General features: G+C 67.7%; 50 protein-coding genes and 1 tRNA gene (1 of these 51 running past the window's edge). 22 read left to right on the forward strand and 29 right to left on the reverse strand.

The annotated features are described in order from the left end of the window. Positions 1-68 precede the first annotated feature (68 nt). The 4 genes from urtD to urtA all read right to left on the reverse strand — a co-directional run bounded on the left by urtD (position 69) and on the right by urtA (position 4387). Entirely contained in the window at positions 69-812 is a 744-nt protein-coding gene (gene urtD / locus QRN67_RS20445; protein ID WP_285413311.1) for an urea ABC transporter ATP-binding protein UrtD, read from the reverse strand. A gap of 17 nt (positions 813-829) precedes the next feature. After that, the gene (gene urtC, locus QRN67_RS20450) at positions 830-2020 is read right to left on the reverse strand and encodes an urea ABC transporter permease subunit UrtC (RefSeq protein WP_285413312.1); all 1191 of its coding nucleotides are present in this window, start codon (positions 2018-2020) and stop codon (positions 830-832) included. 32 nt (positions 2021-2052) lie between these two features. Beyond that, complete coding sequence (gene urtB / locus QRN67_RS20455; protein ID WP_081270128.1) at positions 2053-2967, reverse strand: urea ABC transporter permease subunit UrtB; 915 nt, start codon at positions 2965-2967, stop codon at positions 2053-2055. A gap of 154 nt (positions 2968-3121) precedes the next feature. Next, on the reverse strand, positions 3122-4387 hold the full coding sequence (gene urtA, locus QRN67_RS20460; protein ID WP_106934854.1) for an urea ABC transporter substrate-binding protein: 1266 nt from the start codon (positions 4385-4387) through the stop codon (positions 3122-3124). Positions 4388-4631: 244 nt separating this feature from the next. Between urtA and QRN67_RS20465 the strand changes: the two genes are divergently transcribed. From QRN67_RS20465 to QRN67_RS20475, 3 genes are all read left to right on the forward strand, one after another. Continuing rightward, positions 4632-8027, forward strand: coding sequence for a hybrid sensor histidine kinase/response regulator (locus tag QRN67_RS20465; protein WP_199851928.1), 3396 nt, complete (start codon positions 4632-4634; stop codon positions 8025-8027). Next, positions 8005-8907, forward strand: coding sequence for a response regulator transcription factor (locus QRN67_RS20470; protein ID WP_106934856.1), 903 nt, complete (start codon positions 8005-8007; stop codon positions 8905-8907). The genes QRN67_RS20465 and QRN67_RS20470 overlap by 23 nt, the downstream gene beginning before the upstream one ends. Positions 8908-9029: 122 nt before the next feature. Continuing rightward, positions 9030-9800, forward strand: coding sequence for a TIGR04325 family methyltransferase (locus QRN67_RS20475; RefSeq protein WP_106934857.1), 771 nt, complete (start codon positions 9030-9032; stop codon positions 9798-9800). Positions 9801-9821: 21 nt separating this feature from the next. On the opposite strand, the gene QRN67_RS20480 is transcribed toward QRN67_RS20475, so the two are convergent. Further along, on the reverse strand, positions 9822-10316 hold the full coding sequence (locus QRN67_RS20480) for a Spy/CpxP family protein refolding chaperone (RefSeq protein WP_285413313.1): 495 nt from the start codon (positions 10314-10316) through the stop codon (positions 9822-9824). 172 nt (positions 10317-10488) lie between these two features. Here QRN67_RS20480 and QRN67_RS20485 point away from each other — a divergent pair, with 172 nt between their 5' ends. From QRN67_RS20485 to QRN67_RS20495, 3 genes are all read left to right on the forward strand, one after another. After that, complete coding sequence (locus tag QRN67_RS20485; RefSeq protein WP_106934859.1) at positions 10489-11385, forward strand: SPFH domain-containing protein; 897 nt, start codon at positions 10489-10491, stop codon at positions 11383-11385. Between the two features lie 19 nt (positions 11386-11404). Continuing rightward, on the forward strand, positions 11405-11602 hold the full coding sequence (locus tag QRN67_RS20490) for a type II toxin-antitoxin system antitoxin (RefSeq protein ID WP_106934860.1): 198 nt from the start codon (positions 11405-11407) through the stop codon (positions 11600-11602). A gap of 96 nt (positions 11603-11698) precedes the next feature. Further along, positions 11699-12520 carry a substrate-binding domain-containing protein gene (locus tag QRN67_RS20495; protein ID WP_081270136.1) on the forward strand — a complete coding sequence of 274 codons (822 nt, stop codon included), beginning with the start codon at positions 11699-11701 and terminating at the stop codon, positions 12518-12520. A 102-nt stretch (positions 12521-12622) separates the two neighbouring features. Here the strand turns inward: QRN67_RS20495 and QRN67_RS20500 are convergent, their stop codons facing one another. The 5 genes from QRN67_RS20500 to QRN67_RS20520 all read right to left on the reverse strand — a co-directional run bounded on the left by QRN67_RS20500 (position 12623) and on the right by QRN67_RS20520 (position 19056). Further along, on the reverse strand, positions 12623-15157 hold the full coding sequence (locus tag QRN67_RS20500) for a response regulator (protein ID WP_285413314.1): 2535 nt from the start codon (positions 15155-15157) through the stop codon (positions 12623-12625). After that, positions 15150-15608, reverse strand: a complete 459-nt coding sequence (locus QRN67_RS20505; protein WP_081270138.1) for a response regulator — start codon at positions 15606-15608, stop codon at positions 15150-15152. Before QRN67_RS20505 ends, QRN67_RS20500 begins: the two co-directional genes overlap by 8 nt. Continuing rightward, positions 15601-17874: an ATP-binding protein gene (locus QRN67_RS20510; protein WP_253819980.1), complete on the reverse strand. Its 2274-nt coding sequence runs from the start codon at positions 17872-17874 to the stop codon at positions 15601-15603. The genes QRN67_RS20505 and QRN67_RS20510 overlap by 8 nt, the downstream gene beginning before the upstream one ends. A gap of 103 nt (positions 17875-17977) precedes the next feature. Next, positions 17978-18628 carry a biliverdin-producing heme oxygenase gene (locus tag QRN67_RS20515; RefSeq protein ID WP_285413315.1) on the reverse strand — a complete coding sequence of 217 codons (651 nt, stop codon included), beginning with the start codon at positions 18626-18628 and terminating at the stop codon, positions 17978-17980. Positions 18629-18639: 11 nt separating this feature from the next. Further along, positions 18640-19056 carry a response regulator gene (locus QRN67_RS20520; RefSeq protein WP_285413316.1) on the reverse strand — a complete coding sequence of 139 codons (417 nt, stop codon included), beginning with the start codon at positions 19054-19056 and terminating at the stop codon, positions 18640-18642. 165 nt (positions 19057-19221) lie between these two features. On the opposite strand from QRN67_RS20520, the gene QRN67_RS20525 reads away from it, so the two are divergent. Continuing rightward, positions 19222-19974 (forward strand): transporter substrate-binding domain-containing protein, encoded by a 753-nt coding sequence (locus QRN67_RS20525; protein ID WP_285413317.1) that lies wholly within the window; start codon positions 19222-19224, stop codon positions 19972-19974. A 4-nt stretch (positions 19975-19978) separates the two neighbouring features. On the opposite strand, the gene QRN67_RS20530 is transcribed toward QRN67_RS20525, so the two are convergent. The 4 genes from QRN67_RS20530 to alaS all read right to left on the reverse strand — a co-directional run bounded on the left by QRN67_RS20530 (position 19979) and on the right by alaS (position 27042). After that, a complete protein-coding gene (locus QRN67_RS20530) occupies positions 19979-20398 on the reverse strand; it encodes a hypothetical protein (RefSeq protein ID WP_285413318.1) in 420 nt (139 codons plus the stop codon). A gap of 14 nt (positions 20399-20412) precedes the next feature. Next, positions 20413-22659: a M1 family metallopeptidase gene (locus tag QRN67_RS20535; RefSeq protein WP_285413319.1), complete on the reverse strand. Its 2247-nt coding sequence runs from the start codon at positions 22657-22659 to the stop codon at positions 20413-20415. Between the two features lie 705 nt (positions 22660-23364). Then, entirely contained in the window at positions 23365-24381 is a 1017-nt protein-coding gene (locus QRN67_RS20540) for a 2-dehydropantoate 2-reductase (RefSeq protein WP_285413320.1), read from the reverse strand. Between the two features lie 36 nt (positions 24382-24417). After that, complete coding sequence (alaS, locus tag QRN67_RS20545) at positions 24418-27042, reverse strand: alanine--tRNA ligase (protein WP_106934867.1); 2625 nt, start codon at positions 27040-27042, stop codon at positions 24418-24420. A 249-nt stretch (positions 27043-27291) separates the two neighbouring features. Here alaS and QRN67_RS20550 point away from each other — a divergent pair, with 249 nt between their 5' ends. The 3 genes from QRN67_RS20550 (at position 27292) to QRN67_RS20560 (ending at position 29663) form a co-directional block, all read left to right on the forward strand. Further along, the gene (locus tag QRN67_RS20550) at positions 27292-28113 is read left to right on the forward strand and encodes a ferritin-like domain-containing protein (RefSeq protein WP_106934868.1); all 822 of its coding nucleotides are present in this window, start codon (positions 27292-27294) and stop codon (positions 28111-28113) included. A gap of 192 nt (positions 28114-28305) precedes the next feature. Next, positions 28306-28620: a hypothetical protein gene (locus QRN67_RS20555; RefSeq protein WP_106934869.1), complete on the forward strand. Its 315-nt coding sequence runs from the start codon at positions 28306-28308 to the stop codon at positions 28618-28620. Positions 28621-29393: 773 nt separating this feature from the next. Further along, entirely contained in the window at positions 29394-29663 is a 270-nt protein-coding gene (locus tag QRN67_RS20560) for a hypothetical protein (protein WP_106934870.1), read from the forward strand. A 42-nt stretch (positions 29664-29705) separates the two neighbouring features. On the opposite strand, the gene QRN67_RS20565 is transcribed toward QRN67_RS20560, so the two are convergent. Together QRN67_RS20565 and QRN67_RS20570 are read right to left on the reverse strand one after the other, a co-directional pair. Then, complete coding sequence (locus tag QRN67_RS20565; protein ID WP_285413321.1) at positions 29706-30407, reverse strand: Crp/Fnr family transcriptional regulator; 702 nt, start codon at positions 30405-30407, stop codon at positions 29706-29708. Between the two features lie 94 nt (positions 30408-30501). Next, positions 30502-30774 carry a hypothetical protein gene (locus QRN67_RS20570; RefSeq protein WP_285413322.1) on the reverse strand — a complete coding sequence of 91 codons (273 nt, stop codon included), beginning with the start codon at positions 30772-30774 and terminating at the stop codon, positions 30502-30504. Between the two features lie 222 nt (positions 30775-30996). Between QRN67_RS20570 and QRN67_RS20575 the strand changes: the two genes are divergently transcribed. Both QRN67_RS20575 and QRN67_RS20580 read left to right on the forward strand, forming a co-directional pair. Then, entirely contained in the window at positions 30997-31476 is a 480-nt protein-coding gene (locus QRN67_RS20575; protein WP_285413323.1) for a DUF4188 domain-containing protein, read from the forward strand. A gap of 59 nt (positions 31477-31535) precedes the next feature. Continuing rightward, positions 31536-31609 (forward strand) — tRNA-Gly (locus tag QRN67_RS20580). A 26-nt stretch (positions 31610-31635) separates the two neighbouring features. On the opposite strand, the gene QRN67_RS20585 is transcribed toward QRN67_RS20580, so the two are convergent. After that, positions 31636-32547, reverse strand: a complete 912-nt coding sequence (locus QRN67_RS20585; RefSeq protein WP_106934881.1) for a LysR family transcriptional regulator — start codon at positions 32545-32547, stop codon at positions 31636-31638. Positions 32548-32671: 124 nt separating this feature from the next. Between QRN67_RS20585 and QRN67_RS20590 the strand changes: the two genes are divergently transcribed. The 3 genes from QRN67_RS20590 to QRN67_RS20600 all read left to right on the forward strand — a co-directional run bounded on the left by QRN67_RS20590 (position 32672) and on the right by QRN67_RS20600 (position 35768). Next, positions 32672-33667: a Bug family tripartite tricarboxylate transporter substrate binding protein gene (locus tag QRN67_RS20590; RefSeq protein ID WP_285413324.1), complete on the forward strand. Its 996-nt coding sequence runs from the start codon at positions 32672-32674 to the stop codon at positions 33665-33667. 10 nt (positions 33668-33677) lie between these two features. Further along, positions 33678-35225 (forward strand): amidase, encoded by a 1548-nt coding sequence (locus tag QRN67_RS20595; protein ID WP_285413325.1) that lies wholly within the window; start codon positions 33678-33680, stop codon positions 35223-35225. A 168-nt stretch (positions 35226-35393) separates the two neighbouring features. Continuing rightward, complete coding sequence (locus QRN67_RS20600) at positions 35394-35768, forward strand: hypothetical protein (RefSeq protein WP_285413326.1); 375 nt, start codon at positions 35394-35396, stop codon at positions 35766-35768. A 5-nt stretch (positions 35769-35773) separates the two neighbouring features. Here the strand turns inward: QRN67_RS20600 and QRN67_RS20605 are convergent, their stop codons facing one another. Then, positions 35774-36682 (reverse strand): LysR family transcriptional regulator, encoded by a 909-nt coding sequence (locus QRN67_RS20605; protein WP_285413327.1) that lies wholly within the window; start codon positions 36680-36682, stop codon positions 35774-35776. Positions 36683-36795: 113 nt separating this feature from the next. Here QRN67_RS20605 and QRN67_RS20610 point away from each other — a divergent pair, with 113 nt between their 5' ends. From QRN67_RS20610 to QRN67_RS20620, 3 genes are all read left to right on the forward strand, one after another. Then, entirely contained in the window at positions 36796-38067 is a 1272-nt protein-coding gene (locus QRN67_RS20610) for an SGNH/GDSL hydrolase family protein (RefSeq protein ID WP_285413328.1), read from the forward strand. A gap of 78 nt (positions 38068-38145) precedes the next feature. Beyond that, positions 38146-38367 carry a hypothetical protein gene (locus QRN67_RS20615; protein ID WP_106937484.1) on the forward strand — a complete coding sequence of 74 codons (222 nt, stop codon included), beginning with the start codon at positions 38146-38148 and terminating at the stop codon, positions 38365-38367. Positions 38368-38477: 110 nt separating this feature from the next. Further along, positions 38478-39497 carry an aminoglycoside phosphotransferase family protein gene (locus QRN67_RS20620; RefSeq protein ID WP_285413329.1) on the forward strand — a complete coding sequence of 340 codons (1020 nt, stop codon included), beginning with the start codon at positions 38478-38480 and terminating at the stop codon, positions 39495-39497. Between the two features lie 16 nt (positions 39498-39513). Here the strand turns inward: QRN67_RS20620 and QRN67_RS20625 are convergent, their stop codons facing one another. From QRN67_RS20625 to imuA, 4 genes are all read right to left on the reverse strand, one after another. Next, entirely contained in the window at positions 39514-40443 is a 930-nt protein-coding gene (locus QRN67_RS20625; protein ID WP_285413330.1) for a hypothetical protein, read from the reverse strand. 71 nt (positions 40444-40514) lie between these two features. Beyond that, entirely contained in the window at positions 40515-43868 is a 3354-nt protein-coding gene (locus QRN67_RS20630; protein ID WP_285413331.1) for an error-prone DNA polymerase, read from the reverse strand. After that, positions 43861-45213 carry a Y-family DNA polymerase gene (locus QRN67_RS20635; protein WP_350226936.1) on the reverse strand — a complete coding sequence of 451 codons (1353 nt, stop codon included), beginning with the start codon at positions 45211-45213 and terminating at the stop codon, positions 43861-43863. Before QRN67_RS20635 ends, QRN67_RS20630 begins: the two co-directional genes overlap by 8 nt. Next, positions 45182-45991, reverse strand: coding sequence for a translesion DNA synthesis-associated protein ImuA (gene imuA, locus QRN67_RS20640; RefSeq protein ID WP_285413333.1), 810 nt, complete (start codon positions 45989-45991; stop codon positions 45182-45184). The genes QRN67_RS20635 and imuA overlap by 32 nt, the downstream gene beginning before the upstream one ends. A 174-nt stretch (positions 45992-46165) precedes the next feature. Between imuA and QRN67_RS20645 the strand changes: the two genes are divergently transcribed. Beyond that, positions 46166-47014 carry a CmcJ/NvfI family oxidoreductase gene (locus QRN67_RS20645; protein WP_285413334.1) on the forward strand — a complete coding sequence of 283 codons (849 nt, stop codon included), beginning with the start codon at positions 46166-46168 and terminating at the stop codon, positions 47012-47014. Then, positions 47011-47616 carry a 2-hydroxychromene-2-carboxylate isomerase gene (locus QRN67_RS20650; protein WP_285413335.1) on the forward strand — a complete coding sequence of 202 codons (606 nt, stop codon included), beginning with the start codon at positions 47011-47013 and terminating at the stop codon, positions 47614-47616. Before QRN67_RS20645 ends, QRN67_RS20650 begins: the two co-directional genes overlap by 4 nt. Here the strand turns inward: QRN67_RS20650 and QRN67_RS20655 are convergent. Next, the gene (locus QRN67_RS20655; protein ID WP_285413360.1) at positions 47605-48519 is read right to left on the reverse strand and encodes a LysR substrate-binding domain-containing protein; all 915 of its coding nucleotides are present in this window, start codon (positions 48517-48519) and stop codon (positions 47605-47607) included. The two genes, QRN67_RS20650 and QRN67_RS20655, sit on opposite strands and share 12 nt — an antisense overlap. Before the next feature lie 114 nt (positions 48520-48633). Here QRN67_RS20655 and QRN67_RS20660 point away from each other — a divergent pair, with 114 nt between their 5' ends. Then, positions 48634-49545 carry an aldo/keto reductase gene (locus QRN67_RS20660; protein WP_503010934.1) on the forward strand — a complete coding sequence of 304 codons (912 nt, stop codon included), beginning with the start codon at positions 48634-48636 and terminating at the stop codon, positions 49543-49545. A gap of 25 nt (positions 49546-49570) precedes the next feature. Here QRN67_RS20660 and QRN67_RS20665 read toward each other — a convergent pair whose 3' ends face one another. Then, positions 49571-50428 (reverse strand): alpha/beta fold hydrolase, encoded by an 858-nt coding sequence (locus QRN67_RS20665; protein ID WP_285413336.1) that lies wholly within the window; start codon positions 50426-50428, stop codon positions 49571-49573. Between the two features lie 8 nt (positions 50429-50436). Then, on the reverse strand, positions 50437-51009 hold the full coding sequence (locus tag QRN67_RS20670) for a cytochrome b (protein WP_285413337.1): 573 nt from the start codon (positions 51007-51009) through the stop codon (positions 50437-50439). 128 nt (positions 51010-51137) lie between these two features. Here QRN67_RS20670 and QRN67_RS20675 point away from each other — a divergent pair, with 128 nt between their 5' ends. Beyond that, positions 51138-52595 carry a glycosyltransferase family 2 protein gene (locus QRN67_RS20675; RefSeq protein ID WP_285413338.1) on the forward strand — a complete coding sequence of 486 codons (1458 nt, stop codon included), beginning with the start codon at positions 51138-51140 and terminating at the stop codon, positions 52593-52595. A 4-nt stretch (positions 52596-52599) separates the two neighbouring features. Here the strand turns inward: QRN67_RS20675 and QRN67_RS20680 are convergent, their stop codons facing one another. The 4 genes from QRN67_RS20680 to QRN67_RS20695 form a co-directional block, all read right to left on the reverse strand. Further along, positions 52600-53424 (reverse strand): DODA-type extradiol aromatic ring-opening family dioxygenase, encoded by an 825-nt coding sequence (locus tag QRN67_RS20680; protein WP_081266713.1) that lies wholly within the window; start codon positions 53422-53424, stop codon positions 52600-52602. Positions 53425-53547: 123 nt separating this feature from the next. After that, positions 53548-54432, reverse strand: coding sequence for a LysR family transcriptional regulator (locus tag QRN67_RS20685; protein WP_081266712.1), 885 nt, complete (start codon positions 54430-54432; stop codon positions 53548-53550). 76 nt (positions 54433-54508) lie between these two features. After that, positions 54509-55231 carry an ABC transporter ATP-binding protein gene (locus tag QRN67_RS20690; protein WP_285413340.1) on the reverse strand — a complete coding sequence of 241 codons (723 nt, stop codon included), beginning with the start codon at positions 55229-55231 and terminating at the stop codon, positions 54509-54511. Between the two features lie 34 nt (positions 55232-55265). Beyond that, positions 55266-56627, reverse strand: partial view of a branched-chain amino acid ABC transporter ATP-binding protein/permease gene (locus QRN67_RS20695; protein WP_285413341.1) — the 3' portion only. The gene runs 564 nt beyond the window's last position; only the last 1362 of its 1926 coding nucleotides appear in the window; its start codon lies off the right edge, out of view; it ends in the stop codon at positions 55266-55268.

Genomic DNA, 56627 nt, shown 5'->3' on the forward strand with positions numbered 1-56627 from the left:
GGCCGGGGGACATTCGCGGAGCAAGGTACCCCGTCGGCGTGAGCGCGCCCTGAAAAACCGCGCGTCATCTAGTGCCCCAGATAAACGTCGATGACCTTGGGATCCGCCTGCACCTTCTCCATGGGCCCCTCGGCAAGGATCTTTCCCTGGTGCATCACCGTGACCTTGTGCGCGATCTGCTTCACGAAGGCCATGTCGTGCTCGATGACGATCACCGCGCGGTTCTGGCAGATGCGGTTGAGCAGGTCGGCCGTGAGCTCGCGTTCGCGCGCGCTCATGCCGGCAATGGGCTCGTCGAGCATCAGCAACTCGGGCTCCTGCATCAGCAGCATCCCTATCTCCAGCCACTGCTTCTGGCCGTGGCTCAGCAAGCCGGCCTCGGTATCGAGGCGCTCCGCCAGGCCGATCTCTTCCGCAACCGCCTGCACCTTGGCCTTGACCTCGTCGTCGCACTTGAAAGCCAATGCGCCGAACACCGAGCGCCCCTTGGGGAACGACACCTCCAGGTTCTGGAACACGCTCAGGTTCTCGTAGATCGACGGTGTCTGGAACTTGCGCCCGATGCCCAGCCGCACCCGCTTGTGCTCGGCCATCTTCGTGAGCTCGGTGTTCTTGAACTTGATGCTGCCGGCGCTGGCGCGCGTCTTGCCGCAGATCAGGTCGAGCAGCGTGGTCTTGCCGGCGCCGTTGGGGCCGATGATCACGCGCAGCTCATTGCGGTCGATGTACAGCGTGAGGTCGTCGATGGCCTTGAAGCCGTCGAAGGACACGGTGAGGTCTTCCACCGCCAGCGCGAAGTCTGTGTTGCTCATGAATGTGTGGCTCCGGTTCAGGCGCGCTGGCTGCCGACGCCTTCAGGCAGCGCGGGCTCGGGTGGTTGTGCTGCGGGCGTTGCCGGTGCGGTTGATGCCGGCGGTTTGACGGCGGCATCGCGCAGCGCCTGCCGGCGCGACTTCCACCACGGGCGGATCTTTTCTTCCCACACCCCGGCCAGCCCCATCGGAAAGGCCATGGTCACGCCGATGAACAGGCCCGCCATCAGGAACAGCCACAGGTCGGGGAAGCTCTCGGAGAACAGCGTCTTGCCCGCGTTCACCAGCAGCGCGCCGTAGACCGCGCCCACCAGGCTCATGCGTCCGCCGACGGCGCAGAAGATCACCATCTCGATGGAGGGCACGATGCCCACGAAGCTCGGCGACATGAAGCCCACCTGCAGCGCGAACATCGCGCCGCCGATGCCCGAGAGCCCGGCTGCGAGGCAGAAGATGAAGACCTTGAAGTTCGACACGTCGTAGCCGGAGAAGCGCACGCGGTCTTCCTTGTCGCGCATGGCCAGCAGCAGCGTGCCCAGCTTGCTGGTCTGGATCCAGCGGCACAGCAGGATGCTCAGCACCAGCAGGCCGACGCACACGTAATACAGCACGTACTTGGCGCCGTCGGTGCGCGTGTCCCAGCCCAGCAGGGTCTTCAGGTCGGTCATGCCGTTCACGCCGCCGGTGTAGCCCTGCTGGCCGATGATGAGCACGGTGCAGATCAGCGCCACCGCCTGCGTGATGATCGCGAAGTACACACCGCCCACCCGGCGCTTGAACATCGCGAAGCTCACGAGCCAGGCCAGCGCCATCGGCGCCAGCACCACCAGCGCGAGGCTCAGCGGCAGGCTCTTGAAGGGCAGCCACAGCGTGGGCAGTTCGGTGATCTGGTTCCAGTCCATGAAGTCCGGGATGCCGGGCGTGGTCTGGATCTTGGTGGCGACGGGGTCGGAGGCTTCGAGCTTGAGGAACATCGCCATCGCATACCCGCCGATGCCGAAGAACACGCCCTGCCCCAGGCTCAGCACGCCGCCGTAGCCCCACACCATGACGAGGCCCACGGCCACGAAGGCGTAGGTGAGGTACTTGCCCACGAGGTTGAGGCGGAAGATGTCGAGCGACAGCGGCAGCACCACCGCGAGCAGCAGCACCAGGAGCAGCAGGCTGCCGAGCTGGTAGCGCTGGATCGAGGCCTTGATGAAATTCATCGGAACGTTCTCCTGCAAGGGAATCGGGTTCATCAGCGGCGGACCTTGACGGCGAAGAGTCCCTGGGGCCGCATCATCAGGATCAGCACGATCAGCGACAGCGTCAGCACCTTGGCCATCGACCCGGTCATGAAGAACTCGGAGATCGACTGGGTCTGCGCAATACCGAAGGCCGAGACCACGGTGCCGAAGAGGCTGGCCGCGCCGCCGAAGGTGACGACCAGGAACGCGTCCACGATGTAGAGCGAGCCCGAGGTCGGCCCGGTCGAGCCGATGGTGGTGAAGGCCGCGCCCGCCACGCCGGCGATGCCGCAGCCGATGGCGAATGTCAGGCGGTCGGTCTTCTTCGTGTCGATGCCGGTGGCGTTGGCCATCGTGCGGTTGGCCACGGTGGCGCGCACCCGCAGGCCCCAGCGGCTCTTGTGCAGCGCGACCAGCACACCGCCCGTCACCAGCGCGGTGAGCGCCAGCACGAAGAGGCCGTTGATCGGAATGTCCAGGCCCTCATGCGGCGTCCAGGAGCCCATGAGCCACTCGGGCAGCGTGGGGCTCACTTCCTTGGGGCCGATGAAGGTGCGAAAGATCTGCTGCAGCCCCAGGCTCACGCCCCAGGTGGCGAGCAGCGTGTCGAGCGGCCGCTTGTAGAGATGGCGTATCAGCACCCACTCCACGATCCAGCCGGCGATGAAGGCGAACACGAAGGCCAGCGCGATGGCGATCGGGAAGTAGTACGGCATGAACTCGGGCGCCAGGCTTTCGGTGACGCGCGCGGCCAGGTAGATCGAATAGGCGCCGATGGTCATGAACTCGCCATGCGCCATGTTGATCACGCCCATCTGGCCGAAGATGATCGCCAGGCCCAGCCCCATGAGCAGCAGCACCGCGAAGAGGCTCAGCCCCGCGAAGCCCTGCATGAGGCCGATGTTCATCATGTCCGACAGAGTCATGGCAAGCTGTTCCGAAGTTGGGGTGTTGGCTCCTTCCCCCTCTGGGGGAAGGCTGGGATGGGGGCACGGCGGCGCTGGCAAACGCAAGGCTTCATCAACAGCCGCCGCGCCCCCACCCCTGCCCTCCCCCAGAGGGGGAGGGAGAAAGACAGGATTACTGGTAGCCCTTCGGGAACGGATCGGGCTTGATCAGCTCAGCCGACTCCGCCACCACCTTGAACGTCCCATCCGGTTGCCCCTGCCCGATGCGCGCCTTGCTCCACAGGTGGTGGTTGGCGTCGAGCTTCACGTAGCCCTCGGGCGCCGTCTTCAGCTCGATGCCGGGCGAGCTGGCCACGACCTTGTCCACGTCGAAGCTGCCGGCCTTCTCCACAGCGGCCTTCCACAGCCACGGGCCGAGGTAGCCCGCCTGCGTCACGTCGCCGATGACGGCGTCCTTGCCGTACTTGGCCTTGAAGGCTTCCACGAACTTCTTGTTGTTCGGGTTGTCCAGCGTCTGGAAGTACTTCATCGAAGAATAGAAGCCCGCGAAGTTCTCGCCGCCCACGCCGGTCATCTCGTCTTCCGTCACGGCCAGCGTCAGCAGGAACTGCTTGTCGCCGGTGATGCCGGCGGCCTTGAGCTGCTTGTAGAAGGCCACGTTCGAGCCGCCCACCACGGCCGCGAAGATGCAGTCGGGCTTGGCCACCTTGATCTTGTTGATCAGCGAGTTGAAGTTGGTGTGGCCCAGCGGGTAGTACTCCTCGCCCTTGACCGAACCCTTCTGGAAGTTCTCGATGTGCTTGCGCGCGATCTTCATCGAGGTGCGCGGCCAGATGTAGTCGGAGCCCACCAGGAAGAAGGTCTTGGCCTTCTTCTCCTTCGCGCCCCAGTCCAGGCCCCAGATGATCTGCTGCGTGGCTTCCTGGCCCGTATAGATCACGTTCTTGCTCTGCTCCAGGCCTTCGTAGAAGGTCGGGTAGTACAGCAGGCCGTTCTCCTTTTCGAACACCGGCAGCACGGCCTTGCGCGAGGCGCTGGTCCAGCAGCCGAACACGGCCGCGCAATGGTCGTTGACCAGCAGCTTCTTCGACTTCTCGGCGAACGTGGGCCAGTCGGAGGCGCCGTCTTCCTTGATGACCTTGATCTTGCGGCCCAGCACGCCGCCCATTGCGTTGATCTGGTCGATGGCCAGTTGCTCGGCCTGGATCGAGCCGGTTTCCGAGATGGCCATGGTGCCGGTGGACGAATGCAGCTGGCCCACCGTCACCTCGGTGTCGGTCACGGCGAGCTTGGTGGTGTTGACCTTGGCCGTGGGGAACTGCCCCTGGCCGAAGCTCAGGCCGCTCAGGCCCATCACGGGCAGCGCCGCGGCGCCCTGCAGCAGACGGCGGCGGCGCAATGCCAGGGCATCGAGGGAAGAATCGGAATCACGCGACATCAGGAAACTCCAGGCAGGTTGTTGGAAAGGAAGGCCGCGCACCATCGCAGTGCATCGGACGGTGCCGCGAGCACCATGGCTGGAACTTTAGAAATCAGCGGCGTATGCGCGAATACGTCATTCAACGTAGCGGCGACAACCCGCCCTGCCCGCAGACTCGCGAGCCGGAGATCGGCGAAAAAAGGGCCCAGGGAGCGCTTCTTGCTGTACCCGCCCCATGCAACCGCCGCCGCGAGAACCCGCCATGCAATCCGTCTCCGGACAGAAGATCTTTCGCATCCGCCGCGACTACAACGCCTGGGTCGCGAACGAGACGCTGGAGGACTACGCCCTGCGCTACACGCCGCGCAGCTTTCGCAAGTGGTCGGAGTTCCGCGTGGCCAACGCGGCCTTCGGCGCCACTTCGTTCCTGGCGCTGGAGGCCATCGGCGGGGCCATCGCGCTGAGCTACGGGTTCTCGAACGCGCTATGGGCCATCCTGGTCGTCGGGCTCATCACCTTCCTCACGGGCCTGCCGATCTCGTACTACGCGGCGCGCCACGGCGTGGACATGGACCTGCTCACGCGCGGAGCGGGCTTCGGCTACCTGGGCTCCACCCTCACCTCGCTGATCTACGCGAGCTTCACCTTCATCTTCTTCGCGCTGGAGGCGGCCATCCTCGCGCTGGCGCTGCAGATGTACCTGGACTGGCCGCTGTGGCTGCTGTACATGGTGTCGTCGATCGTCATCATTCCGCTGGTGGCGCGCGGCATCACGCTCATATCGGGGCTGCAGCTGTGGACGCAGCCGATCTGGATCGTGCTGTTCGTCTGCCCCTTCGTCGCGGTGCTGGTGAAGAAGCCCGAGCTGTACGCCGACTTCACCGGCCTCGTGGGCCGCACCTCCGACAGCAGCGGCTTCGACCCGCTGATGTTCGGCGCCGCCGCCACGGTGGCTTTCTCGCTCGTCGTGCAGATCGGCGAGCAGGTCGACTACCTGCGCTTCCTGCCCGAGAAGACCGCCGCCAACCGCGTGCGCTGGTGGACGGCGGTGCTGGTCGCCGGGCCGGGCTGGATCGTGCCGGGCATGCTGAAGATGATGGGCGGCGCCTTCCTCGCCTTCCTGGCGCTGCAGCACGAGATACCGGGCATCCACGCGATAGAGCCCACGCAGATGTACCTCACCGGCTTCTCGTACGTGCTGCGCGATCCGGCCTGGGTGCTGGGCGTGACGGTGCTGTTCGTGGTGGTCTCGCAGATGAAGATCAACCTCACCAACGCCTACGCGGGCTCGCTGGCGTGGTCGAACTTCTTCGCCCGGCTCACGCACAGCCACCCGGGGCGCGTGGTGTGGCTGGTGTTCAACGTGGTCATCGCGATACTGCTGATGGCGCTGGGCGTGTTCGCGGCGCTGGAGCATGTGCTGGGCTTCTACAGCAACATCGCCATCGCCTGGGTCGGCGCGCTGGTGGCCGACCTGGTCATCAACAAGCCGCTGGGCTGGAGCCCGAAGGCCATCGAGTTCAAGCGCGCGCACCTCTACGACATCAACCCGGTGGGTCTCGTCGCGATGCTGGTGGCGGCGGCGCTGGCGATGCTGGCCTACTCGGGCGCGCTGGGGCATTGGGCCAAGGCTTTTTCGCCCTTCATCGCGCTGGTCACGGCCATGGCCGTGTCGCCGCTGCTGGCGTGGCGCACGCGCGGGCGCTACTACCTTGCGCGCAACGACATCGAGCGCTGGGCGCCCGGCCAGAGCGTGAAATGCTCGGTGTGCGACAACAGCTTCGAGTCGGAGGACATGGCGCACTGCCCGGCCTACAGCGCACCCATTTGCTCGCTGTGCTGCACGCTCGAATCGCGCTGCCACGACCGCTGCAAGACCGACTCGCGCGCGGCCGAGCAGATGAGCGGATGGCTGCAGGCGCTGCTGCCGCCGGCCCTGTCGGCGCGGCTCAACTTCCGCGTGGCGCACTACCTGCTGGTGGCCACGTCGCTCATCGCGCTGCTGGCCACGGTGGTGGGCGTGGTCTATGCACAGGAGGCCATCGCCGGCACCAGCGACTCGACCATGGCCACGGCCCTGCTGAAGGTGTTCGCGCTGCTGTCGGTGGTGGCCGCGGTGGCGGCATGGTGGGTGGTGCTGGGCAGCGAAAGCCGGCAGATGGCGCAGGAGGAATCGAACCGCCACAACAACCTGCTCGCGCTGGAGATCGAGGCCCACCGCCGCACTGACGCCGCGCTGCAGACGGCCAAGGAAGCCGCAGAGGCCGCCAACCAGGCCAAGACGCGTTATGTGGCCGGCATGACGCACGAGCTGCGCACGCCGCTCAACAGCATCCTGGGCTACTCGCAGATCCTGCTCAAGGGCGACGCAGTCACGCCGCCGCGCGAAGCGGTGCAGACCATCCACCGCAGCGGCGAACACATGCTGGGCCTGATCGACGGGCTGCTCGACCTGGCGCGCATCGAGGCCGGCCGGCTGCAGCTGGAGCCCGCGCCGCTGGCGCTGCCGGCCTTTCTGGACCAGCTGGTGCACATGGTGCGGCCGCAGGCCGAGAACAAGGGCCTGGCCTTCGTCTACACGCATGCCGGCCGGCTGCCGCCCTGGGTGCATGCCGACGCCAAGTGGCTGCGGCAGATCCTCATCAACCTGCTGACGAATGCGGTGCGCTTCACCGACAGCGGCACGGTGACGCTGCACGTGGATGCGCGCCGCGAGGTGCTGCGCTTCGACGTAGTCGACACCGGCATCGGCGTGGCGCCGCAAGACCACCAGCGCATCTTCCTGCCCTTCGAGCGCGGCGCGGCCGGCCGGCGCAGGGGCGAGCCCGGCACGGGGCTGGGCCTCACCATCACCGGGCTGCTGACCTCGCTGATGGGCGGCGAACTGAAGCTGGCCTCGACTTCGTCGCAAGGCAGCACCTTCAGCGTGCGCGTGTACCTGCGCGAGGTGGCCGACCCCGGCCCGCAGGCCAGGGCGGGGGCGCCGCGCCAGCCGGTGTCGGGCTACCTCGGCGCGCGCCGCACGCTGCTGGTGGTCGACGACCAGCCGGTGCAGCGCCAGATGCTCGCCGGCATGCTCGTGCCGCTGGGCTTCGAGGTGCGCGAGGCCGCGAGCGGCACCGAGTGCCTGGACAGCCTGCGCGAGGAGCTGCCGTCGGCCATCCTGCTCGACCTGACGATGGACGACATGGACGGCTGGCAGACCGCCACGTCGGTGCGCGCCTCGGGCTTCCGCGACATCCCGATCATCATCGTCTCCGCCAACATGTTCGAGAACCAGGCCGAGCGGCTGCGCGCCGCGGGCTGCCAGGCCTTCGTGGGCAAGCCGGTGATCGAGTCGGAGCTGATCGCGACGCTGGAACGCCACCTCGGGCTCGAATGGCTTTCGCCCGGCGATGCGCAGCCACCCGCCGCCGATGACGACGAAACGCCCCTGCGTCCGCCCCGGCTCGACCTGTCGGAAGACGACCGCGCCGAACTCATGCGGCTGGTGCAGATGGGCCACGTGCGCGGCCTGCACACCGCGCTCGACCGGCTGGCCGCCGCATCGCCCTCCGCGGCGGCTACCTGCACCTGGCTGCGCGGCATGGTCGCGCGCTTCGAACTCGACAACCTCCGCAACGCACTGGCAGAAGATGCTGACACCCTCTCCCCTTGAATCGCCCTCGGCCGAACGCCCCGTGGTGCTGGTGGTCGACGACGCGCCCAGCAGTCTGGGCATGCTGTGCGACACGCTCGAGGCCAGCGGCTACACCGTGCTGGTGGCGGCCGACGGCGAGGCCGCGCTGCAGCGGCTCGAGCTGGTGGTGCCCGACGCGATCCTGCTCGACGGCCTGATGCCCGGCCTCTCGGGCTTCGAGACCTGCCGGCGCATCAAGGCCAACCCGGCGCTCGCGCACATTCCGGTGCTGTTCATGACGGGGCTGTCGGAGACTTCGCACGTGGTCGAGGGCTTCGAGTGCGGCGGTGTCGACTACGTGGTAAAGCCGATCCGCGCGCAGGAAGTTCTGGCGCGGCTGCACACGCACGCGCGCAACGCCCGCATCACGCGCATGGCGCGCGACGCGGTCGACGTGGCCGGCATGGGCGTGGTGTTCGTCGACACGCGCGGGCGCATCGCGTGGCGCTCGCCGCAGGCCGCGCTGTGGCTGCATGCGCTGGAAGACCCGGTGGCACCGGGCCTGCTGCCCGCCTCGCTCGAAGCGGCACTGGCGCCGGGCGCGGCCGTTGCGGTAGGCACCGCCACGGGCATGCGGCTGTCGGTGCGCAACCTGGGCGCCGCGGCGCTCGGCGAGACCATGCTGCTGTTCGCGATGCAGCGCGAAGGCCCGGCCACGCGGCTGGCGGAAGCGGCGCTCACGCCGCGCGAGACCGAGGTGCTGTCATGGCTCGCCAAGGGCAAGACCAACCGCGACATCGGCGAAATCCTGGGCACCAGCCCGCGCACGGTGAACAAGCACCTGGAGCACATCTTCGAGAAGCTGGGGGTGGAGACGCGGGCTGCGGCCGCGGCGCTGGCGAGCGGGCAACTGGTGTGATGCCGGACACCCGGGGCGCGAACGGTAGGTAACCCCCGAGGGGTAACCGCCCCAACGGCGCAGGGCTTTGCCCCTTCGAGGCCCCTGTCGCGCTCAGAATCAGGCGCCACCGGAGCAAACAAATGCTGTCAAGCCTTCTGCAGTTTCCGCCCCGCGAAAGCGCCTACAAGCGCAAGTTCCTCAACAACCAGGACGAGAACCTCTTCATGGGCTCGTTCGAGAGTTTCGCCGCGGCCGAGGCCGGCGCGCCGCCCAGCAAGGCAGTGGGCTACGACAACGCGGAGGCCGCCAAGCTCTACAGCCCGCAGATCTATTTCTACGACTACCCGGCGCTTTTCTGGCTCGGGCGTTCGATCGATGCGGGCCTCACGCGGGTGTTCGACCTGGGCGGGCACATCGGCATCAAGTACTACGCGTTCCGGCGGGTGCTGAGCTACCCCGACGACCTGCACTGGACCGTGTGCGACGTGCCCGGCGTGGTCGAAAGCGGGCGCGCGCTGGCGGTGCAGCGCGAGGCCACGGCGCAGCTCGACTTCACCACCGACCCGCGCGACGCCAGCGGCTGCGACCTGCTGTATGCCTCGGGCAGCCTGCAATACCTGCCGCAGCGCATCGACGCGATTCTTGCGTCGCTGGCGGTCAAGCCCAGGCGCATCATCCTGAACACGACGGCGGTGCATCCAGAGCGCACGATCTACACGCTCAACAGCATCGGCGTGGCAGTGTGCCCCTATCGCATCGAACACTACGACGAGCTGATGGCTGAGCTCATGCGCTCGGGCTACAAGAAGCGCGATGCCTGGCGCAACGAAGGCAAGCCGATCGAGGTGCCCTTCGTGGACGGCGGAGACAAGCCCTACTACGCGGGCTGCTGCTTCGACCTCGGCACCTGAAGCCGCAGGGCCGCGAACCCGTCAGGGAATGACGGCGGGCAGGTTCTGGTCCGCGATGTGGCGCTGCTCGGGCGACAGCGTGTCGTAGAGGCTGGAGAGCGCATCGCTCACTGCCTGTGCGCGGCGGGCCCGGTCTGCTGCCAGCGTTGCGCGCTGCTGCGCGAACTGCACCGCGGTCTGGTCGTCCGCCGACGCCGCGCTGGCCAAGCCGCCGCGACCGGCCAGGTCCCACACGGCGTCCGAGAAACGGTCCCACAGCGGCGACTGTTCCGGGGTGACCATCAACTGCAGCCGCAGGTCGTAGAGCTTGTCGCGCACCTTGGCCGCCGCCGTGGCGGGCGTGGACAGGCCGTCGCCCGTGCGCTGGCTCGACGCGTTGTCGCTGCGCGCGCCGCGCCGGCCGCCACCCATGCCACCGCCACCGCCACCGCCGCCGAACTGAGCGAAGCCGTGGCCGCTCACGGCGATCAATACCGCGGCCAGCGCGAACCGCTGCAGGGGTAGTTTCATCGTCATCCTGGAATCCTTTGATGCAGGCCCGGAAAGGGCCAGGGTGCATTTCAGGAGCCGCGGCTGTCCAGTGGATTGCGCGCCGGTAAACCAGGGGTAAAGGCGGATCGCCGTCAGAAAAATCTTGAGCGGGCTCAAAAAAGATATTAAAGTGATATCACTTTCAACGGAGGAACCCATGAACGAGACGCCCCCCGCAACCCCGCGCTCCATCCGCAAGGAGCGCCCCTACCGCTCCATCAACGGCTACGGCATCGTCGCGGTGGCGGTGCTGCTGATGGTGCTCGGCGCGGTCGCCATGGCGCAGCGCCTGATGCCGCCGCCGGCGAGCGTGCTGCTTATCGTGGCGGGGCTCGCGCTGGTGCCCGGTCTCTACATGCTGCAGCCCAACGAGGGCATCATCCTCACGCTCTTCGGCGAGTACCAGGGCACCGACCGCACCGAAGGCCTGCGCTGGACCAACCCGCTGCAGACAGGCAAGAAGATCTCGCTGCGCGCGCGCAACCTCAACACGCCGCCGCTGAAGGTGAACGACAAGCGCGGCAACCCGGTGGAAATCGGCGCGGCGGTGGTGTGGAGGGTGCACGACACCGCGCAGGCCGTGTTCGAAATAGACGACTACAACAAGTTCGTCGCCATCCAGGCGGAGGCCGCCATCCGCCACCTGGCCACCCTCTATGCCTACGACAGCGGCGACGACCTGTCCAGCGACGAGACCACGCTGCGCGCCGGGCTCGACACGGTGGCCGACGCGCTCAAGGCGGAGCTCAACCAGCGCTTCGCGAGCGCCGGCGTCGAAGTGCTCGATGCCAAGCTCACCCACCTGGCCTACGCCCCCGAGATCGCGCAGGTGATGCTGCGCCGCCAGCAGGCGGTGGCCATCGTGAGCGCGCGGCAGCAGATCGTGGCCGGCGCGGTCGGCATGGTCGAGGCGGCATTGCGCGGCCTGTCGGAGCGCAACCTCGTGGTGCTCGACGACGAGCGCAAGGCGTCGATGGTGTCGAACCTGCTGGTGGTGCTGTGCTCCGACCGCGAGACACAGCCCGTCGTCAACACGGGTACGCTTTACACCTGACCCCGCCCCCCGTTCCCTGATGGCCAGTCCCGGAAAAAAATCCTATCCCCTGCGCATCGATCCCGCCCTGTGGGCCGAGATCGAGCGCCTGGCGGCGCAAGAGCTGCGAAGCGCGAATGCGCAGGTCGAGTTCCTGCTGCGCGAAGGGCTGGCCAGGCGCGGTCGGCTGCCGGCCGCGGACGCGAAGGACGACGACAAGCCGGCGCCGCCTCGGTGATAACCCCCAATCCGCCGTGGGCGGAATGACAGCCAGGGCTTCTACGATGACGGCTGCGGGCGGCACCGTTCGCCGCCGCTTCCTACTGGAGACACCGTGACGAAGCCCTCTTTCTCTTCCTTCACCCGCCGCGCCGCCCTTCCCCTGCTCGCGGCCCTCGCACTCGCCGGGTGCGGCGGCATCGGCGGCACGCAGCCCCCGGCAGCCAGCGCGGACATCCATGTCATGACCTCCGGCGGCTTCACCGCCGCCTACAACGACCTGCGCCCGGCCTTCGAGCGCAGCAGCGGCCGCAGCGTCAAGACGGCCTACGGCGCGTCGATGGGCAACGCCGACGACTCGATCCCCAGCCGCCTGGCGCGCAACGAACCGGCCGACGTGGTGATCCTCGCGCGTCCGGCGCTCGACGCGCTGGTCGCGCAGGGCAAGGTGGTGCCGGGCAGCCAGGTCGACCTGGTGCGCTCTTCCATCGGCTTCGCGGTGCGCAAGGGCGCGCCCAGGCCCGACATCAGCACTGTCGATGCGTTGAAGCGCACCCTGATCGCCGCGCCGTCGATCGCCTATTCGGCCAGCGCGAGCGGCACCTACTACGAGACCGAGCTGCTCAAGAAGCTGGGCATCGAGGCCCAGGTGAAGCCCAAGAGCAAACGCATCCTGAGCGAGCGCGTCGGCTCGGTGGTGGCGCGCGGCGACGCGGCGCTGGGGCTGCAGCAGGTGAGCGAGCTGCTGCCGATAGAAGGCATCGACTACATCGGCCCGCTGCCCGCCGAGGTGCAACGCGTGACGGTGTTCTCGGCCGGCATCGCCACCGCTTCGAAGCAGCCCGAGGCGGCGAAACAGCTGATCCGCTACCTCAACTCGCCGGCCGCCGCGCCGACCATCGCGAAGACCGGGCTGGAGCCGCTGACCGCGCGCTGAGCGGAACGCAAGCGCTGCGGCAGCCGGGGAAAACCCGGCACCGCGCGGCCCGCCGCCCTTCGATCCGGGCGACGAGGCGGTGCTCACGGCGTCCGCCCAGCCCTAGCGGCTTTCGATCAGCTGCTTGACGCGGCGCGCCAGCACGTCCATCTCGAAGGGCTTGGTCATCACGTGCATGCCGGGGTCCAGGTGCCCGTGGCTCAGCACGGCGTTCTCCGCGTAGCCCGTGATGAACAGCACCTTGAGGCCGGGCCGCGCGATGCGCGCGGCGTCGGCCACCTGCCGGCCGTTCATGCCGCCGGGCAGGCCCACGTCGCTCACCAGCAGGTCGATGCGCTGGCGCGGCGACTGCAGGATGCGCAGCGCCTCGGCGCCGTCGCCGGCCTCCAGCGTGGCGTAGCCCAGCCCCTGCATCACCTCGACGATGATCATGCGCAGCGCGGGTTCGTCGTCCAGCACGAGCACGGTGTCGCCCTGGTCCGCGCGCGGCGCGAACACGGCCTCGGCCGGCGCGGCCGGCACCTCTTCCTGCATGTCGTGCCGTGGCAGGTAGATGCTGACCGAGGTGCCCTTGCCGACTTCCGAGTAGATGCGCACCTGCCCGCCCGACTGCTTGGCGAAGCCGTAGATCATCGACAGGCCCAGGCCCGTGCCCATGCCGATCGGCTTGGTCGTGAAGAAGGGATCGAAGGCGCGCGCCACCACTTCGGGCGGCATGCCCACGCCGTTGTCGCTGACGGTGAGCGACACGTACTGCCCCATCGGCAGCTCGCGGTCGCGCGCGGTTCGCGAATCGATCCAGCGGTTGGCGGTCTCGATGACCAGCGTGCCGCCCTCGGGCATGGCGTCTCGTGCGTTGATGCACAGGTTGAGCAGCGCATTCTCCAGCTGGCCCGGGTCGGCGTGCACGTTCCACAGGCCCACGGCCGCCACCGTCTCCAGCGCGATGTGCGGGCCGAGGGTGCGGCGCAGCAGTTCCTCCATCTCCGTCACCAGCCGGTTGGCGTTCAGCGGCTTGGGCTCCAGCGTCTGGCGCCGCGAAAAGGCCAGCAGCCGGTGCGTGAGCGCCGCCGCGCGCTTGACCGCGCCCTGCGCCACGCCCACGTAGCGCTCCATGTCGGCCGGCTTGCCGTCCAGGCCGCGCCGGCGCATCAGTTCCAGGCTGCCGCTGATGGCGGCCAGCAGGTTGTTGAAGTCGTGTGCCAGGCCGCCGGTGAGCTGTCCCACGGCCTCCAGCTTCTGGCTCTGGCGCAATTGCTCGCGCGCGGCATCGAGCTCGGCCTCGCGCTCCTTCTGGTCGGTGATGTCGCGCGCGGCGGCATACAGCAGGCCGTCGTCGGGCACGGCTGTCCATGAGAGCCAGCGGTAGCCGCCGCTCTTCGTGCGGTAGCGGTTCTCGAAGCCGGTGGTGCGCTCGCCTCGCATCAGGCGCTCCAGCTCGGCCTCGGTGTGGACCATGTCGTCGGCATGCACCAGCGAGCGGAACGGCATGGCGCGTATCTCGTCGGCGCTCCAGCCCAGCACGGTCTCCCACGCCGGATTCACGCTCACGAAGTAGCCCTGCTCATTGGCGACGCCCAGCAGGTCCTGGCTCAGGGCCCAGGTGCGGTCGCGCTCGTGGGTGCGTGCCTCGACCTGCCGCTCCAGGGATTCGGCGAAGGCCATCAGCTCGATCTGCGCCTCGCGCCGCGCGATGGCCGAGCGCACGCGGTCGCCGACTTCGCGCACGAAGTCAAGTTCGTCGCGCGACCACGGCCGTACCTGTCCATGGTTGAGATAGAGCAGCCCGACCAGCCCGCCGCGTTCGGTGAGCGGCATGTTGACCACCGCGCGTGCAGTGATGGCTTCCAGCGCATCGGCGTTGTCGCGGGTGCGCGGGTCCAGGCGCGCGTCGGCGAAGGCCACGGTCACGCCGCGGCGCAGGTCTTCGATGTAGGAGCCATAGTCGCGAAAGTGCAGCAGGCCCGCCAGGCTGGCCACGCCGGGCGCGGTCCAGTCGCGGGCGATGGCGATGGTCTCGGCCGCCGTGTCCACCAGGCCGTAGCCGGCGCGGTCCACGTCGAGGCGCTGCCCGAGCATTTCCGACGCCGCATAGGCGATGTCGCCCGGCTCGTCCATGTCGCGGATGCGGTCGCCCAGTTCCATCAGCGCGAGGCGGCGCGCCTCGGCTTCGACGATGGCCGCGTTGGCGGCGTTCAGCCGGCGCTCCGCCAGCCCCTTGGCGCGGCGGTCGGCGGCCTCCTTGAGCGCGCGGTCCAGCACCACCGGCAGCCGCGCGAGGCGGCCCTTGCTCACGTAGTCGGTGGCACCGCTCTTGAGCAGCTCGACCGCGTTGTCCTCGCCGATCACGCCCGAGACGAAGATGAAAGGCGTTTCCGGCGCCATGCGGCGCGCCACCTCGAGCGCATGCGCGCCCGAGAACCCCGGCAGCTCGTAGTCGGACAGGATCAGCGAAAAGCCGCCCTTGTTCAGCGCGTCGACGAAGCCGCGCTCGTCGCGCACCACGTGGGTCGTGGCCGACGGCAGGGCCTGCGCCAGCGCCTCGATCAGCAGTTCGACGTCGAAGCGGGAGTCTTCGAGGATCAGGATGCCCGGAGGCTGCGGTGTCGCGGCAGCGGCGCCGCCCGCGCTATTCATGCTTGCGCGCCGCCTTCAGCGAACCCGGCGGCGGCTCGTTGAGCACCGCCCAGAACACGCCCAGCTCGGCAATGGCCGAGACGAAGCGATCGAAAGCCACCGGCTTGACCACATAGGCGTTCACGCCCAGCTCGTAGCTGCGCAGCACGTCCGACTCTTCCTGCGACGAGGTCAGCATCACCACCGGAATGCTGCGCAGCGCCGGGCTGGCGCGCACCGCCTGCAGAACTTCGAGGCCGGTCACCTTGGGCAGCTTCAGGTCCAGCAGGATCACGGCCGGGTTGCCTTCGATGCGGTCCGCATGCTCGCCTTCGCGGTGCAGGTATTCGAGCGCCTGTGCGCCGTCGCGCAGCACGACCACGTCGTTGGCGAGTTGGCTGCGCTCCAGCGCGATGAGGGTGAGTTCGAGGTCTCGCTTGTCGTCCTCGACAAGCAGGATCGGCTTAAGCATGTCCTTCTCCATTGGCGGCCGGCGCCGTCGGGGCGGCCGCGTTGTCGGGGCCCGCGCGCGGCAGGATGAAGCCGAAGCTCGCCCCCGCGTCGACTTCCCCTTTTGCCCAGACCGTGCCGCCATGACGCTCCACGATCCGCTTCACATTGGCCAGGCCGATGCCCGTGCCTTCGAAATCCTCGGCCTGGTGCAGCCGCTGGAACACGCCGAACAGCTTGTCGACGTATTTCATCTGGAAGCCCACGCCGTTGTCCTGCACCTCGAGCCCGTCGCCCAGGTCGCTGCGGATGGCGCGCACCACGATGCGCGACGGGTTGCGGGTGCGCGAATACTTGACCGCGTTGGCCAGCAGGTTGCGCACCGCCACCTGCAGCAGCAGCGGGTCGGCGTAGAGCAGCGGGAGATCGGGGTCGATCTGCCATTCGACATTGCGCTGCGGCTCCAGCCGCTTCAGCTCGCGCACCAGGCCATCGACCAGCGAGCCGCTGTCGACCTCGCGCTGCTTGAGCGCGGAGCGGCCCATGCGCGAGAAGTCGAGCAGCGCATCGACCATCTGCCCCGCGAAAGCGGCGGCGTCCTTGACGTGCGAAAGGTAGCGATGGGCCCGGGCACTGAGCTGCTTGCCCTCGCTCTGGGCCACCAGGTCGACGTAGCCTGAAATATGCCGCATGGGCGCGCGCAGGTCGTGCGACACGGTGTACGAAAAAGCCTCCAGCTCCTTGTTGACGCGGCCCAGCTCGGAGGCCACGGAAGCCAGTTCCTCGGCACGGCGCAGCACGATGCCGATCAGCGCCTGTCGCAGCTCGCCGGCCGCGCCGACTTCGGCCGCCGTCCAGGCCGTGGAGCGGCCCCGGATGTGCTCGACCCAGCTCGCGAAGCTCAGGCGCGGATGCATGCGTCCGTTGACCACGGCCTGCGGCTTCTGCGGGTCGCCAGCCCAGCGCACGGTCTGCACGATCTCGGGCCGGAACCAGAGGATCAGGTGCCGGTGCACCTGAGAGATGGAGATGGCGAGCACGCCCGCCGCTACGTCGATGAACTGCCCCGCGGGCGCGAAATGCTCAGCCAGCGCATTGCTTTCGTAGACCTCCACGCCGAGCCCGGCGATCCATTCCGCGAGTTCCTGCACATGCGCCCGCGCGGGCACCTCGCCCACGCACCAGACCTCGTCGTCGAGCACCACGGCGGCACCGGTGGCGCGCATCACGCGCAGCATCAGCGACACCTCGGCCGTGAGGTGCTGCAGCGTGGCGTCGCTCTCGGACAGGTGCGAGACGATCTGCAGCGTGAGCTGGCGCAACTCGAGCCGCTCGGCCACCTCGCCGTTGCTTTCCTTCGACTGGATCTGCAGCGACAGCAACTGGCCCAGGTGCTCGCACGCGAGCCGCGTGCCCGTGTCGAGAAAGCGCGCGGCATGGTCGTGGCACGAGATCAGCCCCCACAGCTTGCCGTCGATGATGATCGACACCGACATGGACGCCAGCGTGCCCATGTTGCGCATGTATTCGAGGTGGATCGGCGAGACGCTGCGCAGTTGCGCCTGCGACAGGTCGATGTCCGCGGCGGTGAGCGCGGCGTCGGTGGCGAGCAGGCGCACCGGCTGGTAGTTGGCATCGGCGATCAGCCGGAAATGGTTGACGAGGTACAGCGCCCTCGCCTGGCGCGGAATGTCGGAAGCGGGGAAGTGATGGCCGTCGTAGCTGTCGTAGCCGGGGTCGGCCTCCTCGGCCAGCACCTCGCCGTGGCCGGCCGCGTCGAAGCGGTAGACCAGGCAGCGGCCAAAGCCGGTGAGCCGCTTCATCTCGCGCGCGGCCAGGCCGCACAGCTCGGCCACCGTGGCCGCCTCCTGCAGCCGCGGCAGGAAGACGCGGCCCAGCGAGTAGATGGGCGCCTCGTTGCCGCCCGGAGGTGAAGCCGCCTCGAACTCGACGATCAGGTGGTTGTCGCTGCGGTGCGCGGAAGTGTCGAAGAACGCGTGCGCCAGATTCATCGCGCCGAGCGACACCGGCGAGCCGCCCGGCGGCAGCGCCGGCAGGGCCATGCCGCGAACCGCCGCCAGCGCGGCGGACAGTTCGGCGTCGGGCCAGTTCTCGCTCCATGCGACGAGCGCCAGCGACTCGGGCTGGAGCACCAGCATGCGGCCGTGCGGCTGGATCGAGCCCGGCACACGGATCGGCTCCAGGTCGCAATTGGACAGGTCGACCTCGACGGGCTCTATTGCCCGCGAACCGGCCAGAAGGTCGGTGGGAGTGATGGGCGGTGGCACGTTGGACAAGGTCAGGCAGCGCGGCCGGGGCCGCGCGTGTTCTCATGAGAATAGGTCGAAAGGATCATGCCAGCGTGTCCCGGGCGCTCTCGTCGGCCAGTTCCTACAGCGCGGCCACCTGCAGGCCGAAGCGCGGCATCAAGGTTTCGAAGCCGGCCACCGCGCCGCGCTGGGCCGAGCCAACGGCGGCCGGATCGCGCAGCGCAGCCGCCAGTTGCGCGACAAAGTCTTTCCACTGGGCGGCCAGGCCGTCGGGCGCGTCGACCGGCTGGAAGTATCGCATCGGGTGCGGCGCCAGCCTCGGCCCCAGGCGCTTGTGCATGGCCATGCCGCCGAGCTGGGAGCCCTCGAGCACGTAGGCCAGGCCCCAGGCGAAGGCAGGTTCGCGGGCGGCTTCGGCCAGTTGCGGGGCGAATGGCGGCTCGGGCGGCTCGGCCGATACGGCCGTGCCCTCCCCGGCCGGCGCCGCGCCGGCGTCTTCGAGGTCGAGCGCGAGCGCGGCCAGGCGCCGGTCGGTGCGCCGCGCCACCCGGTCGAGCCCGGGATCGCCGGGCGCGGCCAGCGCCTGCCGAACGGCCTCCAGCCATGGGCGCAGGGCGCGCAGGTGGGCGGCGTAGTCCGCCAGCGAGGCGTTCTCGCGCGCGATCGGCAGGCGGCTGTCCAGCGCCTCGTGCAGCGCTTGGGTAGCGTTGCGCAGCGGGCGCAGCACCTCGGCCACGGAGGGCTGGGCTGCCGTGCTTTCCGTACTTTCCATGCTTCCCACGCTCATGGCGCGAGGCTTTCCATCGGCTTGCCGCCGCTCTTCCGTCCTTCGGCCTCGAAACTGGCGCACAGCGAGAAAAAGCCGTCCAGGTCCGCTGCCTTGTCGAACACGGCGTCGGCGCCGAGTTCGCGCGCCCAATCGGCGATTTCCCCGGTGGCGTAGTTGGTCAGCACCACCACGCGCTGGCCGGGCCGGCTGCGGCCGCAGCGCTTGACGATGCCCAGGCCGGAGCCTTCGTGCAGGAACAGGTCGACCACCAGCAGGTCCCAGGCGCCCGGGTTGTCGCCGAGCCAGGCCACCGCGTCCTCTTCGGTGGTGGCGGTGCCGATCAGGTGGATGTCGACCTCGTCCTCCATGGCGGCGATCAGGTTATGGCGAATGTGGGCGTTGTCTTCGACAAGAAAGGTAGAAAGCGGCACGGCGGAGACAAAATTGTTTCTTCGAATATCCCCAAGGGTAAGCGAATCCGCGAGCCCCGCCCGGTGAGCGCGCTTCCCTACATCCGGTAGGAAATGTGGCAAGCGCCCCCGTAAACTGGCGCGCTCCCCATCTCCCCCGGCGGCGCCTGCCGACGAATGAACGCCATGACACAGCCTCAGCCGACGACGATCTCCCCCGCCCTCGTTTCAGCCTTCGCGCCCGGCGGCACGCTGCGCGCCTCCATCAACCTCGGCAACCCGATCCTCGCCAACAGGAACCCCGCCGGCGGCGAGCCGGTGGGCGTGTCGATCGACCTGGCGCGCGAATTCGCTCGGCGGCTGGGCGTGGGCATCGAACTGGTCGTGTTCGAGAAGGCCGCGGCCTCCGTGGACGCGGTGAAGAACGAGAAGGCCGACATCGGCTTCTTCGCCATCGATCCCGCGCGCAGCGAAGGGCTGCTGTTCACCGCGCCCTACGTGCTGATCGAGGGCAGCTACCTCGTGCCCTCGGCCAGCGCCCTGACCGACAACGCACAGGTCGATGCGCCGGGCCATCGCATCTCGGTCGGCGCGGGCAGCGCCTATGACCTGTTCCTGACGCGCGAGATCCAGCAGGCCGAGATCGTCCGGCTGCAGGGCGCCGGCCCGGCGCTGGCGGCACTGCGCGCGGGCGAGGTCGAAGTGGCGGCCGGCATCCGCCAGTTGCTCGAAGGCGAGGCGCAGCGCGCGCCGGGCGTGCGCGTGCTGCCGGGCCGCTTCATGGTGATCCAGCAGGCCATGGGCACGCCGGCCAGCCGGGGCGTCGATGCCCAGGCGCTGCTGGCGGCCTTCGTCGAGGAAATGAAGGCCGCCGGCTTCGTGGCCGACGCGCTGAAGCGACATCGCATCGAGGGCGCGAGCGTCGCGCCCCCGGCCTGAACGCTCAGAGCTTGTACGCCTCGACCGGCCCCTGCGAATAGAACAGGAAGTAGCCGGTCGAGGTCTGGAAGCCGTTCTTCTTCCAGCCTGCCGGCACCTTGAAGATGCCGAGCTGCCCGCTCGCCACGCCGACGAAGGCGGTGTTCTCCTTGTCGGTGGTGATGCGACTCCATTGCTCGCGCGACACGGGCCGCATCTGCATCTTCGGTTCGCTCCACTCGGGTGTGCGCACCTTGTCGCGCATGACGTAGGCGTCGCCCTGGCGCTCGATCTTGATGAGCTCCTTGAGCGCGCCGTTCTGCCTGACGGCGTAGACGCCGACCAGGTCCGCCTCCGGCGCGCCGTTGCCGCTGCCAGCGCCGCATGCGGCCAGCAGCAGCGCCGAGGCGCCGGCGGCCAGCCATTTCTTCGATGCCGTGTTCATGGTGGCCTTCCTTCTCAGCGCTTCGTGTTCTCGCGCAGCTTCAGGTTGCCCTGGAAGCGCAGCGCGTGCGGGTATTCCTCCTTCTCAACGCCCGCGTCCACGGCGGCCATCTTCTGCTGGCTCTCGCTGGTCTTGGCCAGCAGCGCCGCCGGCAGGTTCACGATGCCCTTGATCTGGTCGTACTGCGCCTGCGTGATGCGGCCCACCTGCAGCAGCCGGAAGGCGTCGCGCTCGATGTTCAGCAGCAGCGGCTTGTTGTCGGCAAAGCTCTGTGCCTTGGCCAGCAGCGCGCTCCAGGACTGCGCGCTGTAGTTGCTCACGTAGTAGTCCTGCCCGGTCGGCCCGGCCAGCACCGCGGTGCAGCCCGGCAGCTCCACCTGCACCGCGCCCGTGGACATGACGAAGGTCTTGCGCTGCTCCATCGCGTTGCCGTACGCCAGCGTCACCGGGATGTTCCAGGTCGAGGCCGGGAACTGGTTCTGGTTGGGGAACGACTCCTGCGTGATGTTGACGTAGGTGCGGTCCGCCGCGCACTGCGCGTCGACCGTGAGCAGCGGCACGCCGGTCTGGCGGATGAAGCTGTCGCCGATGTCGGCCACCTTCTTGCCGCCGCTCACCTTCTCCAGCGAAGTCCACAGCCGCGAGGGCGTGACGTTGCCGAAGCCGTAGTCCTTCAGGTAGATCTGCAGGCCCTTCTGCATCGCCTCTTCGCCGATGTAGTTCTGCACCGTCTCCAGCACGTGGCTGCCCTTGTTGTAGACGAAGATCGACGGGCTGATGAAGCCGAAGGAACCGGCGTCGTTGAGGTTGCGCTGCACCGGCACCGCCGTGTTCTTCAGGTCGGCCACGATCACGTTGTGCTTGTCGAGCACGTAGTCGGAGAAGCTGTAGTACTCGGGGTGGAACTTGATGGTGGTGCGCCTTTCGAACCAGCGCGCGAACGACTCGTTGAGCCACACGTTGTCCCACCAGTCGAGCGTGACCAGATCGCCGAACCACTGGTGCGCGATCTCGTGCGTGACCACCGTCACCGAATACAGCGTGGGCTTGTCGCCCGGCTTGGTGAGCACCGCGTCGGCAAACTCGAAGATCGCGCCCCAGTTCTCCATGCCGCCGAAGCCGGTGTTGGGCTTGTTGTCGTAGCTGTCGTTGGCGGCGATGGTGTCGAACTTCTTGATCGGCAGCGGGATGCCGGTGTACTTGTAGTAGTAGTCCATGGCCACCTTGGTCCACTCCATCGGGAAGGTCGCCCAGGTGGAGCGGCCCGGGGGGGTGAACCAGCGCAGCGGAATGTCGCTGCCGCCGAGCGGGTTCTTGAAGGTGTCGGGCAGGATGTCGAACTTGCCGCCGCCGAAGAAGGTCAGGTACATCGGCATCGACGGCGTCTTCTCGAACGACACCTGCTGGTAGCCGTCGGGCAGCTTGACGGCGGAAATCTGCGCGCCGTTGGACACCGTCTTCCAGTCGCCGGGCACCTCGGCGGAGATCTCGAAGGTATGGCGGAAGGCCGGCTCGTCCCAGCCCGGGAACCACTGCCGCGCGTAGTTGGTCTCGCCCTGCGTCACGATGGCGTCGCTGCTCACGCCCTCGGGTGTCGAGAGGCCGACCTTGAAGATGCCGGTGGCGGCCGAGCAGAACGGGTTGCGCTGCACTTCCGCGGGCGGGCAGAACTCCGCGTCGGAGAACTGGATCTTGCCGTCCCACTCCATGTGCAACAGGTACTTGCCCTTGGCGATCTGGCCGTCGCTCAGCCGCAGCTGCACGAAGTCGCCGAGCGTCTGCGGCGTGGGAATCAGCGGTATCGCCTCGCCGGGGTTCGACACCTTGCGCAAGGTGGTGCGGCCCTTGGCAAAGTTGAGGTTGTGCGCGGCCACGACGATGGCATCGACCGGCTTGAGCACCTCGATCTCCACGTCGCCGCGGCCCACGAAGGTCTTGAGCGCCGCATCGGGACGGAACCACAGCTTGTAGTTGCTGGGCCAGACGGTGTCGGGCAGTTCCTGCGGCTTGGCCGAGCGGTCCACCGCTGCGGCGGCCAGGTCGCTGGCGGCCACGGGCACGCCGTCGTCGGGCGCCTTCTGCGTGGGATCGACCGCGGGCGCCGAAACCACCGGCCCCGACGACGCGCCGAGGCCGACGCCGCCTCCGCCGAGAGAAGCACCGCCGCCGCTGTCTCCGCCGCCGCCGCAGGCCGTCAGCACGGCAAGGGTCACCGCCGTGATGGCAAGATGATTGACGACGGGTGTGTTGAATTTTTTCATGATCGCCTCTGGGTACTCTTGGTAAGAAGAAGATGCGCCGCCCCGCAAGCGCCGACGGATAGCCAGCGATGCGCATGGCACGCGCGGATGAGATGGATGAACAACTGCCCATGCAGCGGGCAGCACGGTGCCCTCCCGGCGAACAGGTGGTTCGTCAGGAAAGCACACGCACGCAGGAGCCACACCGCGCAGAAAGCGGTGGTCCCAGGATGCGAGGGATGAGCTCGTCCATTCCCGTCAGGCAGCGGGTTGATCGGATGCGGGATGCGCAGCTAGGGCTGGCGGCGCGGAGGGTGCGTTCAGCGCCGCGAGATCGACAGGGCGCGTTCGCGCGCGTCGTCGTCAACGGCACAGGCCATGCTGGCGATGGCAAGAATCTTTGCGGCTCTTCTCGTTGGTTTCACGCGCATTCCCTCGTCCATTGAAGTGCGCCAGTTTTAGCTGATCGAATGCGACGGCTCAACGACTGCCGGAACTTTTCTCTCTCAAAATGTTCGCGCGCCATAGGCCGAATGGAGTCATGGGCCACGGCGCAGCATGCACGCTACGAAGATGGTTCAGCAGCGGCAACACATGCTCACGCAGATGACAAGACTCGAGGGCAAAGACTGTGCGTGCATCGCCACAGTACGAAGGTTCGTGTCGTAGCAAATGCCATGAAAGTTGCGTACCCGAGGCCGCATGCGCCCGGGCACGCCGCGAGCGCTACAGGCCCAATGCGTCCTGCAGCTCGCGCGCCGTCCAGCGCCGGGGCTGCTGCGGCCATGCGCCCAGCAGGCCCACCATGCGCGCGTTGCGCGGCGCGCTCAGGCCATGCTCCTGCGCGAGACGCACGACCTCGCCGCTGAGCGCGTCGATCTCGGTGCGGCGGCCCAGTGCCAGGTCGTCGGCCATGCTGGAGCGGGCCTTGGCATCGATGCGCAGCATGCGCGCCGCGACGATGCGAAACACCCAGTCGGGCAGGCGCAGCAGGCTCGACAAGCGCCGCGCCGGCACCGCAGCCACCTGCGCCGGCGCAATGCCCGCAACGTTGAGGATGCTCAATGCTTCGTCGATCAGCGACGCGAAGCAGCGGCGATAGCCGCGCAGCATCAGCTCTTCGCGCAGCGGCAGACCCGAGAGCGCGTTGACCGGGTTGTTGAGGTTGAGCAGCAGCTTGCCCCACTGCACGGGCAGCAGGTCGGCATGCAGGTCGAGCGGCACGCCGGCGCGCTCGAACACCGGCAGCCAGGGGCGCAGTGCAACGTCGTCCTGCGCGGCCAGCCGGCCGGGCGTGCCGCGGTGGAAGGCGCCGGCGCCAATCTCGGCCACGTTGTAGGGCACCATGCCCGACAGCACGTTGAGCGACGGCCCGGCCTGCGATGCGGCGTCGCTGTTGGAAATGCCGTTCTGCAGCGAAACGACCGTCGTGCCCGCGGGCAACGCGAAGGCCAGTTCGCCAGCGGCCTCGGCCGTGGCGCCGCTCTTCACGCACAGCAGCACCAGCGCGGGCCGGGCACCGACGGGCACCTGCTCGCACAGCCGCAGCCCGGCGGCCGGCAGCTTGTGGCGGCCGCCGTCCATGTCGGAGAGCGTCAGCCCGTGCGTCGCGAGCTTTTCGAGCACGCGCGGACGGCCGACGAAGGTGACGGGCACGCCCGCCGCTGCAAGGCTGCCGCCGATGAAGCACCCGATGGTGCCGGCCCCCATCACGAGCACTTCACCGGGCATCGCGTCTGGCATGAAACGAAGTGCTTGCGCGCTGGGGGCGTGGTGGCGTCAGGCGCGTTCCGCGACCCAGGCCTGCACCGACTGCAGCGCGGCCGCGAGGCCCGCCGGGTTGGTGCCGCCGGCCATAGCCATGTCGGCCTTGCCGCCGCCCTTGCCGCCGACCTGCTGGGCCACGAAGTTGACCAGCTCGCCGGCCTTGACCTTGGCCGTGCTGTCGGCGGTGACGCCGGCCGCGATCTGCACCTTGTCGCCGTCGACGGCGGCCAGCACGATGGCTGCCGTCTTGAGCTTGTCCTTCAGCTTGTCCATGGTGTCGCGCAGCGTCTTGGCGTCGGCGCCGTCGAGCTTGGCGGCGAGCACCTTGATGCCGTTGACGTCGACCGCCTGCGCCAGCAGCTCGTCGCCCTTGGACGAGGCGAGCTTGCCCTTGAGCGAACCCACCTCGCGCTCCAGCGCCTTCACCTGCTCGAGCACCTGCGTGAGCCGGCCCTGCAGCTCGGCGGCCGGCGACTTGAGCGTGGCGGCCACGCTCTGCACGGTCGATTCGAGGTCTTGCAGGTAGGACAGCGCGTTGGCGCCGGTCACGGCCTCGATGCGCCGCACGCCAGCGGCCACGCCGCCTTCGCTGACGATCTTGAACAGGCCGATGTCGCCGGTGCGGTTCACGTGGGTGCCGCCGCACAGCTCGCGGCTGGTGCCGATGTCGAGCACGCGCACGGTCTCGCCGTACTTCTCGCCGAACAGCATCATGGCGCCGGTCTTCTGGGCCGACTCCATGTCCATCACGCGGGCCTGCGTCGGCGCGTTGGCAAGGATCTCGGCGTTGACGCGCTTCTCGATCTCGGTGATCTGCTCGCGCGTGACGGGCGCGTTGTGCGCGAAGTCGAAGCGGGTCTTGTCGGCGTCGACCAGCGAGCCCTTCTGCTGCACGTGGTCGCCCAGCACTTCGCGCAGGGCCTTGTGCATCAGGTGGGTGACCGAGTGGTTGCGCATGGTGGCAGCGCGGCGGGCGGTGTCGACCGCGGCCTTCACCGCGTCGCCGACCTTGAGCGTGCCCTGCGTCTGCGTGCCGTGGTGGCCGAACACGTCGGCCTTGATCTTCTGGGTGTCTTCGACGCCGAACTGCACGCCCTCGGACACGATCACGCCCTGGTCGCCGACCTGGCCGCCGCTCTCTGCATAGAACGGCGTGGTGTCGAGCACCACGATGCCGCTCTGGCCTTCCTTGAGTTCCTGCACGGCGGCGCCCTCGAGGTAGAGCGCCACGACCTTGGCGTTTTCCTCGAGGTGCTCGTAGCCGGTGAAGGTGTTGCCCGCGCCGGCGTATTCGACGTTGCGGTCCATCTTGAACTTGCCGGCCGCACGGCCCGCGGCCTTCTGCTTTTCCATGGCCGCGTTGAAGCCGGCCTCGTCGACGCCCACGCCGCGTTCGCGGCACACGTCGGCCGACAGGTCGAGCGGGAAGCCGTAGGTGTCGTGCAGCTTGAACGCCACTTCGCCCGGCAGCGTCTTGGCGCCACCGGCCAGCGCCGCGTCGAGGATTTCCATGCCGTTGGCCAGCGTCTCGAAGAAGCGCTCTTCCTCGGCCTTCAGCGTGTCGGTGATGCGCTTTTCGTCGGCCACGAGCTTGGGGTACGCATCGCCCATGAGCTTGACGAGGTCGGGCACCAGCTTGTGGAAGAACGGCTTCTTCTGGCCCAGCTTGTAGCCGTGGCGGATGGCGCGGCGGATGATGCGGCGCTGCACGTAGCCGCGGCCTTCGTTCGACGGGATCACGCCGTCGGCCACCAGGAACGAGGTGGCGCGGATGTGGTCGGCAATCACCTTCAGCGAGTTGTTCGACAGGTCCTGCGTGCCGGTTTCGCGGCCGGCGGCCTTGATGAGCGCGTCGAAGATGTCGATTTCGTAGTTGCTGTGCACGTGCTGCAGGATCGCCGCCAGGCGCTCCAGGCCCATGCCGGTGTCGACGCAGGGCGCGGGCAGTTTCTTGACCGAGCCGTCGGGCTGCATGTCGAACTGCATGAACACGTTGTTCCAGATCTCGATGTAGCGGTCGCCGTCTTCGTCGGGGCTGCCGGGGGGGCCGCCGGGGATCTCGGGGCCGTGGTCGTAGAAGATCTCGGAGCACGGGCCGCAAGGGCCGGTGTCGGCCATCATCCAGAAGTTGTCGGACATGTAGCGTCCGCCCTTGTTGTCGCCGATGCGCACGACGCGCTCTGGCGGCAGGCCGATTTCCTTGGTCCAGATGTCGTAGGCCTCGTCGTCCTCGATGTAGACGGTGGCCCAGAGCTTGTCGGCCGGCAGCTTGTAGACCTCGGTGAGCAGCTCGAAGGCCCACTTCAGCGATTCGCGCTTGAAGTAGTCGCCGAAGCTCCAGTTGCCCAGCATCTCGAAGAAGGTGTGGTGGCGCGCGGTGTAGCCCACGTTCTCGAGGTCGTTGTGCTTGCCGCCGGCGCGCAGGCAGGCCTGTACCGAGGCGGCGCGCACGTAGGGACGCTTGTCTTCGCCCAGGAACACGTCCTTGAACTGGACCATGCCCGAGTTGGTGAACATCAGGGTGGGGTCGTTGCCGGGAACCAGCGAGCTGGACGGCACCACCGTGTGGCCCTTGGAAGCGAAGAAATCGAGAAAGGTCTTGCGGATGTCCGCGACCGTGAATGTGGGCTGGCTCATCTTTGGATTCGTCTTCTGTCGAGGGCGGCGCGGCGATGGCGACCCTCTTGTCGAACCCACTGCGGCGAACCGGCCTAACTGCTTGATTTGCTTGAACAAACGATTATAGGTTTGGCCACGGTTCCCGGGCTGTCCAGGGCAAAACAGCATGATCCGGGCGCCGCGGCTAATATGCGGCCCTGACGGAAAAGAAAACCAAATACGGGCGACGTCATCCGTACTTGTACGGACTTGAAGCAAGGAGCGCGCATGGCAAGGCAAGAGGCGGAACACTGGAAGATCGAAGATCTGGACTTTTCGCGCATTGCGCTCGATGAGGTCCGTGCGGACGAAAACCTCTTCTACCTGGTGGTCTCGGCCTCTTTCATCGAGAGCGGCTCCGACCTCTACACCCAGAACCTGATCGATTTCTTCCAGGGCGACGACGAGGTCACCGACTGGCTGTCGAACCACTGGGAAAAGGAAGAACTGCAACACGGCAAGGCGCTGCGCGCCTACGTGCGCCACGTGTGGCCGGAGTTCGAATGGGACACCGCCTACGCAGGCTTCCTGGAAGAGTATGCGACCTACTGCAAGGTCGAGTTGCTGGCACCCACCCGCGCCCTCGAAATGACCGCACGCTGCGTTGTCGAGACAGGCACCGCCACCTACTACCGGGCCATGGCCCGCAGCACCACGGAGCCGGTGCTGCACGACCTGGCAAGCCGCATCGCGACCGACGAGGTCAACCACTACAAGCACTTCTACCGCTTCTTCCGGCGCTACCGCGAGCAGGAAAGGCTGAGCCGCTTCCGGGTGTTCGGCACCATCGGCCGCCGCACGCTGGAGCTCAAGAGCGAGGATGCCGACTGCGCCATCCGCCACGTGGTACAGGCCCGCTCGCCCAGCCGCGCCAGCGACACCGCCTACGTGCAGCAGTTGAGCGCCAAGATGAACAGCACCATCCGCACCAACCTGAGCGCCGGCACCACGCTCAAGATGCTGATGCGGCCGCTGGAATTGCCGGCGCGGGTGCAGACCGTGATCCAGTACCCGATCAAGCAGTTCATGCAGCACGTGTTCCTGCGTTGAGGGCGTCCGCCTGCAACAACCACGCCGCGGGCTCGCGCGCGTGTAAAGCAGAAAACCGGGACGGCCGTCTCGTTTCCAGCAACCGGCGTCTCGCTAGTATCTGCCCCCACACCTCTAGCGGCAGGGCGGAGACCTTCGGATGAGCGCCCTGCGCTCCTGGCAAGTTGCTCGCAGTCCCTGCATGCGAGTCCGATGTTCGAAAACAAAACCAATCGCGACCAAGCCTATACAGTGCGCCTCGAAGGCACGAGTCTCTCCATACGGGACCTGATGGAAGTGCGTTTCACCTTTCTGCGGGTGCTCGAGCAGCGCATCGGGCCGCCGACGCGCGTGGTGAAGTGCTACCGGGCCTGGTCGAGCCAACTCGAGTGGGGCACGGAGTCGATGACGGACACGCAGATTGCCAATGCCCGCGCATGGCGCGAAGCTTGGGAGCACGCTGTCGGTGTGGCGGCACCACTGCTCAGCCACCCTCGGAACACGAAATTTCACTTCGAGCTCCTTTGAACAGAAATCGAACAAAAAAAACCCAGCACTAGGCTGGGCTGAACCTCTTGAGTGCTGTCACACACAGAGAACTCGCACTTCGAAGCGAGCAAACAAAATCTAGGGCTTCAAGCGCCGCCGCCTTGTCGGACGGCACCGACAATTCCAATTTGGTGCTGTGGCACAACAACTTCCGACCCTGAAAAAACTGCCAAATAGTTCACGTTTTAATGAGTGTCCTACGGCTTCTGACTGTTTCCGGCTGACAGGCTTCCAGCCGGCCTCCCAGGACCATGCAATTGCTGTCACGCAACAGGGCCGCAAATAGAAGAAGAGCTCTCTGTTCGTTCTTAGAGCGCCCTCATGGGCTCCTCGCAACCCGCTTCGGCGGGTATTTTTTTGCCCGCATACCAGCAGCGCTTCGACGGGTCGGGCGCGGTCACTGCGGCCTACCACAAGGCAATGACATGTTTTCCCTTTCCGATGGGGACAATGTTGTGGAAAACCTTGTGTGCAGCGCCCGGAAGCCTTGTCTGGCGTGGCCTGCAACGCGATGCCCGCAAAAGAGGCAGCGCTTGAAAAAATCTTCGGAACGGGTTGAATTCGGGGTTTTCGCGCAACGCTCGAGCGCTCCCGGAGACCCGGCGGCTGTCAGCAACGGTCGGTTCCGGCTGACACGCCATCCTGACGCCTCCCGGGAAATTGCGACCAAGCAGTCGCCGGATTCGTGCCAGCCAGGGAGGCGCTGCCAATGACATTCCGACGTGGCACCGCAGCACTACAGAGAGTTTTCCGTGGTCGAATATTTCAAGGTTGGTCTTCCCTACATACGAACGCGCTTCAAGGTTCCCGCGCGGCGTGGTGGCCGTGTGGAACTCAAGGGCCGCTTCGGCACCATCCGGGGATCGAGCGGCGAATACCTGCTGGTCAAGTTCGACGACGACGAGACTGCGGCCATCGTGCACCCGGTCGAGCCCAACTATGTCGAGAATGGCGAAGCGGCAGAGATGCCACTTTCCCCGCCGTCCGACGACGGCGCTGCGCCGACGCGCGGCGGCGCCTGATCAACCTCCGAAGCCCAACCTCCAAAGCCGCTTCGCAAGACGTCAGGCCGCGCTGAAAGTCCGAGGCGGTGGGGCGATGTCGCGCAACGTGCCGAAATCTGTCGTCGCCATTCCATCGGTCAGGTAGAGCGCCTCATCGTCGCGACGCATGAGGCCACGGTTCTCCATGCCGCGCATGGTCTTGTTGACCACCTCCCGCGAAAGGCCCGCGTACGACGCGATCACCGACTGCGAAATGCGCTTGTCGAACCCGCCTGCGCTCGACGGGGCAAGGTCGGCCAACTGGTGCAGCACGCGATGCACCACCGCCTCGGGCGGCAGCGACGAGATGCGGCGCATCTGGGCGCGCAGCATGCTCATTCGCTTCATCGCGAGGCCCAGCAGGCCCAGTGCGACCTCGGGATGCCTGGAACACAGGCCGCGCATGACGGCTATGGGCACGAAATAGACCGCCGACGGCAGCGCGGCAACGAGGGTATGCATCGACTGGTAGCGGTCTTCGCGGATCGACAGATCGAAGAAGAAGTCGTTGCGTGCGACGAACTCGGTTGTCACTTCGGTGCCTTGATCACGCGAGGGCGTGACGACACGGAGCAGCCCGCTTGCCACGCAACAGATCTGATCGGTCGACTCACCCGCATTCAGCAAAGTGTCGTTGCGCTTGTAGTGGCGAAGCTCGCTGCACTTGATGAGCGCCTCGCGCTCCGCGGCCGGCAGGTTCGCCGTGAGAGGGTGAAGGTACATGCAGCGATGGTGAGCCGTCGGTACCCTCCAAGCAATCCCGCAGATTGGGTATTGGGCGCATTGCGATACGCGCTATAACCCCCGGCCCGGACACTCAGTCCTCGGTTTCGGACTCGTCTTCCTCTTCGTCGTCGTCTTCACTCTCTTCGGCACGGCGAATCGTCACGAAATTCTCGGCATCTTCCACGAATGCCATGAGCTTCTCGTCAGGCGCCATGCCGCGCACTTCGGTCTGCGGGCCGTCGCCATTCTTGTAGTCGACCTGGACCAGCGCGAAGCACGCCAGGGGCTCTTCCATCTCGCCGTCCTCGCCTCCGTCATACACGGCAACCCAGCCTTCGGCGGGCATGATCTGCAGGATCTTCACGTCTTCCATTGATTGATTGATTTCCAAGCTAAAAAAGTTGCGTTGCGCCGCGCAGCATAGCCCATGAAAAACAGGGCCTGATCCGGTATTGCGATTTGATCCGCACCAGGCGCACTTGGCACCTCGAACATGCATTTCGTCGCATTGAGGTGGCCGCCGATGCGGTGGACTGACACAGTCCAGACATAGACTTCACCGCCTCCAAACAGGATGCCCTAACCCATGATTCATCGAGAACGCCTGACCGCCAAACTGGAGGGCGACTTCGTCGTGTTCCTCATCGGCATGCGCATCAACCAGCCATGGAAAGTCCACAAGTGGCTGCCTGTCGCCAGCGCCATGCCGCGCATGCTCAAGGAGCTCGGTCGCCAGCCGGAGCGCGGCCTCCTGCATGCCGAAATGTGGTTCTCGCGGACGATCATCCAGGTCCAGTACTGGCGCTCCATGGAGCAGCTGCTCGCCTACGCGAAAGACAAGGAAGCCGAACATCTTCCCGCATGGAAGGCCTTCAACAAGGCGATCGGCACGGATGGCTCCGTGGGCATCTGGCACGAGACCTACGCGGTAGCGCCGGGCACCTACGAGAACATCTACGTCAACATGCCGGCGTTCGGGCTCGGACGGGCCGGAACGACGCAGGGCGTCGTGGAAGCCAATCGGTCTGCGGCTGCGCGATTGAGAGCGACGAAAACGCAGAAGTGAACGACGATCTCGTTACGGGGAAGGGCTCTGCTTTTCCTCTGTAGAATCCGCTGCTTGATGCGGGTGTAGTTCAATGGCAGAACGGCAGCTTCCCAAGCTTCATACGAGGGTTCGATTCCCTTCACCCGCTCCACTCCCCTTTCCTCTTCCCGGACCGCATCACGTAGCCTTCACCGCGTCGACCAGAAAGCGCACGAAGGCTTTTCCCGCATCGGGCAGCGAGCGGCCCGCCATGGTTTCTATCTCCAGATGACGCTCGTTCATCTCGCGGTCCTTTAGCGGAATGACGACCAGCGCCTTGCTCTGCAGCAGCGAGCGCATCGACAGCGCGCCGTAGAAGGCGATGCTGTCTCCACCCGTCGCCACAAAGCTCAGCAGCGCGCTCGCGTGGTTGCTGGACATGGCCTGCACATAGCTCAGCCCCTGCCGGCTGCAACTGGCGTCGAGCAGGCGCCGTATCGAACTGTCTTCCTGCGGCAAGCCCAGCGGGTACGCCACCACCTGGCGCAGCGACAACTGCCGCTGCGACGCCAGCGGATGGTCCTTGCCCATCACGGCCAGGATGGGGCTGGGGTGCCGCAGCTCGATCTCGATGCCGGGCTCGGGCACGGCGCTCAAGGTGATGCCGACATCGGCTTCGCCGTCGCGCACATGCCTGGAAATGTCCGCCGGCGAGCAGACCTGCAAATGAAAGCGCACGCCCTCGTGCTTGCGCCGGAAGCGGGCGATCAGGGTCGGAATGAAGTCGAAGGCGAAGCCCTCGGTGCTCGCCACGCGCACATGTCCGCTGCGCAGGCCGCGCAAGCCGGCGATGTCGTTCGCGACCCGCTCGATGTCCTGCTGCGCCCGCTTGGCATGCGCCGCGAGCAGTTCGCCGGCGGCATTGGGCACCATGCCTCGCGCGTGGCGGTCGAACAGCAGCGTGTCGAGTTCGCGCTCCAGGCGCGCCACCTGCCGGCTCACCGCCGAAGGCGCGACGTTGAGCTTGAGCGCCGCTTCCTTCACCGAGCCGGTCTTCACGACCTCGAGGAAATAGCGGACCGCGGTCTCCTGCAAGGCACGAAGTGACATGGAATTCTCCGGTTTTTGATTGCTTATTCGGCAATGAAAGATTCTAAACATTGCGCTTGTTGCATCGACTGCCGACTCCTAGGATGACTTTCTTTCGCACTCTCTCGAACCATCAGGAGCTCCGATGAACCGTCTTCCGCTCATGGCCCGCGCGGCCCTCGCCTTGCTGTACGGATTCAGCCTTGCCCCGGTGCCGCTGATCGCGCCCGCGGCCGAGACGGCCTTCCCCTCGCGACCGATCACGCTCGTGATTCCTTTCCCGCCCGGGGGCGCGACGGACGTCAACGGCCGCGTGATCGCGCAGCGGCTCGGCAAGGAGCTCGGGCAGCCCATCGTCATCGAGAACCGCGCAGGCGCCGGCACGGTGATCGGCGCAAGCTACGTCTCGAAGGCGGCGCCCGACGGCTACACGCTGCTGGTCAGTTCGGGCTCCACGTTCACCGTCAACCCCGCCATCCGCGCCAACCTGCCCTATGACCCCGTCAAGAGCTTCGACCCGATCGGCATCGCCGGGCGCATCGCCCTGATCCTGCTGGCCAACAGCGACGTGCCGGTGCAGACGGTGAAGCAGTTCGTCGACTACGTTAAGGCGTCGCCCGGCAAATATTCGTATGGTTCCTTCGGCACCGGCACCACCTCGCAGTTCGCCGGCGAAAGCATCCTGCACGCGGCCGGCCTGAAGATGACGCACGTGCCCTACAAGGGCAGCGCTCCGGCCATGACCGACCTGATGGGCGGGCAGATTCCCTTCAGCATCGACACCGTGAGCGCAGCGATCCCGCAACTCAAGAGCGGCAAGATCAAGGCAATTGCGCTGACCACGGCCAAGCGCTCCGTCTTGCTTCCCGACGTGCCGACCATGGCCGAGAGCGGCTATGCCGACATAGACATCGACGCCTGGCTGATGCTGGCGGCGCCGAAAGGACTGCCCGCCGATGTGAAGGCCAAGCTCGAGAAGGCCCTTGCGGCGACGATTGCCGACCCCGACACGCGCGCCAAGCTGCTGGGCCAGGGGCTGGAGCCGTCTTACAGCAATGCTGCCGCGGCCAGCGAACTCATCAACCGCGAACTGCCGGTGATGCGCGCCGTGGCTGCGCGCGCGAGCATCACGGCCGATTGAAGAGCGACCGATGAACGCAACACCGAACACATCGCCACCCGCCGCCGAGCTCGTCGAGCAATCCGCCATCGAATTGCGCCGCCTCATCGGCAGCAAGGAGATCTCGCCGGTCGAACTGCTGGAAGCATGCATCGCGCGAATCGAACGCGTGAACCCCTTCGTCAACGCGGTGACCGCCACCTGCTTCGAACGCGCGCGCGCGGAAGCCAAAGGCGCGGAAAGCGCGGTCATGCGCGGCGACCCGCTCGGACTGCTGCACGGGCTGCCGCTGGGCGTGAAAGACCTCGAGCCCACGCAGGGCCTGCTCACGACCTGGGGCTCCGCCATCTATCGCGACCACGTGCCTGCGGAAGACATCGAACTGGTGGCCCGCCTGCGCCGCGCGGGCGCCATCGTGACGGGCAAGACCAACGTGCCCGAGATGGGCGCGGGCGCCAACTCGCGCAACGAAGTGTGGGGCGCCACCGGCAACCCCTTCAACCCGAACCTGAATGCGGGCGGCTCTTCGGGCGGCTCGGCGGCGGCGCTGGCCTGCGACATGCTGCCCGTGTGCACCGGCTCCGACACCGGCGGCTCGCTGCGCATTCCCGCGGCCAAGTGCGGCGTGGTGGGCTTCCGCCCTTCGCCGGGCATCGTGCCGAGCGTGCGCAAGCCGCTGGGCTGGACCCCGATTTCGGTCGTCGGCCCCATGGGCCGCACGGTGGAAGATGCGTGCCTGCAACTGGCCGCATCCGCCGGCATGCACGCGGGCGACCCGCTCAGCCACCCGCTGGATCCGTTGTCCTTTCTCAAGCCGGCTCCGGTCGACCTGGCCAACCTGCGCGTGGCATGGACCGAAGACTTCGGCACCTGCGCGGTGGACGACCGCATCCGCGCCACTTTCCGCCGCAAGATCGAGGCCATGCGGCACCTGTTCCGGCGCTGCGACAAGGTCGAGTTCGACATGGGCGAGGCGCATCGCTGCTTCGACGTGCTGCGCGCCGAGGCTTTCGTGGCGGGCATGCAGGCAGCCTACGAGCGCGACCCCAACAGCCTGGGCCCGCACTCGCGCGCGAACTACGAAATGGGCGCGCAGATGAGCCTGCTCGACAGCGCCTGGGCGCAGGCCGAGCAGACCCGCCTTCTCAAGCGCTTCCAGGCAACCTTCGCCGATTACGACCTCGTGCTGTCGCCGACCACCCCGGTCTCGCCCTTCCCCTGGACGCAGCCGTACGCCGACACCATCAACGGCGAGAAGCAAGCCAACTACTACCGCTGGCTGGCGCTGACCTATGTGGTCACGCTCACGACGCACCCGGCGATCTCGCTGCCTTGCGGCGTCGACCACGCAGGCATGCCCTTCGGGCTGCAGGTCGTGGGCGGATTCAGGATGGACCACCAGGTGCTGGGTGCGGCCCATGCCATGGAGGCGGCGTTCTCTCGCGATGCGCAACTGCGCAGGCCGCGCCCCGACCTGGCAGCGCTGCGAGCGGCGGAGCCTGCGTTGACATCGATCGTCACGACACCGCCCGTCTTCGACCGCGGCCTCATGGAGACAGCCGCGATATCGGCTGTCTGAGCCTCAGCGGCGGGTATCGGCCGGTTTGCTTGCACATCAAAATACTGTATATTCAAACAGTACTTCACGGGAGTTCTGAAATTCCCAATCCCGGTCAATTGCCCCAAGCACACCAGGACGATGAACCAAGCTGAACTGTTCTTTCCCCGCGCAACCACGCCAGCCCCCATGCCTGCCGCATCGTTGCCCGAATTCGAAGCCCCGCTCCACTTCGTGGAGGTCGAAGCAGCGGCTGAAGAAGCCGATGCCTCGCCACCAGACGCCTACACCGTGCGGCTGGCGGATTACGCACTTCCATCGGCAGACGCCGCAAGAGTGGCCGAGCAGCGCTTCCGCCGCGAAATCGACCGGCAGCTGGGCAACGATGTCATTCCCGCGCTGCGCGCCTTTCAAAATGCCAGCGAGTCGACCGAAAGCGAACTCTCGAAGGCAGAAATCGCAATGGCCAAGCGCTGGGCAAAGGCCTACGACGCCGCGCGAACCGCGGGCTTTCGCGATCTGGGCGAAACCGACGAGGCGTACTTCGAAATCCGCATCGACTGACGGCGTCAGCCTTGCCGGGGCGACAAGGCTCCAGGCAAGCGCGACACCCGCTCGGCCAGGAAATCCACCATCACGCGCACCCGCAGCGGCAGGTGGCGGCGCGGCGCATACAGCAGGTGAAGCTCCTGCGCCGGCCCTGTGTGCCGGCCAAGCAACCGCACCAGCCGGCCTTGCGCCAGCAGGTCCGCCACCATCCACGTCGGCTGCAATGAAATGCCTGCGCCGCCGAGCACGCTGTCGAGCAGCGCCACGGCGTTGTTGACGCGATAGCGGCTGCGCACCGGCACCGCCTCCGGCCCGTTCGGCCCCTGCAGCAGCACGCCGTCGTCTCCGCCCGCATAGCGCAGGTAGTCGTGCGTCAGCAGATCCTGCGGCTTGCGCGGTTTGCCGCGCGCGGCGATGTAGTCGGGCGAGGCGACCAGCACGCGCGGCCAGGTGCCGAGATGCCGGGCAACGAGATCGGGCGGCAGCTTGCCGCTGACCCGCAACGACACGTCGACGCGTTCCTCCAGCGGATCGACGAATCTGTCGTCGAGCACCAACTCCAGCTCGATGTCGGGGTACAGCGCCAGGAACTCCAGCACCATCGCACTGAGATGCCGCTGGCCCAGCGTCACAGGGGCGCTCACGCGCAGCAGGCCGCGCGGTTGCTGGATGCCTTCGCGCGCATCGGCCACCGCGTCGCCGTAGTCTTCGAGCACGCGCCGCGAGCGCTCGTGAAAGCGCTGGCCTTCCTCCGTCAGGCTCAGGCCCGCGGCGGTGCGCCGCAACAGCCGCACGCCGAGCGAGCGCTCGAGCCCCGCGACGAGCTTGCTGACGGTGGGCTGCGTGGTGTCCAGCGCACGCGCGGCGCCCGACAGGCTGCCCAGTTCGACGCTGTGCACGAAGGCTTCGATGGCGCGCAAGGTGTCCATGGCGGATGTATTCGAATTTGGAATGGGCTGAATGCCATTCTGCCTTCTACCCATCCGTATCTGCATGAATGAAAGTCGTGTCATCGATTCGCTTTTCATCCAAGGACATGCAAATGACACCCTCTGCATTCACGTCGCTCATCCGCCACGGCGCCTTGGCGCTTTCACTCGCCGCCGCGGTCTCCGCGTCCGCGGCCGAACCCGCAACCGCCTATTGGAGCCCCAGCTGGGTCGCCAGCACGCAGCCCATCTGGAGCGGCGACTTCGTGCTGCCCCCGGGCCTGCCGTTCCAGTTCAACCGGCAGACCGTTCGACAGGTGGCTCGCCTGAGCATCGGCGGTACGCGGCTGCGCGTGGTGGTCAGCAATGAAGGCGGCACGTCGCCGCTGCACATCGGCGCGGCTCGCGTGGCACGCCATGCAGAGGGCTCCGGGATCGTGGAAGGCACCGACCGGCAACTGCACTTCGGCGGCCAGGCCGAGGTGACCGTGCCGCCCGGCGCCCGGCTCGTCAGCGATCCGCTCGACATCGTGTTGCCCGCGCTCGGCAAGGTTGCGGTGTCGCTCTATCTGCCGCGCCCCAGCCAGCCCGCGGGCTTTCACTTCGATGCACGCCAGATCGCCTACGTGGCGGACGGCGACCTGACCGGCGCCCCGCGCATGCCGGCCAACGCGAGCCAGTGGAGCACCCGCGTCTACGTCAGCGGCCTGATCGTGGAAACGCCCAAGCCCCCGGTCACCGTCGTCGCCCTCGGCGATTCGCTGACCGACGGCAACGGCTCCACTCCCGGCGCCAACACCCGATGGCCCGATGCATTGGCCGAGCGGCTGGCAAACCGTGGCGTCGCCGTGCTGAACGCCGGCATCTCCGGCGGCCGGCTGCTGAAGGACGGCATGGGCCGCGCCGGCCTGGAACGCGCGGGCCGCGACGTGTTCGCGCAGCCGGGCGTGCGGGCCATGGTCGTGCTGCTGGGCACCAACGACATCGGCTGGCCCGGCGGTCCGTTCGCGCCCGACGAGCCTGCGATGCGCGCGGAAGAATTGATCCAGGGCTTCAGGCAACTGATAGAGATGGCCCGTGCCCACAACGTGCGCATCGTGGCCGGAACCATCCCGCCCAATGAAGGCGCCTTGCAAGGCACGCCACTCGCGGGCCACTACGCACCCGAAAAAGACAAGGTGCGCCAGGCCGTGAACCGCTGGATCCGCGAAGGCGGCGCGTTCGACGCGGTGATCGACTTCGACGCACTGCTGCGCGACCCGGCCCACCCATCGCGCCTGAAGGCGGCCATGGACTCGGGCGACCACCTGCATCCGGGCGACGCCGGCTACAAGGCGATGGCCGCCGGCATCGACCTGGAGGCCCTGCTGGGCACGGCGCCGTGAGCTCGCAAATATACTGTACATGCATACAGTATTTCTCTAAAATTCGTCGTCTCCAAGAACAACATCGAGGCGACGCCGATGACCACCGCCAACCCGCCCGCGCCCTCCGCGCAGGCTCTTTTCTTCTCGAGGTTGCATCCGTTGCAGCCCCGCTCACGCAAGGGCCGGGTCTCCACCTGGCCTTTCAAGGTGGCTCGCGAACAGGGCCAGTACGACATCCATGACAAGGACGACGTTCGCGTCCAGGCGGCGCGCGTCATCCGCACGACGGCCGAGAGCTGGTGGCCACAGGAATACTGAAGGAACGACCATACCGTAGGCAGACGGCTTCCCGTCGGCCTCTGCAGCAGGACAGGATGCCCCACATCACGATCGCACGCAATTCATTCGCAAGGCACTACAGTGGCCTTATGCCGACACCTTCAGACATCTCGCACGAGACCATCGCCCAGCACCTCGCGCAGGCCTACCGGCTCCGCGTTGCCCGGGTCGAACTTCTTCCTGCGGGCGCAAGCGCCACATCCGCTGCCTTTCGCGTCATTGCGGATGACGAGACGCGGTATTTCCTGAAGCTGCAACAGGGCGCCATCGATCCTCCTGCCGCTCTCGCCCTCTGCGCCTTTCTTCATCACGACAAGGGCATCGATGCCGTGATGGCCCCCATGCCCGCCACGGACGGCACGCTGAGCACCCAGGGCCACGGCTTCGACTGGACGCTCTACCCATTCTTCGACGGACAGAGCGGCTTCGACCGCACCTTGTCGGACCGGCAGTGGATCGCACTCGGCCAGGCGCTCGGCGCCATCCACCGCACCCAACTCCCCGAAGCCCCGCTCGCCAAGCTCCCCAAGGAAAGCTACGCGCACCAGTGGCGCGAAGGCGTGCGCCGCTATCAGCGCCGCTTCATCAACGGCACTGCTGGCGACGGCATCGTCCAGCGCTTTCTCGCCTTCTGGGAAGAGCACGCCGAAGAGATCGACACTGTCGTCTACCGCAGCGAGCAACTGGCGTCCATCCTGCTGGAACGCCCACCGCGGCTCGTGCCGTGCCACTCCGACATCCACGCGGGCAACGTCATCGTGGGCGAAGACGACCGGCTGTGCATCGTCGGCTGGCACGCGCCCATCTTCGCGCCCAAGGAGCGCGACCTGATGTTCATCGGCGGCGGCAACGCGTGGAACCAGCCTCGGCAGCAAGCGTTGTTCTACGAAGGCTACGGCCCGTCGGACATCGACGCAGTCGCGCTGGCCTACTACCGCTACGAGCGCATCACCAGGGACGTGCTCGAACTCTGCGACCGGATACTCGACAGCGCAAAGGCCAACGCCAGCGCGGAAGGGCGCGAAGAAGGCATGCGCCGCATGCAGAGCCTGTTCGTGCCGAACGGCGCGGTGGCCATCGCCCACCAGAGCTACGACGCCGTGACCTGACACGGTCACCGGCGCGTCAGATCAGCAGATCCTGCGCGTCTTCCTCGAAGCCGGCAATGGGCTTCGCCTTGGCCAGCGCCAGCCACACCCCGAACGGAATGCGCTCGAAGCTGCGATGCACGGCCGCACGCGCCACCACGAGCCGTTCGCCTTCGAGCACCATCACGCCGCATTCGGCCGGCACCTCTTCGGGCTTGGCGATGCAGCGGCCCTTCGCGTCGTTGCCCAGCACGTACCAGCACTCGCCGCCCAGGTCGAGGTACGCCGCGCGCTTGTCGGGCTTGCGCAGGTCGCCCAGCAGATCGGCGCGGCTCACCTTCACCTCGTGCACGATGGGGTGTGCATAAGCCTCGACGCTGGTATTGCGGATCGAGAACACATCGGGCCGCGCGATGCACCAGCGCGGCTTGCCGCCGTCTTCCAGCGGCGGCAGCCGTGCGCGCAACCCGAGGCCGCGCCATGCGATGCGGCCGCCGCGCGTCATCTCGCGCGCCACGCGCTCTACCAGCGCCTCGTGCGGCGACAGGGCCGCGCGGTTGATGGTGAGCGTGGTCGCGATGCGCGCAATGCCGGCGTCGGTCACGCGCAGCGTCTCGTGGCCGTGCATGCTGCGCACGCGCTCGAGAAAGCCGCCCGCCAGCAGTTCGACCTCGATGCCGTCGCAGCAGGGCCAGCCGGCGGAACGGTAGATCTCGCGCAGGCGCCGTGCGTGCAGCTTGCCGAAAGGCACCTCGACCGCTTCGCAGGAGGCGGTCTGCATCGGCGGCGGATCGACCACCGGTGGCGGAAAACCGGGGTCGGTGACCGGCGGAACCACCGGCGGCGGATCGCCCTCCGGCGGTGGCACGGATGGCGGTGGCGGCGGCATGGGCACCGGCACGTCGGGTGCGGGCGGCGGCGGACCGATGGGCGTAGCGACGACGGGGTCAAGGACGAGTTCGGGCATGGCTCTGGCAGGTTAGCGAAAAGTCTTTCGGAACGCGAGGCATGGAACGATCGGTTGCATCGATCGATCCGTCAATGGAAGTCGCGGCTGGTGTTGCTCTGCGCGAGCCGGCCCATGAGCGGCGTCAGGTCCTTGAAGCCGGTGGCCACGAGGTGCTGCACCTTGCCGCCGGTTTCATCGTCGCGCTGCCACGTGCCCTGCACCGCGAGCAGGTGCGACTTGAGCAGCGGCTCGCGCCAGGCCTCGATGACATGGCTCCAGACGATCACGTTGACGTTGCCGGTCTCGTCCTCCAGCGTGACGAAGATGGTGCCGTTGGCCGTCTGCGGCCGCTGCCTGCCCTTGACGATGCCGCAGGCGCGCGCAGTCTGGCCGTTGGGCACCGAACGCAGCTCGGCCGCGCTCATGAGCTTCATGCGCGCCAGCCGCGGGCGCAGCAGCGCGAGCGGATGGCGGCGCAGCGTGAGCCTGAGCGACGCGTAGTCGCCGACGATCTCCTCGCCCTCGGACGCGGCCGGCAGCAGCAGCGCCTGCTCGTTGATGGGCACGCCTCGCAGCAGGGCCGGCGCCCGGCGTTGCGCCGTGGCGTCCCACACCTGCTGGCGGCGGTGGCCGGAGAGGGACATCAACGCATCGGCCGCGGCCAATGCGGCCATGTCCTTGCCGTCGAGTTCGGCGCGCAGGGCGAGGTCTTCGGTGCTGGTGAAGGGTGCCGCGGCGCGGGCCTGCAGCAGGCGCTCGGCGCCGCCCGCGCTGAGGCTGGCAATGCGGTTCAGGCCCAGGCGCACCGCGGGCTGGTTCTCGTTGCCGAGGCGGTCGGCATAGCGTTCATCGATGCCGCAAGGACGCGGTGCATCGGGGTCCCGCGCTTCGAGCGTGGTGTCGAAGTCGCTGCGCGTCACATCGACCGGGCGCACCTCGACGCCATGGCGGCGCGCGTCCTGTACCAGCTGAGAGGGGCTGTAGAAGCCCATCGGCTGCGAGTCGAGCAGCGCGGCCAGGAAGCAGGCGGGCTCGTAGTGCTTGAGCCAGCTGCTCACCGTGACCAAGAGCGCGAAGCTGGCGGCGTGGCTTTCGGGGAAGCCGTAGTCGCCGAAGCCCATGACCTGCTTGAAGATGGCTTCGGCAAAGGCTTCCTTGTAGCCGTTGTCGACCATGCCGCGCACGAGCTTGTCGTGGAACTTGCCGAGGCCGCCCTTGCGCTTCCATGCGGCCATGGCTCGCCGCAACTGATCGGCTTCATCCGCCGTGAACCTGGCCGCGATCATGGCGATCTGCATCACCTGTTCCTGGAAGATCGGGATGCCCAGCGTTCGCTCCAGTGCCTCGCGCAGTTCCTCTTTTTCGTAGTGAATCGCCAAGCCCTTGCGCACCCGCTCCCGCTGCTTGAGGTACGGATGCACCATCCCGCCCTGTATGGGCCCCGGCCGCACGATCGCCACCTCGATCACCAGGTCTTCATAACTGCGCGGCTTCAGGCGCGGCAGCATCGACATCTGCGCTCGGCTCTCGATCTGGAACACGCCGATGGTGTCGGCGTCGCAGATCATGTCGAACACTTTCTGGTCGTCGTTCGTTATCTGGTGCATCTCCACCGTCGAGCCCCGCCAGCGGTTCATGTGCTCGAGCCCGCGGCGAATGGCGCTGAGCATGCCGAGCGCCAGCACGTCGACCTTGAGCATGCCCATCGCTTCGAGGTCGTCTTTCTCCCACTGGATGACGGAGCGGTTTTTCATCGACGCTTTCTCGACCGGAACCAGCCGCGTGAGCTTGGTGTGCGTGAGGACGAAGCCGCCCACGTGCTGGCTCAGGTGGCGCGGAAATCCCTTGAGCTTCTGCGTGAGCTCGATCCACTGGACCAGCTTGAGTTCGTCTTCTTCCACGCCTGCACGCGCGGCAGCCTGCAGCAGCTGTTCGCCTCGCACGGTGTCGTCGAACCAGTAGTGGTCCTTCGCGAATTCGTCGATCAGCCGTTCGTCGATGCCGATGGCCTTGCCCACGTCGCGCAATGCGCTGCGCGAGCGGTAGCAGATGACCACGGCGGCGATGGCGGCGCGATGCCGTCCGTATTTTTCGTAGATGTACTGGATGACTTCTTCGCGCCGCTGATGTTCGAAGTCGACGTCGATGTCCGGTGGCTCATGGCGCTCGCGGCTGAGGAAGCGCTCGAACAGCAGCGTGCCCTTGTCCGGATCGATGGCGGTGATGCCCAGGCAGAAGCAGACGGCGGAGTTGGCCGAGGAGCCGCGCCCCTGGCAAAGGATCTTCTGCGACCTGGCGAAGCCGACGATGTTCTCCACCGTGAGGAAGAACATCTCGTATTTGAGCTCGATGATGATGTCGAGCTCTTTCTGCACCTGCTTTTGCACCTTGTCGGGAATGCCGTCGGGGTAGCGGCCGCGCGCGCCTTCCCATGTCTTGCGCACCAGCGTCTGCGCCGGCGTTTCATTGCTGCCCAGGGTTTCGAGCGGGTACTTGTAGTTCTCCCTGATCACATCCGGATCGAACTCGCACCGTTCGGCCACCACCAGCGTGTTGTCGAGCATCTGCCGCAGATGAATCTCGGCCAGCCGCATGCGCGGCCGCAGATGCCGCTCGGCATTCGACTGCAGCGCAAACCCGCATTCGGCCACCGTCTTGCCCTCTCGTACGGCCGTCAACACGTCGTGCATCGGCTTGCATGAGCGCGCATGCATATGCACGTCGCCGGCCGCCACCAGCGGCACGCCGGCTTGCTCGCCCGCCTCCATCAGCGTGACCAGCCAGAGGTCGTCATCGAGCTCGCTGAACAGCTCCACGGCCAGCCAGAGGTTCTCGCCGTACAGCGCCCTGGCGGCCATCAGGTCTTCATGCAGCGTGGCCGTGTCCATGGCGCCGCCCGGGTTGCGGTCCGGCACGAAAATGATCTGGCAGCGCTGCAGGGAGGCCACGTCGCTCTCCTCCCAGCTCACGCGGTACTCCCCCTTGGGCAGCTCGGTGTTGCGTGCTGCGGTGATGAACTCGCACAGGTTGCCCCAGCCTTCGGTGTCATTGGCGATCACCACGAGCCTGAAGCGCTCGAACTGGAACTCGCTGCCGAACAGCAGGCGGAAAGCCGGGTTGCGCGGGATCTTCGGCTCGTCGGGGTTTTCGCGCTCGTATTCTTCGAGCTTCGCGGGCAGGTCGCGCAAGCCCACATGCGCCCGCACGATGCCGGCCACCGAGCACTCGTCGGTGATCGCCAGCGCCGTGTAGCCGAGCTGATAGGCCCGCTCCACCATCTCCTCGGGCGTGGATGCGCCGCGCTGGAAGCTGAAGTTGGTCAGGCAGTGCAGCTCCGCGTAGTCGGGCAGCGTGAACGCGGGCGGCTTGCGCAGCGGCACTGGCAGCGCATGCACCTTGGCGGGCTGGCGCCTGCTTTCCTGCTTGTCGCTCAGCTCAGGCATAGAACCCCTGCAGGTACCAGCGCACCTCGCCCGAAGAAAAGCGCGCAGCGGGCCGCTCGCGAAAGATCCACACCAGCCCGGCTTCGGGGCTTTCCGCGACGTAGTAGTCGCGCATGGCGGGCTGGCCGCCCTCTTCCTTGTCACCCCACCAGCCTGCCTCTACGCGCTGCGGCCCGACCAGCCTGCTCAGCGTGCCGCGATAGCACGGGCGCTCGCCGTCCATCTCGAGCCGCAGCGGCTCGGGCAGCAGCCACGGCGGATAGATGGCATCGGGCTGCGAGGCGGCGGCCTGCGCCTGCCTGCGCGCCTTGTCGGGCGGGGTTTTGTCCTTGTGCAGCGCGGGCCGCCACGCCTGCTTGCGCTCCGGCCGGTGGTCGGCCTGTGCCGAGGGCACCAGCACCTGCGACGGGCCGAGCCGCACGCTGAGGCGCTCGACCATCTCGTGCAGCCTGTCGCCCTTGCGGTTGTCCTCGGGCAGGAAGCTGGTGCTGGCGCCGGCCCACGGATCGGTCTCCAGCGTGCGCAGCCGCAGCCAGCTCGCGGGCGCCGAGAGCGTGGTGAGCGCGAGTTTTTCGGACATCAGCCGGCGCAGGTGCGCCATGTCCTGCGTGGGCTCGGCCGTGCGCACGGTGACCTGCTGGTGCGGCGGCAGGTTCACGCCGTTGAAGCGCTTGAGGTCGAGCGTCCATTGCAGCTCGAGCGCGCGCGCGCCGCGCTGGCGGGCACGCAGCCACAGCTGCAGCGAGGCCAGCAGCCGGTTGGCCGACCACATGAGTTCGGGCGCGGTTTCGGCCAGCGCGGGCAGTTCGAGCTTCTGCTCGAACACGTCGGGCAGCGTGAGCCAGGCATGGCTTTCGGGGCTCAGGCCCCAGGCGGCATCGAGCGCATCGCGCAGCTCGGCACCGAAGCGCCGCGTGAGCCCGCCGCGCGGCAGCGCAGCCACGTCGCCCCAGGTGCGGCAACCGAGGCGCGCGAGCAGGTCGAGGTGCGCGCGCGCCGCGCTCAGGGTGTCGAGCGGCAGGCCGGCGGGCACGTCTTGCGGCCGCTTCTCTTCGCGCGCGAACAGCCGCAGCCGCGCCAGCGCGATGAGGCTGGTGGCGCCCTGCGTACCCAGCATGCGCGCGTCGGGCGCGGGGTTGTCGGCCAGCAGCAGGCGCATCAGCTGCAGCCGGCCGCCCCAGAGGCGTTCACAGGCCGAGACCTCGAGCATCAGCGCTTCGTCCTGCCAGGCGACGTGGGGCGTGTAGCGCAGCGCCCACCAGCCGAGAGCCTCGGGCGTGGGCAGGACCGGGCCCTCGGGCGTGCCGGCGTCGTCAAGTAGCCACCGCAAGGCGATCCAGTGCACCTGGGCCTCCTTTCCACGCGTCGATGCGCACCACCTTGGCGGAGGTTGACGTCTCGCCGGCTTCCACCACGGTGCCTTGCTGCTGCAGCCGCAGCTTGCGGCGCACCCGGGCGGCGGCCAGCAGCGCGGCCATGCGCTCGTTGCGCGCGGGCAGCATGACCGGCGAGGCCAGCGGCGGCCCGCGGCGCTTGAGGATGTGCAGCGCGATCTGCGAAGCATCGGCCTCGCAGCGGTCGGTGCGAAGGCGCAGCCGCGCGGGCGAAGCCGACAACGCGACCGAGTCGGGCCGGCACACGAACAGCAGCAGTTCATGCTGCGCCGCCGCCAGTTGCAGCCGCCGCAGTTCGGCCACCCGCGCCTGCGGCAGCCACGCCACCACGACCGCCACGTCGGCGCAGCGCAGCGCCTGCTCGCAGGCCCACAGCCGCGCGGCCGGTGCCTCGCTGCGCACCCACATCAGCGCTTCTACCGGCAGCCCCTGCGCCGCGAGCGACGGCCCGCAGGGCTCGAAGGGCGGACCGACCAGCACCACCGGCCCGCCGCGCGCCTGCACCGCCTGCGCCAGCGCCGGCAGCAGCAGCCGCCAGACATGGGCTTCGGGCGCGGCCTGCAGTAGTTCCGTCATCGCGCCGACCGGCCATCCGCCGCCCGGCAACTCCGCGTCGAGCGCGGCATGGCCGGTCGCGACGACCTGGGCGTCGGCCAGGCCGAGTTCGTCGGCATGCCAGACGCCGCGGCCCGCGGCAGCGGAAAAGGAATCGAGGAAAGGAAGGCCCATGGCGAAGACTGTTAACTGTATTTTTATACAGTATTCCATGGGCTGCGGGAAAAAAGCTGTTTTTCTTCGTCACGGGGATTTTCATATTCCCGCTGCTCATGCGAAGACGCCCAGAAGTCGTTTGAGCCGGGGCTGCCGCTTCGCTCCAATGGAGCCGTCCAACAGGAGCACCGCATGACCACCCCCAGCACAGCCGTCACAGCCGTCACCGCAGGCCTGAACTACCTCCAGCCGTCCGCCCTGCGCCCCGTCAGCTACACCTTCCAGCCGCCGCCCGACACGCCCTGGGAAAGCGGCAGCTACGAACTGCGCCCCATGCCCATCGCGGATGCACGCGCAGCCGCAGCGCCACCCGACATCGAGCGCGAAGGCTTCGTGCTGCGCGACGCGCCCACGGCCGTGCGCGACTTCCTCGACGACGCGGAGGTCACGGCCATCTACCACCGCGAGGTGGCCGAACTGGCACTGGCCGTCACGGGCGGCACGCGTGCCCATGTCTTCGACCACCTGGTGCGCAGGCGCGAAGCCGACCGCGCCGCCCTGAGCTTCGGCCGCCGCGCGACCGACGGCCTGGCCGCCGCCAACGGCCGCATCCACAACGACTACACCGAGGAATCTGGCCGTCGCCGGCTGTCCCTGGTGCTGCCCGACCCCGAGGAAGCCGCGGCCGTGCGGCGCTATTGCATCGTCAATGTCTGGCGTTCGATAAGAGGGCCGGTGCTCGACACGCCGCTCGCCGTGTGCGATGCCCGCTCGGTGATGGCCCGGGACCTGGTCGACGCCGAGGTGCGCTATCCGCGCCGCACCGGCGAGATCTACCTCGCGACGCATTCGCCCTCGCACCGCTGGTCTTACTTTTCCGCGATGGACCGGCACGAGGCGCTGGTGTTCAAGCAGTACGACTCGCAGCTCAGCGGCGTCTCTCGCTACACGCCGCATGCCGCCTTCGACCACCCCGAGGCGCCCGCCGACGCGCCGCTGCGCGAGAGCATCGAGGCCCGCTGCCTGGTGGTGTTCGAATGAACACGCTCGACTTCTGGTTCGACTTCGGCAGCAACTACAGCTACCTCAGCGTGATGCGCTTGGAGCAGGAGGCGGCCGCGCACGGCATCGGCATCCGCTGGCAGCCCTTCCTGCTGGGGCCGATCTTCCGCTCCTTCGGCTGGGAGACGTCACCCTTCGTTTTGCAGAAGGAGAAAGGCGACTACACGTGGAAGGACATGGCCCGCCAGTGCCGCAAGCATGGCCTGCCGTGGCGGCAGCCAACGCGCTTTCCGCGCCCGGCCGTGCTGCCGCTGCGCATTGCGCTGGTGGGTGCCGCGCAGCCGTGGATGGGCGAGTTCTGCCGCCGCACGATGACGATGAACTTCGCCGAAGACCGCGACATCGATTCGCCGCAGGCCATGCGCGACCTGCTCGCCGGACTGGGTCTGCCGGCGCACCGCATCCTCGAAGAAGCGCTTTCCGACGCCAACAAGCTGCGGCTGCGGCGCCAGACCGAGACGGCCGCGGAGAAAGGCATCTTCGGCGCGCCGACCTTCTTTGCCGGCAGCGAGATGTTCTGGGGCAACGACCGCCTCGACGAGGCGATCGCGTATTGCAAGGCGATGCCCTCAGTGCCCTGACGACTGCCGGGCCTCGTCCATCAGCCATTCGGCCACGTGGCGCACGTCTTCGCGCGGTGCCTCGTCGGCGTGGATCAGCCAGTAGGCATGGCCTGAAGGCTGCGCCGGCGCGGGTGCGGCCACGCGCACCAGCCGCCGGTCGTCGAGCAACGGCTGGATCAGTTCCAGCCGCCCCAGCGCCACGCCCTGGCCGGCCAGCGCCGCCTGGATCAACTGGTCGTACTGGTTGAAATGGAGCACGGCGCGCGGCTTCGCATCGGCCCAGCCCACCGCCGCGAGCCAGTCGCTCCATTGCAGCCACGGGTGCTGCGGATCGTCGAAGGCCAGCAGGCAAAGCTGCGACAGCGCCTGCGCCGACGCCAGCGACGCCAGCCCGAGCGAAGGGTGCGCCACCGGCGCCACGGTTTCCCCGAAGAGCCGCACCGCCCCGGCCGGCGCAAGCACGGGCGTCGTGTAGCGGATGGCAAGGTCGATGCCGTCGTTGCGCATGTCGGCCAGGCGGTTGTTGGACGACACGCGCACGTCGACGCCCGGATGCAGCTTCTGCACATTGCCCAGCCGCGGCAGCAGCCACAGCCCCGTCATGCCGATGCTCGCGCTCAGCGTCACGGGGCGCTGCTCGCCGGACTGGCGGATGCCGCCCATCACGTCCTGCAGTTGCTGCACCGCGCCGTCGGCGCTGCGAAAGAGGCGTTCGCCTTCGGCCGTGAAGGCGATCGAGCGGTGGCCGCGCACCAGCAGCTTCACGCCGAGCAGCGTTTCCAGCGCATGCACCTGCTTGCTCACCGCCGACTGCGTGAGGCAGAGGTCTTGCGCCGCGAGCGAGATGCTCATGCGCCGGCCTACCGCCACGAAGCCCCGCACCAGGTCCAGCGAAGGCATGCGAAGCAGCGAGAGTGGCATTCCCATGATGAATGTGAGGCGGCGAAAAGCCGGATTGGAGCACAGGCCGCAAGCTTGCGTGCGGCGCCTTCCGCCGGATACTGGCCGCCGATGCCGCCCCTGAAGGATTTCCCCATCACCCGCGCCGAGCTGCTGCGCACAGGCGTTGCGCTGTGCGCCGGCGCCGCGCTCCCCACCTTGGCGCAACGACCGCCCACGCCCGCCATGAACACCCGCCCCATTCCCTCCACCCGCGAAGCCCTGCCCGTCATCGGCTGCGGCACCTGGATCGGCTTCGACCAGCGCCCCGGCACCGAGGAATACAAGCGCCTGCCCGGCGTGCTCGATGCGCTGTTCGCGGCCGGCGGCACGGTGATCGACAGCTCGCCGATGTACGGCCGCTCCGAGGAAACCACCGGCGAGCTGCTGGCAGCTTCGGGCCAGCGCGACAAGGCCTTCCTCGCCACCAAGGTCTGGACCTCGGGCCGCGAGGCCGGCATCGCGCAGATGGAGCAGTCGTTCGCGCGGCTGCGCACGCAGCGCATGGACCTGATGCAGGTGCACAACCTCGTCGACTGGCGCATCCACCTGGCCACGCTGCGCGGCTGGAAGGACAAGGGCCGCGTGCGCTACATCGGCATCACGCACTACACCGCCTCGGCCTACGGCGAGGTGGAAGCGGTGCTGAAAGCGGAGAAGCTCGACTTCCTGCAGATCAACTACTCGCTCGACGCCCGCGAGGCGGAACAGCGCCTGCTGCCGCTGGCGGCCGAGCGCGGCGTGGCGGTGATCGTCAACCTGCCATTCGGCGGCGGCGGCCTGCTGCGCCGCCTGCGCGACAAACCGCTGCCGCCGTGGGCCGGCGAGATCGGCTGCACGAGCTGGGCGCAGGTGCTGCTGAAGTTCGTGCTGAGCCACCCGGCCGTGACCTGCGTGATCCCGGGCACGAGCCGCGCCGAGCACATGGCGGACAACGCGGCGGCCGGCAGCGGCAGTTTTCCCGATGCTGCGTTCTGGCGCGAAAACGCCGTTTCGATAGGTCGTTGAACAGTGGCTTTTTCACCGCCGATGTTCAGGCCAGGAACTGCAGCAAGCGCGCATTGACCTCGTCGGCGCGCTCGTACTGCGCCCAGTGCCCGGCGCCGTCGATCACCGCGCCCTCGCGCCCCGGGCCTTCGGCCACCAGCCGCGCCACCAGCGGGCGCGGATCGGCGGTGACGTCGAACTCGCCCCACAGCAGCAGCGTGGGCACGCCCAGCGTGTCGATGGCCTGCTGCAGGCCGCCCGACAGCGACACCTCCTTGCTGCGAAAGCGCGTGCCGTGGCAGGAGATGTCGTGGATCTCGAAGGCCAGCGCGTCGATGGCGGCCTTGTCGTGCAGCATCAGCGCGGCCAGGTTGTGCAGCAGCGCGGCGCGCTCCCGTTCGCTGTCGGGGGCGGAACGCCAGTTGATCATCTCGACCGTCATGCGCCGCAGCGTGCCGTGGCCGCCGCTGCCCACCAGCGCAAGCCGGCGAATGGCGCCGCGCCGCACGGCAAAGCGCGCCGCCGTCAGCCCGCCGAAGGAAAAACCGCCCAGGTCGATGGGCGTGCCCGCGCCGATCAGCTGGTCGAGCGTGCCGCCGAGCGCATTGAGCAAGGGCGGCAGCGAGTCTTCGCCGGGTGGCACGCGCGGCGGCGCGTCGGATTCGTTGAAGCCCGGCATGTCGGGCAGCCACAGCGTGCGGCCGGCCGACAGCGCCTCGGCGTTGCGCAGCCAGTGCATCCAGCTGCCATGGCCGCCGTGCAGCAGCACGAGGGGCGGCCGGCTGGTGTCTCTGCCGAAGCGGCGCCAGCGCACGCGCACGCCGCCGTGAACCGGGTCGTGGTGGGTGGAAAGCGCATCGACGCGCGCGATGGCTGCGCGCGCTTCCTGTTCTTCCTCGTTCATGCCGCCGCTCATCCGCGTGCTCCCGGCCACATGCGCTGCAGCTCGCGCTCGCCGTCCAGGAACTGGTGCTTCAGCGCGCCCAGCACGTGCAGCCCGAACATCGCGTACAGCACGTAGCCCGCCCAGGCGTGCACCCCGCCCAGCACGGTGTGCCAGGTTTCCTTGAGGGTGGGCTCGATGGCCATGATCCAGCCGATGCGCGGCCACTCGAACAGGCCGAACAGGTACATCGGGTGGGTGCCGGCGTCCTTCCAGGCCGAGTCGTGCATCCAGCCCGACAGCGGCAGCAGCACCATCAGCAGGTACAGCACGCCGTGGGCCGCGTGCGCGGCGAAGCGCTCGAACGCGCCGTATGAGCCCGGCATGGCCGGCGGCCTGTGTGTGAAGCGCCAGAGGATTCGCAGGATGACCAGCCCCAGCACCGTGATGCCGATCGATTTGTGAGTGTCGACCGCCGGGCGCACCCAGTCGTCGGGGTAGCGGTCGACCAGCAGGATCAGCGCGATGTTGACGGCCATGAGCAATGCGATGACCCAGTGCAAGGCGATCGCGGTTCGGGTGTAGCGGGTTTGTGGGAGCATGCGGGGAATTTTCAGGCGTGGGCTGAGTCTGTCGGTGGGTTTTGCGATTGTCCCGGTTGTATCCGGGCCTTTGCGAAACCGCCGACCATGTTCTTGCGTATGACAGTTCGTCGCCCAGGCATCTTCTCTTGAACAATTCCCTTCATTCCGCGTTCCTGGCCGCATCGCCGCGCCTGTCCCCCCCCGCCACGCCGCTGCGAAGCTGGCTGATCCACGGCGGCGTGCTCGTGCTGTGGGGGCTGCTCTTCGCCATGGCCTTCCGCGTCGGCAACGTCGGCGCGTGGTCGGTGGGCGTGGCCTATGTGCTCTACGACACGGTGCTGCTGCTGTTCGTGGGCTGGATGACGCTGCCGATCCTGCGGCCCCGCCCTCCTTCCCAGCCGGCCGTCACCGGCCGCCGCACCACGCTGGGCGTGATCGTCGCCTCGCACAACGAGTCCGCCGTGCTGCCCGTCACGCTGGCCGCCCTGCTCGGCCAGACCGACGTGCCCGACCGCATCGTGATCGCCGACGACGGCTCGAGCGACGGCACCGCCGAGCTTCTCACCACGCGCTACGGCCTGGTCGCGCCGGCCCTGGGCGAACTGAGCGCGGCCAGCGCCACGCACCCGGCGCTCTACTGGCTGCGGCTGCCGCACGGCGGCAAGGCGGTGGCGCTGAACGCGGCCATCCTGTGCATCGACACCGACACCGTGCTCACTGTGGACGGCGACACGCTGCTCGACAGCAAGGCCATCGCCGCGGTGCGCCGGGCTTTTTCGGAAGAGCCCGACCTCGTGGCCGCCACCGGCGTCATCACGCCGGTGTGCAGCCGCACGCTGGCCGGGCGCTGCTTCCAGTGGTTCCAGACATACGAGTACATCCGCAACTTCCTGTCGCGATATGCGTGGATGCGCGTCAACGGGCTGCTGCTGATCTCGGGCGCCTTTGCCGGCTTTCGCACCGATGCGGTGCGGGCAGTGGGCGGCTTCGACACCGACTGCCTGGTCGAGGACTACGAACTCATTCACCGCCTGCACCGGCACGCCCAGGCGCACGGCTTGCCGTGGACCGTGCGCGTGCTCGGCGACGCGCAGGCCCACACCGACGCGCCCAGCAGCACCGGCGCCTTCCTGCGCCAGCGCCGCCGCTGGTTCGGCGGCTTCCTGCAGACCCAATATTGGTATCGCGCAATGGTCGGCGACCGGCGCTATGGCTGGCTCGGCATCGCGATGCTGCCGGTGAAGGCCATCGACACGCTGCAACCGCTCTACGGGCTGGCCGCCTTCGGCCTGCTGCTGATGTACCTGGTGCGCGGCAACTTCGGCGTGCTGGCGCCGGTGGCCGGCGTGATCGGCGCGAAGATCGTGCTCGACCTGGTCTTCCACCTGTGGTCGGTGTTCCTGTACCGCCGCTGGATCGGCCAGCAGAGCGAGGCCAACATGGCGCAGGCCTTCCTGGCGGCGCTGGTCGAGCCCTTCACCTTCCAGATCCTGCGGCACACGGGCGCGGCCTGGGGATGGTGGAGCTTCCTGACCGGGCGCGGAACCTGGGGGCGGCAGACGCGCGTCGGGCTGGTGGATGCCGACGGCGTGCGCCGCAGTTGAGCCCTCAGGCGCCGAAGCGGAAGCTCGACACCACGAGCCCGCCCATGAAGGCGTCTTCGTGATAGACCCGCTCGCCGGCTTCGCTCTCGGCCGCGCCCACGGCCACCATCAGCGGAATCAGATGCTCTTCGCGCGGGTGCGCCATGCGCGCCGCGGGCGCTGAAGCCCAGTCGAGTAACTGCGCGCTGCGCCCGGCGGCGTCGCTTTTCACCACCGCTTCATCGAGCCAGTCGTCGAAGGCCTTCGACACGCCGTGCGCCTGCGGGCCGAAGTTGCGCAGGTTGTGATAGCTCAGGCCGCTGCCGACGATCAGCACGTTCTCGTCGCGCAGCGGTGCAATGGCGCGGCCCAGCGCCAGGTGCTCCGCCGGGTCGAGCCCGCGCCGCAGCGACAGTTGCACCACCGGCACGTCGGCCTGCGGATAGATGGCCGCCATCGGCGAGAACATGCCGTGGTCGTAGCCGCGCTCGGGGTCGATCTGCACCGGCAGGCCGGCGGCGGCGATCAGCGACTGCACGCGCTGCGCGAGTTCCGGCGAACCGGGCGAGTCGTAGTGCACTTCGTAGGTGTGGGCGGGGAAGCCGCCATAGTCGTAGATCATCGGCGGCTTGGGGTTGCCCTGCACCGTGAAGGCGGGCGCCTCCCAGTGCGCCGACACCATGAGGATGGCGCTCGGCTTGCGGCCGATCTGGCGCGGCATGTCGGCCAGCGAGGCGGCGAGCTTGTCGTAGGTGGCGCCCATTTCCTTCTTCATCCAGGGCCAGGGGCCGCCGCCGTGGGAGATGAAATAGGTCGGCAGGCGCGAAGTGGGGGTGTCGTCGTGGGTCAAGTCGATGCTCCTTGAAAGCGTTGCATCGACTGTAGACATTTCCTGCGAGGAAATCGACAGGCGCCGATGCATCGAATCAGTTCCTTGCAGGAAACATTGAAGCGGCAGTTTTGGTGGCGCGCCCTACCCAAGCCGCTCGCTCAGAAAGTCGATGAAGGTCCGCAGCTTCGACGACATGTACTGCCGGCTCGTGTACACCGCAAACAGCGTGACCGGCACGGAATGGAACTCCGGCAGCAGCCGCAGCAGCCGCCCGGTGGCAATGTCCTCTTCGACCAGCCACGAGGGCATGTAGGCGATGCCCATGTCCGCCCGCACCGCATGCAGCGTGAGCGTGGTGTCGTCGGAGCGCATGGCCGGCACCAGCCGCAGCGGGAACATGCGCCCGCCCGGCCCCTTGAGCGCGAGGTTGTCCAGGTTCACGTAGCTCGGCACGATGGCGCCCAGCCTCGCCAGGTCAGCCGGCAGCGCGGGCAACCCGCCTGCCCGCTCGACGCAGGCCGGCGTGCCGACCAGATGGAAAGGCACGCTGCACAGCGGCCGCGCGATGAGCGCCGGCGACGGCTCCTGCGTCGCGCGCAGGGCCAGGTCGTAGCCGTCGGCCGCGAGATCGACCTTGCGGTTTTCCAGGTGCATGTCGACCAGCACTTCGGGGTACCGGGCGCGGTAGTCGGCCAGCATGCGCGCGAAGCGCGGCGTGGCGCACCACACGGGCGCGCTCACCTTGAGCTGGCCGCGCGGCGTGTCGTGGGTCTGGCCGATGGCGGCCTCGGCGGCGTCCAGCAGGTCGAGCGCGCGGCGGCTCTGCTCGTACCAGGCGGTGCCCGCCTCGGTCAGGCTCAGGTGGCGGCTGGAGCGATGCAGCAGCCGCGCGCCGAGCGATTTCTCCAGCTGCGCCACATGCTTGCTGGCCATCGGCGGCGACATGCCCAGCCGCTCGGCGGCGGCCACGAAGCTGCCGGCCTCGACGACTTCGCGGAACACGCGCAGGCTGGTCATGCGGTCCATGGCGGTCTCCGCAAGATGCCAGGCGCGGGGGTGTCGGTTCCTTCAGGTTTCACGCGGGGAGTCTAGCGGCCGGCACTTAATGCCCACCCCCCAGGTAGGCCGCCTTCACCGCCGGGTCGCTGCGCAATTTCTCCGCCGGACCGTGCAGCGAAATGCGCCCGTTCTCCAGCACATAGCCGTAGTCGGCCACGCCGAGCGCGGCTGCGGCGAACTGCTCCACCAGCAGCATCGTCACGCCCTCGCTCTTGAGCCGCTCGATGATGCGGAACACTTCGGCCACCAGGATCGGCGCCAGGCCCATCGAAGGCTCGTCGAGCAGCACCACCTCGGGGTTCAGCATCACCGCGCGGGCCATGGCCAGCATCTGCTGCTCGCCGCCCGACAGCGTGCCGGCCAGCTGCGTGCGGCGCTCCTTCAGGCGCGGAAAGAGTTCGAGCGCGCGCTCCAGGTCGCCCGCCACGTCGCCGCGCGGGCGGCTGCCGGTCAGGCGCGGGAAGGCGCCCAGCGTGAGGTTGTCGGTGACGGTCATGGTCGCGAACACGCGCCGGCCTTCGGGCGAATGCGCCAGGCCCTGCTTGGCGATGTGGAACGACTCCAGGCCGTCGATGCGCTTGCCGTTGAGCGTGATCTCGCCGGCCGTGGGCGCGATCATTCCCGACACGGCGCGCATGGTGGTGGTCTTGCCGGCGCCGTTGGAGCCGATCAGCGTCACGACCTTGCCCTTGGGCACCTCGATCGAAATGCCGTGCAGCACCTGCACCTTGCCGTAGCCCGCAAAAAGATTCTGGATGGTCAGCATGTTGGGGTTCCTGGTCTTGCGTTGCCGGCGCCCGTCATGCGCCGCCGCCCAGATAGGCCTCGATCACCTTCTCGTCGGCCTGCACCCTGGCCGGCTCGCCTTCGGCGATCTTCTGGCCGAAGTCGAGCACCGAGACGGTGTCGCACATGCTCATCACCACGTCCATGTGGTGCTCGATCAGGATCACGGTCACGCCGTGCTCGCGGATCTTGCGGATGATGGTGAGCAGCTCCTTGATGTCGGGCGCGGTCAGCCCGGCGGCCGGCTCGTCGAGCAGCAGCAGTTGCGGGTCGAGCGCCAGCGCCCGCGCGATTTCCAGCAGGCGCTGCTTGCCGTAGGGCAGGTTGCGCGCCTCCTCGGTGGCAAACGACTCCAGGCCGACGAACTTCAGCAGCCCCAGCCCGCGCTGCACCGCGGCTGCGCTCTCGCGCCGGTAGCGCGGCGTGCCGGCCGCCACGTCGAGCAGGTTGCTGGCAAAGCTGTGGTGCAGGCCGACCTGCACGTTCTGCAGCGCCGTCATCTCGCCGAACAGCTGCACGTTCTGGAAGGTGCGCGCGATGCCCGACAGCGCGATATCCGCCGAGGTGCGCCCCACCAGCGAACGCCCGCCGAAGGAGATGGCGCCGGCCGTCGGCACGTAGATGCCGGTCAGCACGTTCATCATGGTGCTCTTGCCGGAACCGTTGGGCCCGATCAGGCCGTGGATGGTGCCGCGCTTGATGCGCAGGTCGACGTTGTTGAGCGCCTTCAGGCCGCCGAACTGCATCAGCACGCCCGAGGCCTCGAGCACGTCTTCGGTGCCGCCGGCATGGGCCGCGGTGGACACCGCGTCGGCCGGTGCAGCGTCGACATCCGACGCCACCACCGACGCCACGGGCCTGCGCATGTTCAGCGCCTTGCGCACGAAGCCGACGATGCCGTCCTGCAGGTAGTAGATGACGAACAGCATGATCACGCCGAAGATCGACAGCCGCCAGTCGGTCATCGCGTCCAGCCAGAAGGCCAGGCCCGCGAGCGCGATGCTGCCGACCACCGGAATGGCCATCTGCCCGGGCGTGGCGCGCTGGCGCCGCACGGCGACCACGGCCGCCACCAGCACCAGCACGGCCAGCCCCACCGACACGTATCGGAACAGCACCACGTCGTCCAGCAGCTTGGGCAGCAGCACGATGATGGTGGCGCCCAGCATGGAGCCGATGCGGCTCTTGCGCCCGCCCATGATCACCGCCAGCAGGAACAGCACGGTGAGCTCGAAGTTGTACGAGTTGGGCGAGATGTACTGCTCGGAGTACGCATACAGGCAGCCCGCCAGCCCGGCAAAGCCGGCGCTGATGACGAAGGCATAGACCTTGTAGCGGTACACCGACACGCCCATGCAGTCCGATGCCACCGGGCT

It is taken from the genome of Variovorax sp. efr-133-TYG-130 (assembly GCF_030208835.1).
Taxonomy (GTDB): domain Bacteria; phylum Pseudomonadota; class Gammaproteobacteria; order Burkholderiales; family Burkholderiaceae_C; genus Variovorax.

Coding starts and splice junctions, on each gene's coding strand:
- QRN67_RS20665 (WP_285413336.1), bottom strand. CDS start 50,428: ATGAACGAGGAAGAACAGGAAGCGCGCGCAGCCATCGCGCGCGTCGAT.
- QRN67_RS20630 (WP_285413331.1), bottom strand. CDS start 43,868: ATGCCTGAGCTGAGCGACAAGCAGGAAAGCAGGCGCCAGCCCGCCAAG.
- QRN67_RS20585 (WP_106934881.1), bottom strand. CDS start 32,547: ATGTCACTTCGTGCCTTGCAGGAGACCGCGGTCCGCTATTTCCTCGAG.
- QRN67_RS20610 (WP_285413328.1), top strand. CDS start 36,796: ATGACACCCTCTGCATTCACGTCGCTCATCCGCCACGGCGCCTTGGCG.
- QRN67_RS20600 (WP_285413326.1), top strand. CDS start 35,394: ATGCCTGCCGCATCGTTGCCCGAATTCGAAGCCCCGCTCCACTTCGTG.
- QRN67_RS20465 (WP_199851928.1), top strand. CDS start 4,632: ATGCAATCCGTCTCCGGACAGAAGATCTTTCGCATCCGCCGCGACTAC.
- QRN67_RS20485 (WP_106934859.1), top strand. CDS start 10,489: ATGAACGAGACGCCCCCCGCAACCCCGCGCTCCATCCGCAAGGAGCGC.
- QRN67_RS20645 (WP_285413334.1), top strand. CDS start 46,166: ATGACCACCCCCAGCACAGCCGTCACAGCCGTCACCGCAGGCCTGAAC.
- QRN67_RS20480 (WP_285413313.1), bottom strand. CDS start 10,316: ATGACGATGAAACTACCCCTGCAGCGGTTCGCGCTGGCCGCGGTATTG.
- QRN67_RS20490 (WP_106934860.1), top strand. CDS start 11,405: ATGGCCAGTCCCGGAAAAAAATCCTATCCCCTGCGCATCGATCCCGCC.
- QRN67_RS20515 (WP_285413315.1), bottom strand. CDS start 18,628: ATGGAAAGTACGGAAAGCACGGCAGCCCAGCCCTCCGTGGCCGAGGTG.
- QRN67_RS20565 (WP_285413321.1), bottom strand. CDS start 30,407: ATGTACCTTCACCCTCTCACGGCGAACCTGCCGGCCGCGGAGCGCGAG.
- QRN67_RS20555 (WP_106934869.1), top strand. CDS start 28,306: ATGTTCGAAAACAAAACCAATCGCGACCAAGCCTATACAGTGCGCCTC.
- QRN67_RS20550 (WP_106934868.1), top strand. CDS start 27,292: ATGGCAAGGCAAGAGGCGGAACACTGGAAGATCGAAGATCTGGACTTT.
- urtB (WP_081270128.1), bottom strand. CDS start 2,967: ATGACTCTGTCGGACATGATGAACATCGGCCTCATGCAGGGCTTCGCG.
- QRN67_RS20595 (WP_285413325.1), top strand. CDS start 33,678: ATGAACGCAACACCGAACACATCGCCACCCGCCGCCGAGCTCGTCGAG.
- QRN67_RS20620 (WP_285413329.1), top strand. CDS start 38,478: ATGCCGACACCTTCAGACATCTCGCACGAGACCATCGCCCAGCACCTC.
- imuA (WP_285413333.1), bottom strand. CDS start 45,991: ATGGGCCTTCCTTTCCTCGATTCCTTTTCCGCTGCCGCGGGCCGCGGC.
- urtC (WP_285413312.1), bottom strand. CDS start 2,020: ATGAATTTCATCAAGGCCTCGATCCAGCGCTACCAGCTCGGCAGCCTG.
- QRN67_RS20540 (WP_285413320.1), bottom strand. CDS start 24,381: ATGCCAGACGCGATGCCCGGTGAAGTGCTCGTGATGGGGGCCGGCACC.
- QRN67_RS20530 (WP_285413318.1), bottom strand. CDS start 20,398: ATGAACACGGCATCGAAGAAATGGCTGGCCGCCGGCGCCTCGGCGCTG.
- QRN67_RS20575 (WP_285413323.1), top strand. CDS start 30,997: ATGATTCATCGAGAACGCCTGACCGCCAAACTGGAGGGCGACTTCGTC.
- QRN67_RS20535 (WP_285413319.1), bottom strand. CDS start 22,659: ATGAAAAAATTCAACACACCCGTCGTCAATCATCTTGCCATCACGGCG.
- QRN67_RS20690 (WP_285413340.1), bottom strand. CDS start 55,231: ATGCTGACCATCCAGAATCTTTTTGCGGGCTACGGCAAGGTGCAGGTG.
- QRN67_RS20525 (WP_285413317.1), top strand. CDS start 19,222: ATGACACAGCCTCAGCCGACGACGATCTCCCCCGCCCTCGTTTCAGCC.
- urtA (WP_106934854.1), bottom strand. CDS start 4,387: ATGTCGCGTGATTCCGATTCTTCCCTCGATGCCCTGGCATTGCGCCGC.
- QRN67_RS20625 (WP_285413330.1), bottom strand. CDS start 40,443: ATGCCCGAACTCGTCCTTGACCCCGTCGTCGCTACGCCCATCGGTCCG.
- alaS (WP_106934867.1), bottom strand. CDS start 27,042: ATGAGCCAGCCCACATTCACGGTCGCGGACATCCGCAAGACCTTTCTC.
- QRN67_RS20475 (WP_106934857.1), top strand. CDS start 9,030: ATGCTGTCAAGCCTTCTGCAGTTTCCGCCCCGCGAAAGCGCCTACAAG.
- QRN67_RS20685 (WP_081266712.1), bottom strand. CDS start 54,432: ATGGACCGCATGACCAGCCTGCGCGTGTTCCGCGAAGTCGTCGAGGCC.
- QRN67_RS20505 (WP_081270138.1), bottom strand. CDS start 15,608: ATGCTTAAGCCGATCCTGCTTGTCGAGGACGACAAGCGAGACCTCGAA.
- QRN67_RS20470 (WP_106934856.1), top strand. CDS start 8,005: ATGCTGACACCCTCTCCCCTTGAATCGCCCTCGGCCGAACGCCCCGTG.
- QRN67_RS20615 (WP_106937484.1), top strand. CDS start 38,146: ATGACCACCGCCAACCCGCCCGCGCCCTCCGCGCAGGCTCTTTTCTTC.
- QRN67_RS20650 (WP_285413335.1), top strand. CDS start 47,011: ATGAACACGCTCGACTTCTGGTTCGACTTCGGCAGCAACTACAGCTAC.
- urtD (WP_285413311.1), bottom strand. CDS start 812: ATGAGCAACACAGACTTCGCGCTGGCGGTGGAAGACCTCACCGTGTCC.
- QRN67_RS20655 (WP_285413360.1), bottom strand. CDS start 48,519: ATGCCACTCTCGCTGCTTCGCATGCCTTCGCTGGACCTGGTGCGGGGC.
- QRN67_RS20670 (WP_285413337.1), bottom strand. CDS start 51,009: ATGCTCCCACAAACCCGCTACACCCGAACCGCGATCGCCTTGCACTGG.
- QRN67_RS20590 (WP_285413324.1), top strand. CDS start 32,672: ATGAACCGTCTTCCGCTCATGGCCCGCGCGGCCCTCGCCTTGCTGTAC.
- QRN67_RS20500 (WP_285413314.1), bottom strand. CDS start 15,157: ATGAATAGCGCGGGCGGCGCCGCTGCCGCGACACCGCAGCCTCCGGGC.
- QRN67_RS20605 (WP_285413327.1), bottom strand. CDS start 36,682: ATGGACACCTTGCGCGCCATCGAAGCCTTCGTGCACAGCGTCGAACTG.